A 56,386-nucleotide genomic window follows, 5' to 3' on the forward strand; every position below is an offset into this window, starting at 1 on the left:
ACGCGGCCGGAGACACCCCGCTCAGGAGACGGGGGGTGGGGTGACGAGAAAGATCCGGTGCACGAGGACGAACGTATCAAAGAGGGGCTGAAGGACGCTTTCCCCGCATGCGATGCAGGGAAAGCGTCCTTCGCCTCGTCTTATGCGGGGAAAGTCCCCTTCAGCATCAGTCCAGGGCGGCGAGCATCTCGCGCAGGGTGTCCAAGCCCATCCCGCCGAGCGCCAGGGCACGCGTGTGGAACTGCTTGATGTCGAACGCGTCGCCCTGCCGGGCGCGGGCCTCGTCGCGCGCGGCGAGCCAGAGGCGTTCGCCGAGCTTGTACGACGGCGCCTGGCCGGGCCAGCCCAGGTAGCGGTCGATCTCGTCGTGCACGTGGGCCGGGTCGGTGACGGTCCGGGTGAGCATGAACTCCAGGCCCAGTTCGGGCGTCCACCGCTCGCCCTCGTGGAAGCCGGTGCCCGCCGGGATCTCCAGTTCCAGGTGCATGCCGAGGTCGACGATCACGCGCGCGGCGCGGAACAGCTGCTCGGACAGCATGCCGAAGAGCTCGCCGTCGTCGGAGAGGAAACCCAGGTCCTGCATGAGCCGCTCGGAGTACAGGGCCCAGCCCTCCGCGTGCCCGGACGTGAACGCCAGCAGCCGCTGGTACTTGTTCAGCGAGGCGGACTGGTCGACGGCGGTGGCGATCTGCAGGTGATGGCCGGGCGCGCCCTCGTGGTAGACGGTGCTGACCTCGCGCCAGGTGGTGAACTCGTCCCGGCCCTGCGGCAGCGACCACCACATGCGGCCGGGGCGCGAGAAGTCCTCGCTGGGGCCGGTGTAGTAGGCGCCGACGGTCCCGCCCGGCGGGGCGATCTTGCACTCCAGCCCCATGACCTGGTCGGAGATATCGAAGTGCTTGCCCCGCAACGACTTCAGCGCGTTGTCGGAGAGGTTCTGCATCCAGGCCTGGAATTCCGCCCGGCCGCGCACGACGTACTTGGGGTCGGCGTCGAGCGCGGCGGCCGCCTCGGCGAGGGTGGCACCGGGCTTGATCCGGCCCGCGACCTCGCGCATCTCCGTTTCGATGCGGGTGAACTCGGCCCAGCCCCAGGCGTAGGCCTCGTCCAGGTCGAGGGTGGCGCCGGTGAACGCCCGGGACCACAGCTTGTACACCTCGGCGCCGACGGCGTCCTTGACCGGAGCCAGCGGGGCGAGTTCGGCGCGGAGGAATCCGGCGAACTCCGCGTACGCCTCCTGAGCGGCGTGAGCGGCCTGGCCGAGTTCGGCGCGGAGCTTCTCGTCGATGTCCTTCGCGCCCGAGGCGAGGGTCTCGAAGAAACCGGCGTCGTCCTTCAGCCCTGCCCAGGTTTCGGCCTGTTCGGCGACCTTGCGGACCTGCCGCAACGCCGACACCCGGCCGGCGTCCGCGGCCGCGAGCAGCGCGGTGCGGAGACTGTCGAGCGCCTCGGGCACCTTCGCCATCCGGGCGGCGATCGTCGCCCAGTCCTCCGCGGTCTCGGTGGGCATGAAGTCGAAGACCATGCGCAGTTCCTGCACGGGGCTTTCGATCACGTTCAGCGCCGCGAGGTCGAGACCCGCCTCGTGGATCTCCAGCCGCAACCCGATCCGCTCGACGAAGACCGCTTTGGCCGCGCGTTCGCCGTCGTCACCCGGTTCGGCCGCTTGGATCTCGGCCAGCGCACGCGCGGCGATAGCGGCCCTGGCCGCGTGCCCGGCAGGCGAGTAGTCGGTCAGTTGGTCGTCGTATCCGGAGATGCCGTACGTCGTCGCGGCGACCGGGTCGGCCGCGGCGATCTCGTCGACGTACCGGTCACAGATCTGATGCACACTTCGCGCGGTTGAAGCCATGACCGGCACGCTACCGGGACGGCGGCCGACTTCGGTACGGAGTTACGCCCGTGCCGGGACCAGCCCGAGCCTGTTGACCACCTCACGCGTCGCCTTGGACCGGTTGAACGTGTAGAAGTGCAGGTCGGGGACGCCTTCGGCGATGAGGCGCTCGCACAGTTCGGTGACCGCGTCGATACCGGCCGCGCGGAACGCCTTCGGCTTGTCGGCCAGCGGTTCGAGCCGGTCCAGCAGCCGTCGCGGCGCGGGCGCGCCGGACAGCTTGATCGACGTGTGCAGCGTCCGCGGCGTGGTCAGCGGCATGATGCCGGGGATGACCAGCGCCTCGCAGCCGGTGGCCGCGACCCGGTCCCGCAGGCGGAGGAAGTCTTCCGGCTCGAAGAACAGCTGCGCGATCGCGAAATCCGCGCCCGCGCGCAGCTTGCGCACGAGGTATTCGGTGTCGGCTTCGAGGTTCGCCGACCGCGGGTGCCCGTACGGGAAGGCCGAGACGCCGACGCAGAAGTCTCCGAGGGAGCGCACCAGTTCGACGAGTTCTTCGGCGTAGTTGAGCCCGTCCGGATGCGGGACCCAGTCGCCGTACACGTCGCCAGGCGGGTCTCCCCGCAGCGCGAGGATGTTCCGCACGCCGACGGCGGCGTACCAGCCGATGACGTTGCGCAGTTCCGCGACCGAGTGGTTCACGGCGGTGAGGTGCGCCATCGGCACCAGCGTGGTTTCGGTGGCGACGCGGGCGATGCTGCGGATGGTGCCGTCCCGGCTGGAGCCGCCGGCGCCGTAGGTGATGGACATGTACGCCGGGTCCAGTGGCTCGAGTTCCCGGATCGACTTCCACAGCACGGCCTCGTCGGCCGCGTCCCTTGGCGGGAAGAACTCGATGGAGAACACGGGTCCATCACCCTGCAACCGCTCGACCACCGACGTCATACCGCTCATGTTAAGGGGGAAAGTCCGCTGGCTGGGAGCCCCCTCTCAGGCTATGGGCGTGCGACTTCAGCCACTCGGAAGCCACTCGGAGCGGTTGCCGAACGGCGCCTGCCTGGGGAGACTCGGTGGCGACCACAGGGAGCCGCCATGAGCGCCGAGCACGACACCAGCTGGGACGAAGACGTCCGCGTCGCGGTCTACCGCGCGTTCGCCGAGCACGGGAGGCCGCCGACGGCGCCGGAACTGGCCGACGCCGCCCACGGATCGCTGGCGGTGGCGAAACAGGCGCTGCACCGGCTCGCGGAGCAGCGGCACGTGGTGCTCGACGAATGCGAACACGTCGTGATGGCTCACCCGTTCGCCGCGATCCCGCTGGGGTTCTCCGTGATGGGCGCCGGAACGTTGTGGTGGGGCGGTTGCGCCTGGGACGCGTTCGCGATCCCGCATCTGGTCAAGGCCGAACCCGAGGTGCTGGTGTCCACGCGCTGCCGCGGCTGTGGCGAACCGCAGGCCCTGATGGTGAATGACCAAGTGCCACCGAAGGGTGATCTGGTCGCGCATTTCCTCGTCCCGGCGGCCCGGATGTGGGACGACGTCGTGCACACCTGCGGCAACCAGCGCCTGTTCTGCGATGAGTCCTGTGTGGACGAATGGCTCGCGGAAACGGGGCAGGACAAGGGTTACGTGATGGACCTGCGGACGTTGTGGCGGCTCGCGGCAGGCTGGTACGACGGCAGGCTCGACCACGGCTACACCCGGCGGGACCCGGCCGCCGCGGCCGCGTACTTCGCCCAAGCGGGGCTGAGCGGCCCGTTCTGGTCCTAGATCAGGAACCGCAGGGCCGCCGTGACGACGACACCGCAGACGATCGCGGCGAGCGCCGGTACGCGCAGCACGTAGGTCACCGCGATCGCGGCCAGTCCCGCGCAGAGCGTCCAGTCGACGCCGGACCAGGCCGGGCCGGTCACCTCGGTGAGCACGAGCCCGGCCAGCAGCGCGGGCGCGAGCAGCGCGATCACGCCCGCCAGGCGCGGCGGCATCTCCCGGTCGCCGAGCAGGACCGGGCCCGCCGCCTTGAATCCGATGCTGATCAGCGCGACGAGGACGATCGCGAGCCAGAGCGTCATCGCCGCACCCCCAGGCCCAGCAGCGCGGCGGCCGACGCGCCGATCAGCGCGAGGCCGACGGGCACGAACAGCACCAGGATCCCGGCCAGGCAGGCGGCCAGCGCCGCCGTCCGGACCGCTTCCCGCGAACGGCGCAGCTCGTCGACGAGCAGGACCAGGAAGAAGCCGGGGAAGACGACGTCGAGCCCGAACCGCGCGACGACGTCCGGAGGCGGCGCGGCCAGCACACCGAGCACCGTGCCCAGCACCCACGCGGGCAACTGGACGAGCGTGCAGCCGATGAGCTTTTCACGGTCGAAGCGCCCTTCGCCGAGGTGGGCGGCGACCCACGAACCGTCGACGACGGCCTGGCCCTCCCACGCGCGGCGCAGGCGACCGCCGCGCAGATCCGCGGCGACGGCGGCGCCCATCGGCAGGAAACGGGCGTTGATCAGGGCCGCCGCGCCGACCGCGACGGCGAGGTTGCCGCCGCCCGCGAGCGCGGTCGCCAGCGCGAACTGGGCCGAGCCGGAGAACACGACGATCGACGCGACGATCGGGGCCGCGATCCCCCAGCCCAGGGTTTGGCTGTAGGCGCCGAAGGTGACACCGAGGACGAAGGTGGCGACACCCAGCCCGAGCCCGACGCGGGCGCCGGCCAGATAGTTGTGCCGGAGCGTTGTCATGCCGCCGACTCTAACAAGCTAAACTTCGTTTGACCATTAGGAGGATCTGTGGACGGTCATTGGGACGGGTACGACAGCATCGGCGGGAGCGTGCCGTTGGACCTGGTCAACACCGTTTCCTGGCGCCGCGATCCGGCCAGGCGGGACGATCGGCTTTCGGCTCCGGAACGGCTGTCCGAGTGGGTCGTCCTGGTCGGCGCGGGCACCGAACGGCTGGAGATCTCCGAGTCCGTCCTGGAGACGGTGAAGTCGTTCCGCGAGACGCTCTACGACGTCCTCGTGTCGGACCCACAGGACGTCACACCGCTCCGGAAGCCGCTGCTCGCGGCGTATCGATACGCCGAACTCCCGCCCGCTCTCCCGTTGAAGTGGACGGTGCCGCTGACCGACGGCACCGCGTTGCCGCACTTCCTCGCGCTGGCGGCCGAGGAACTGCTGCGCTCCGGGGAGCTGGACCGGATCCGGGAGTGCGAGGGGCCGGGCTGCGGCTGGATCTTCACCGACCAGACGCGAAACCGGTCGCGGCGCTGGTGCAGTTCGTCGGACTGCGGAAACCGAGCGCGGGCGAAGCGGCACTATGACAAGGGAGCGCGCGACAAGGGCCGTGGCTGACGTCTGATTCGCCACATTCGGAGGCACCCGACTGGGTCACGGCCGCGTCCTTCCCGGAGGATGTGCCCATGGACACGTCCGCCTACGACGCCGATCTGCCCGCCCACGTCGAGCGGGCGCTGGCCGGGTTCCTCGAGCGCGCCGGTGCCGAGATCCGCCGCACCGAACCGACCGTGGGGGCCGGGATCGACGCGCTGGCCGGGTTCGTGCTGGGCGGCGGCAAACGGCTGCGCCCGACGTTCGCCTGGTGGGGCTGGCGCGGCGCGGGCGGCGACCCCAGCGGGCCGGACGTCGAAGGCGTGCTCCAGGCGGTGGCGAGCCTGGAGCTGATCCAGGCGTGCGCGCTGATCCACGACGACCTCATCGACTCCTCCGATTCGCGCCGCGGTTCGCCGACGGTGCACATCGCGGGCGCGAAGCTGCACGCCGACAGCGGCTGGCTGGGTTCGCCGAGCACGTTCGGGCTCGCGACCGCCGTCCTGGTCGGCGACCTCGCGCTGGCCTGGGCCGACGACATGTTCGGCGAGGCCCCGCTCCCGCCCGCGGCCCTCGCGGCGGCGCGGCCCGCGTGGCGCGCGATGCGCACCGAGGTGCTCGCCGGCCAGTACCTCGACGTCCGCACCCAGGCCACCGGCGACGCCTCCCCCGAGGCCGCGCTGCACATCTGCAAGCTCAAGACGGCCGCATACACCGTCATGCGCCCGCTGCACCTCGGTGCCGCGCTCGGCGGCGCCGACGACGCCCTGATCGCGACGCTGCGCGAGTTCGGCGACGAGGTCGGCGTGGCGTTCCAGCTGCGGGACGACCTGCTCGGCGTGTTCGGCGACCCGTCGGTCACCGGCAAGCCCGCGGGCGACGACCTGCGCGAGGGCAAGCGGACGCTGCTGGTCGCGCTGGGTCTCCAGCGCGCGGCCGAACAGGGCAAGGCCGCCGCGTCGAAGGTCATCTCCGACGCCATCGGCGACGCGCACCTGTCCGAAGACGCCGTCGAGACCGTGCGCGAGGCGCTGCAGGACGTCGGCGCCGTCGACGCGGTGGAACGCCGCATCGACGAGCTCACCGAGTCCGCGATGGCGGCGCTGGACCGTGCCCACCTGGCCGAACCCGCTCCCGCCGCGCTGACCGGGCTGGTCGTCAAGGCGACCCAGCGGACGTACTGATGCGCACCGTCACCGGTCCGAGTGACCACGTGGTGGTGATCGGTGGCGGGCTCGCCGGACTGTCGGCGACGCTGCACCTGCTCGGCGCCGGACGCCGCGTGACCCTGCTGGAGCAGGACAAGACGCCCGGAGGCCGGGCCGGGCAGGCGGATTTCGGCGGCAACACCGTCGACACCGGGGCCAGCGTGCTGACCATGCCGGAACTGCTCGACGAAGCGTTCTCCGCGGTCGGCGAATCCTTGGCGGACAACCTGACGCTGACCCGGCTCGACCCGGCGTACCGCGCGAGGTTCGCCGACGGCAGCACGATCGCCGTGCACACCGACGCGACGGCGATGGAGGCCGAGATCCGCGCGGCCGCCGGTCCGGCCGAAGCCGAGGGCTACCGTCGGCTTCGGCGCTGGCTGACCGAGCTGTACGCGGTGCAGAAGGACCACTTCATCGGCGCGAACTTCGACTCCCCGCTCGATCTCGTGCGCCCGGAACTGGCGAAACTGGCCGCACTGGGCGGTTTCGGGCGGCTCGGCCCGAAGATCGACGGGTTCCTGCGCGACGACCGGGTGCGCCGCCTGTTCTCCTTCCAGGCGCTCTACGCCGGACTCGATCCGGCCCGCGCGATCGGCGCTTACGGCGTCATCTCCTACATGGACACCGTCGGCGGGGTCTACTACCCGTCGGGCGGGATGGGCGAGATCGCGCGGGCGATGGCGAACGCGGCCGGGCGGGCGGGCGCGGAAGTGCGATTCGGCACCGAAGCCGCTTGGCTGGAAAGGGTTTCCTCGCGGGTACGCGCGGTGCGGACCCGCTCCGGCGAGCGGATCCCTTGCGACACCGTGGTTCTCGCGACCGAACTCGGCACCGCGTACCGGCTGCTCGGCGCCCGCCCCAGGCGTCCGCTGCCGTTGCGGTACTCGCCGTCGGCCGTGGTGCTGCACGGGCACGCGCCGAAGTCGTGGCCGGATCTGGGCCACCACACCATCTTCTTCGGCCAGGCCTGGGAAAAGACGTTCTCGGAGATCATCCGCGAAGGCAGGCTGATGAGCGATCCGTCGCTGCTGGTGACCCGGCCGACCGCGACTGAACCGGGCTTGGCCCCCGGCGGCGACCAGGTGATCTCGGTGCTGGCCCCGGCGCCGAACCTGCGCCGCGGCAAGATCGACTGGGGCCGGGTCGGGCCGGCCTATCGCACGGAACTCCTGCGCACACTGGAAACCCGCGGCCTCACCGGGTTCGCGGACGACTTCACCGTCGACGAGGCGATCACCCCGGCGGGCTGGGCGGAACGCGGCCTCACCGCGGGCACCCCGTTCTCCCTCGCGCACACCTTCTCCCAGACCGGCCCGTTCCGGCCGGGGAACCTGATGCGGGCTGCGGACAACGTCGTGCTGGCGGGCTGCGGGACGACACCGGGCGTCGGCATCCCGCCGGTGGTGATCTCCGGCAGGCTCGCGGCGGGAAGGGTCACCGGCCGATGAACGAACTCGACGCCGCGGGCATCACCGCACCGGCGTTGCGGGCCGCGTACACCGAATGCCGCCGCATCAACGCGCACCACGGCCGCACGTTCTTCCTCGCGACCCGGCTGCTGCCTGCCAGGACGCGGCCGTTCGCGCACGCGCTGTACGGCTTCGCGCGGATGGCGGACGAAGTGGTCGACAACCCCGCGCCCGGCACCGATCCCGCCGTCGCGCTGGACGACGTCGCCGTCATGGTCGGGCAGGTCTTCGACGGCGGCACGCCCGCCGATCCGGTGCTGACCGCGCTCGCGGACACCGTGCGCCGCCACGACCTGGACCGCGAACTGTTCGACGCGTTCCTGCGGTCCATGACGATGGACCTCAAGGTGACCGAGTACGCGACCTACGCCGACCTCAAGGAGTACATCCACGGTTCGGCCGAGGTGATCGGGCTGCAGATGCTGCCGGTCTTCGGCACCGTCGTCCCGGTCGACGAGGCCGTTCCCGGCGCGGCCGCGCTCGGCGAGGCGTTCCAGCTGACCAACTTCCTGCGCGACGTCGGCGAAGACCTCGACCGGGGACGGCTGTATCTGCCCACCGAAGAGCTGGCCGCGTTCGGCGTCGACCGCGAGTTGCTCGCATGGTCACGTGCCCGCGGCCTGCCGGACCGGCGTGTGCGACGCGCGCTCGCCGTGGCGGTGGCGCGCAACCGGGCGGTGTACCGCCGCGCCGAAGCGGGAATCCCGTTGCTGCGCGAGGAATCCCGGGACTGTGTGCGAACCGCGCTCGTGCTCTACGAAGGCATTCTCGACGAGATCGCGGCCCTCGGTTACGACGTGCTGAACACCCGCGCCGTCGTCCCCCGTCGTCGTCGCGCGGCCGTCGCCCTTCCGAGGCTGTTGGCGAGCACGTGGAGCAACTCCAGGCTTAGGCTGCGATCATGACGTCTGCTGCGAACAGGAAGATCCGGATCGGGGTTCAGCTCCAGCCCCAGCACGCCGAGTACAAGGCGATCCGCCGGGCGGCTTCGGAGGCCGAAGACCTCGGTGTGGACATCGTCTTCAACTGGGACCACTTCTACCCGCTCTACGGCGAGCCCGAGGGACTGCACTACGAGTGCTGGACCATGCTGGGCGCCTGGGCGGAGTCCACGTCGCGGGTCGAGATCGGCGCGCTGGTGACGTGCAACAGCTACCGCAACCCCGAGCTGCTGGCCGACATGGCCCGCACCGTCGACAACATCTCCGACGGGCGGCTCATCCTCGGCATCGGCTCCGGCTGGTTCGAAAAGGACTACGACGAGTACGGCTACGAGTTCGGCACCGCCGGCGGTCGGCTCGACAACCTCGCCGAGGCGCTGCCGCGGATCGAGAGCAGGCTCGGCAAGCTGAACCCGCAGCCGGTCCGCGACATCCCGGTGCTGATCGGTGGCGGCGGCGAGAAGAAGACGCTGCGCCTCGTCGCGAAGCACGCCGACATCTGGCACGGCTTCGGCGACCCGGAGGTCGTGGAGCGCAAGGTCAAGATCCTCGACCAGCACTGCGCCGACGTCGGCCGGGACCCGAAGGAGATCGAGCGTTCGGTCGCCGTCGAAGGCGAGCCGGAGGAGCTGGGGCCGAAGCTGCTGGAGCACGGTGTCTCGCTGTTCACCGTCGCGACCGGCGGACCGGACTACAACCTGGACAAGCTGCGGCCCTGGATCGCGTGGCGCGACAAGCAGGGCTGAGCTTCCGCCTGCGGTACATGAAGGCCCCCTTCTTTGCGTCTGGCGCAAGGAAGGGGGCCTTCATGTACCGCGGCTTCGCTGCGTGTTCGGCGGAGAAAGGCGATCACGCGTGATCAGGCGGCGATCATGCGTGATCAGAGACGAAACTCGCGTGATCGGACGCCGCACACTCGCGATCGCCGCCTGATCCGTGAGTTCCGCCTTCAATCACGCGAGTTTCGACTCTGAGCACGCGAGATCCGTTCCTGATCACGTGAGTTACGCCTCGCCCTCGGTCAAGACCGTTTGCGGTGGGCCGCGACCCGCTCCCGGGTCGCGCATCGCGTCGAGCAGTACCGGCGCGGACTCCCACCACCCAAGTGCGCGAAGGGCTTCCCACAGCCCGAAGCGGCGCATAGCCCACCCGGCGGCGCCTGACGGTCCGCCAGCAGCACCGCCAGCGCCAGCGCGGACGACGTCACCAGCCACGCTCCCCACGGCCCGTCGTCGTCGGCGTCCACGTGCAGATGCCAGCCGAACCCGTCGGCGTGGTCGGTCAGCCGCGGCGGATGCGCGTAGCGAGCCAGCAGCCGGTTCAGCACCCCTGCCGCCTCCGCGGCATCCCGCGCCGCGAAGACCTCACGCAGCTCCGAAGCCGCCTCGCGCAAGGACGTCAGGTCCGAGGGGCCTAACTCGACCGAGGTCTCCCCGTGCGCCTCCAGCACGGAATGGACAGCCGAAACCGAGGGCTCCGGACCGAGCAGGACCTCCAGCAGATCCACCGCCCGCTGTGCCGCCGCCCGTGCCGAACGGCCGGGCAGGAAATCCCGCTGCGCTGAAGTCATACCCCACTGTAACGTCTTTCTCATGAAAGGCCGTTACAGTCTCGCCGTCTACCTCGCCGGCGCGACGGTCGCCAGGACCGGCGACGAGTTGTCCGGACCGGCGTTGCTCCTGCTGGGACTCAGTGTCGACGGCTCGGCCGCCACCGGGTCCGCGCTGCTCGCGGGCCTGACGATCTCGGCGGCGGCGGGCGGGCCGCTGCTCGGCGCGCTGCTCGACCGCAGTCCCCGTCCCGGACGGCTGCTGGCGTGGGCGTTGCTCGCCTACGCGGGCGGGCTCGGCGCGGTGCTCGCGCTCGTCGAACTCCCGGCGGCGATCGCGGTGGCCGTCGCGGCCGGGCTGCTCAACCCGGCCTTGGCGGGTGGCTGGACGGCGCAACTGCCCGACGTCCGGGGCAGGACACCGCTGGCGAGGGCGAGCGCGCTGGACGCGATGACGTTCACCGCCGCGAGCCTCGCCGGACCGGGGCTCGCCGGGCTCGTGGCCGCGTACGCCGGAGCTCCGGCCGCGGTCGCCGTCGCGATCACGCTGGTCGTGGTGGCGTTCCCGGCGGCCTGGTCGCTGCCTGCCGTCGAAGCGAAGCCCGCGAAACCGATCCTCCGCCGGCTCGCCGACGGGTTCGCGGTCCTCTTCCGCAAGCGCGCGTTGCTGAGGGCCACCGCGACGTCCACGGTGTCCTTCGTCGGCATCGGGATCGCCATCGTCTGTTATCCGCTGCTCGGCGCCCAACGGCTGGGGAATCCGGGCTTCGGCGCGCTCCTGCTCACCGTGCTGGCCGCCGCGTCGCTGATCGCGAACGCCGTGCTGGCCCGCAAGCCGCCACCGCCGGATCGCACCGTGCTCGCCACCACCGTCCTGCTGGGCGCGAGCTTCCTGCTCGCGGCGGCGGGGCACGACGTGGTGACCCTCCTGGCCGCCGCCGTACTCGCCGGTTTCGCCGAAGGACCACAACTTTCGGCGCTTTTCGCCATCCGGCACCGCGAGGCGCCCGCGGACGTCCGGGCGCAGGTTTTCACCACGGCGGCGAGCGTGAAGATCACCGGACTCGCGGCGGGAGCGGCGGCCGCGGGGCCACTGAGCGCACTCTCCGTAACCGCCGCGCTGGGCGCCGCGGCGGGCTGTCAGCTGCTCGCGGCTGCGACGTATGTACTGGTCAGAACGTCCGGGCGGACTAGAACGCCATCGCCTGCGCGCGCCGCTTGACCTCGGTGCCGTGGCTCGTGCGGAGCGCGTTGACCGGGGTGGTCCCCGGCAGCGTCTCGTCCTCGGCGAAGAGCCAGCGCAGCATCTCCGTCCGGCTGAAGCCCGAGTCCGCGAGCACGGTGATGGTGCCCGCCAGGCCCTTGACCACGCCGTCCTTCACCAGGAACGCGGCCGGGACGTACAGCTCGCCCTTGCGCCGGACGGCGATCAGGTGGCCGTCGCGCAGCATCTGGCGGACCTTGTTGGCCGAAACGTTCAGCGCGGTCGCGACCTCCGGCAGGGGAAGAACGGCCACATCTGCATCGAGAACGTCGTCGGCGACGGGAATACCACTCACAGGTGACACTGTGCCACATTCCGTCTCCCGCTCCGTTAGTACGCATGGGTGACGACTCGACTGTGACGGAGAGTGCCCGAATGGTCACGTATACCGCCGATTCGACGAAATGCCGCGAATCGTGATCCCCGGGGAGCCAGGTCCCGTACACCAGAACATGGGCACTTCCGTACGATCCATAGCCGTGACACGCACGGACCCCACGCTGGTGGGCACTCTGCTCGAGGGCCGCTACCGGGTGGACAAGCTGCTCGCACGCGGTGGGATGTCGTCGGTGTACCGCGGCGTCGACACCCGCCTGGACCGCCAGGTCGCCATCAAGATCATGGACCCGAGGTTCGCCGACGACAGGTCGTTCGTCGAGCGCTTCGAGCGGGAGGCCCGGTCGGCGGCCCGGCTGCACCACCCGCACGTGGTGGCGGTGCACGACCAGGGCTTCGACACCCCCGGCGGTGAAGAGTCCGGACGCGCGTTCCTGGTCATGGAGCTCGTCGACGGCGGGACCCTGCGCGAACTGCTCGCCGAACGCGGCCCGCTGGACATCGCGCTCGCGCTGAGCATCGCCGAACCGGTGCTTTCCGCGCTGGCCGCGGCGCACGCCGCCGGGCTGGTGCACCGCGACGTCAAACCGGAGAACGTGCTCATCGGCCGCGGCGGCACCCAGCTGTCCGGCGGCGTGGTCAAGGTGGGCGACTTCGGCCTGGTCCGCGCGATCGCGAGCGCGGGCACCACGAGTTCGAGCGTCATCCTCGGCACCGTCGCCTACGTCTCGCCCGAACAGGTCGCCACCGGCGCGACCACGTCGAGCGGCGACGTCTACTCGGCCGGGATCCTGCTGTACGAAATGCTCACCGGCCGCGCGCCGTACACCGGCGACACCGCTCTCTCGGTGGCGTACCGGCACGTCAACGACGACGTCCCGCGCCCGAGCGAGCTGCGCCCGGACATCCCGCCGATGCTGGACGAGCTGATCCTGCGCGCCACCCGGCGCGCCCCCGAGCAGCGCCCGGCCGACGCGACGGCGTTCCTCGCCGAACTGAACCACCTGCGCACCGCCCTCGGCATCCCGGCGGTCCCGGTGCCCGTGCCGCTGCCCGCGGACGCCGACCGGGAGACCGACGCCGAGCGCACCACCCCCGGCATCCCGGCCGTCCCGGCGGGCCCGAGCGCGGCGACGACGGTGCTGACCCCGGTCGCCGAGGCGACCATGCCGGTCACCGGGCCGCGCGGCACGCAGGCGATGCACCGGGAGCCTCAGTTCCCCGCCGCCCAGCCGCCGCGAACGCCTCCCCCGCGGCCCAAGCCGCCCGCGGACGGCGAGAAGCCGGAGTCGCGCAAACGCCTCTACCTGATGATCGCGGCCGCGGTGGTGATCCTCGGCGGCCTGATCGGCGCGTTCGCCTTCATCCTCAACGACACCGGCCCGACGTCGTCGTCGGTGCCGAAGCTGGCCGGGATGAACCAGGCCGCCGCCGGTGACGCGCTCCGCACGGCGAAGCTGACGCCGGCCTACACCGAGGAGTACAGCGACACCGCCGCGCAGCACACGGTGATCCGGTCCGACCCCGCGGCGGGCACGTCGCTCGCGCCGGGCACCACGGTCAACGTCGTGCTGTCGAAGGGCCGCCCGATCGTTCCCGACATCCAGGCGGGCACGAGCCAGCAGGACGCGGAGACGGCGATCAAGGCCGCGCAGCTGACCCCGGCGCAGGGCGAGCAGGAGTACAGCGACGTCGCCAAGGGCAAGGTGATCCGCGTCGACCCGAGCCCCGGTTCGCAGCTGAACATCGGCGGGCAGGTCACGATCGTCCTGTCGAAGGGCCCCGAACCGCTGCCGCCGGTCCCGGACGTCACCGGTCAGAGCAAGGACGCCGCCTTCCAGATCCTGCAGCAGGCCGGCTTCCAGCCGTTCCAGGCGGGCGAGGAGTTCTCGGACCAGTTCGCCGCCGGCCAGGTGATCCGCACCGACCCGAAGGGCGGCGGCAAGGCGAGCAACCGCCGGATCGGGGTGTTCGTTTCGAACGCCGTCGAAGTACCGAACGTGACCTTCAAGCGGATGGAAGAGGCCGTCCAGATCCTGCGGCAGGCGGGTCTGGAGGCCGACCGTGAGGGTCGGGGAAACGGTAACGGCCACGGCGGCGGAAACGGCGGTTTCGACTTCGTCCTGCAACAGGATCCGCAGCCGGGCACGAAGGTGCCGAAGGGCTCGAAAGTCCGGATCAGGGGCTTCGGGTGACGCGAAAGGTGAGGTGAAACCGTTCAGTACCGGCCTGGTCATCGGATACCGTGAACCGCATGGTGGTCGTTGACGGCGTGAGCGGCAGGTCGGACAGGTTCACCTCGCGTTTCGTCGCGCCCGGTCCACGATGAGCTTCTTCACGGACGGTCCGCGCAGCCGTCCGCTCTTCCCGGTGCCGGAACAGGAACTGTTCGGCTACAACGGCCGCCCCTGGGTGGAGGCGCCGCACGAGTACATCGTCCCGGCGATCCTGCCCTGGTCGATGCCGCTGGGCCGCGCCGAACGGACCATCGTGGCGCTGCGCGGCATCGAGGTGTGGCCGGAGTCGGTGTCCTTCCAGCTGTCGGTGTACTCGCGGGATCTCCTGCTGGACGAGCCCGGCGAAGGCCTGATCGACCACCGCCGGGTCCCGGACTACAACGCGCTGCTGGTCGGCGTGCTCTTCCCCGACGGGAGGCGGGCCAGTTCGGAGACCATCTCCGTGCCGTCCGCCGCCAAACCCGACCAGCCGGTGCTGCGCGCGCAGGGACTGGGCGGTTCGGCGTTCCACGTCGACCACGAGATCTTCCTGTGGCCACTGCCGCCCGACGGGCCGCTGGAGTTCATCGTCCAGTGGCTCGATCGCGACATCGAGGAGACGCACACCGCGCTCGACGGCACCGCCATCCGCGACGCCGCCAAGGAGGCGGGCGAGATCTGGCCCGGCCTGCCCGCGCGGAAGTCGCACGGGCTGCCGGTCCGCCGGGTCGGGGCGCAGGCGATGATCACGCCCGCCTGGCCCCGCGAGTCGCAGGCGCCGCCTCCACTGCCGCAGCCGAAGCGAGCGTCACCGCCGCCCGCTCAAGCTCCCGTTCAGGCGACGACGGACCGGCCACGGAAAGGCGCGCCGTTGCCGACGCGCCTTCCCCGCAGAGCACGCTGAGCTCAGCTCACGGCGTCAGGCGCCAGACCACCGGCACACTGCCGTTGCCGTTCGTGTCGTGCGCCGCGAACCCGGCCAGCGAACCGTCGTCGGCCGCGATCGAGGCTTCGAACGTCGAGTAGCCGCTCGGCCCGCGGACCTCTCCCTGGGTCGTGGTACGCCACGCGATCGCGTTGCCGACGATCACCGGCCCCGACGGGTTCGGCACCAGCCCGGTCGTCAGGCCGACCTTGTTGACGCTCAGCGCCCTCGCGCCGCCCGCCAGCCCGACCGGCTCCGCGTCCGGGGAGGCCCAGCGCACCGCCTGTTCGACGCCACCCCAGATCCGCGTCCCGACCACGACCCCGTTGCGGATCGCGTAGCCCCAGCCCTGGCTGGCCGGGCTCGGCGACACGCGCCGGATGCCCCCGTCCTTCCACAACGTCGAGCTGTTGCCCGAGTCGAACAGGAGCGTGCCGTCCTCGTCGAGATCACGCACGTAGGACGTGTCCGGCGCGCTCGGGACGAGCACCGGCGCGCCGCCCTCCGCCCGCCACAGGACCGCGGCGTCGGTCCCGGTGTTCCCGCTGAAATGCATGGCCCGGCCGAGCACGTCGCCACGCGTGTTGATCGCGACGCCGTACACGTAGTCGTAGCCCGCCGGGATCTCCTTGACGTGGAACCCGGTCGCGTCCAGCACGAACGCCCGGCTGACCCTCGTGTCGTAGTCGTGCGTCGTGCCGACCACGACGCCCGCCGGGTTCTCGTCCTCGGCCAGCGCCGCCTCGTAGCCCTCCGGCACCCCCCGCACCACCGGCTGCCCATTGCGCCAGCTGACGACCGATTGCACGCCGTTGACCGTGACCGTGCCCGTGTACTCCCCCTTGCCGTCGGACCCGGTCACGACCCCTTGGTAGCCGCCGGACGGCATCGGCAGGACCGTGGGGCGCCACGCGATGCGGCTCGCCGCCTGCGCGGGCTGCGCCAGCACCGCGACCGAGAGGGCGGCGACGACCGGAGCCGCGAAGCGCACCCAGGACTTGAGTTTCATGCTTTCTCCCTTTCCCCGACCTGCGTGATCATCACGCCGGAGCGGGGCTGCCGGTTGTCCGGCAAAAGGAGCAACTTCAGCGGAAGGCTTCGACGTTCGCCACGGCCCATTCCGCGTAGGAGACCCCGGGCCGTCCGGTGAGTTCCTGGACGACGCCCGTCGGCTTGTCGGGGTTCTCGGTGAAGTACGCGAAGCCGTCGAGCAGCCATTCCGCGATCTCCGCCGGGATCCCGGCGTCGGCCCACTGCTTGTTCGCCTCCTCCCGGGTGAGCTCCTGGAAGGTCACCTCCTCGCCGAGCGCGGCGGAGATGGCGGCGACCTGCTCGCGCTGGCTGATCGCCGTCGGCCCGCTCAGTGTGTGCTTCTCGCCGACGTGCCCCTCGGTCAGGATGACGTGCGCCGCGACGGCGGCGATGTCCGCGAGGTCGATCGGTGTCATCCGGGACTCGGGGTAGGCCTCGCGGACCACCCGCTCGGCCTTGATCGTCTCCGCCCAGCCGAGGGTGTTGTTCATGAACGCGCCCGGCCGCAGGAAGGTCCAGTCGAACTCCGCCTCCCGGATCGCCTTCTCGATGATCGCGTACGCCACGCCACTCGAGTTCTCCACCGGGTCGTCGGCGTTGCTGCCCGACAGCGCCACCACCCGGCGCACCCCGGCCTCCTTCGCCAGCTTCACGAAGTCGTCGACCGTGTCCGCCAGCGGCGCCAGGTACACGGTCTCGATGCCCTTGAGGGCTTCCGGCAAGGTCTCCGGCTTGCCCAGATAGCCCTTGGCGACCTCCACCTGCTCCGGCAGCGCCGCCTTCGCCGGGTTGACGGTCAGCGCCCGCACCGGCGCCCCGGCCTTCACCAGTTCGTCGACCAGCAGCCTGCCGACGCTTCCGGTCGCACCGGTCACCAGGATCGTCACGATTCCACTCCTTTTCGTACGTCCTACGGGAATGGGTTAACCGTACCTGATACGGGAATGTAGAATCCAGTTTCACGGCCGAGTGGAGTGTGGATGGACTTCGAGCGCAGCCTCGAACTGTTGTGGCGTGACCGCGGCGAGGCCCGGCAGCCGACCAGGGGTCGGAAGCCGAAACTGACTCTCGATCAGGTGATCGCCACCGGCGTCGCGCTCGCCGACGGCGCGGGCGAGGCGACCGTGTCGATGAGCCGGATCGCCGAGGAGCTCGGCGTCGGCACGATGACGCTGTACACCTACGTCCCCGGCAAGACCGAACTGCTCGACCTCATGGTGGACTCGGTGCTCGCCGAACGGGACCTCCCCGGTCCCGGCGATCCCCGGCCGGACGGCTGGCGCGAGCAGGTGCGGCTCTACGCCGAACGCACCCTGGCCGTGTTCCGGGCCCATCCGTGGCTGCGCTCGACGTCGATGGTGCGGCCGGTGCTCGGGCCCGGGCTGATGGCGGGCCAGGAGTACCTGATCGCGGCGGTGTCGGACATCGGGCTGGCGCCGCGCAAGGCGGCCGCGGCCGCGAACAGCATCGAGATCTACGTCCAGGCGAACGCGACACTGTTCGCCGAGACGGTGCAGGTCGAGCAGCAGACCGGGCAGTCGACGGACGCCTGGTGGGGGCAGCGGTCGGTGTTCTGGGAGAAGTACTTCGACGTGGACCGGCATCCGGCGATGACCCGGATCTGGGAAAGCGGCGGCTACGACATCGAGACGTGCGAAGCCGCCGACGAGAGCTTCACTTTCGGCCTGGAGCGCTTGCTGGACGGCATCGAAGCCCTGATCCCCTCCTGAGTACTACCGCGTTCAGAGGACGAAACGCGTCAGGAGACGGTGGGCAGATCGGGTGCCGAGACGTCGAAGACCTTGCCCTCGCGGGTGAGCAGCGCGGCCAGGACCTTCGCCTTGCGTTCGGTGTCCGCCGAGGTCCCCCAGCGCACGGTCTTGCCGTCGGCCAGCGCGAACTCGACACTGCCGGGCGTCTTCGCCGTCGCGGTGGTGACCTGCTTGAGCAGCTGCTGCGGGATCACGCCGAGGACGCCGGTCACCGCGCGGGTCACCGGGTCGTCGGCCGACACCGAGGGCAGCTTCAGCTCGGGCAGTCCCGCGGGCCGTTCCTTGACCGTCTTGAACACGACACCCGCGCCGTCGACGAGGTGCACGCCGTCGCCGCCGGGCCCGCTGTCGAAGAAGGCGATCGCGGCGCGTTCGGTCACGGTGATCTCGAGGGTGTGCGGCCACGACCGGGAGACGTCGACGGTGGCGATGCCGGGCATCTGCGCCACCCGGTCCCGGATCTCGTCGGCGTCCAGGCGCAGCATCGGCTTCTGGTCCGGTACCGCCGCCGTGCCGCGGATCTGGTCCGCGGGTACGGAACTCGCCCCGACGACGTCCACCTGCTGCACGCCCAGCATCGAGCTGAACCAGAGCAGGTAGACGAGGGCGGCGACGGTCAGCACCGAGAGCAGCGCGACCCAGCGCCGCCGCATCTCCTTGTTCCTGGTGGGCCGGGCCGGGCGGCGGCGGTCTTGGACGGACCGCCTGCCGCGCCGGTCCTTCGCCCGCCGAGCCCGTTCGGCCCGGGGAATCCGCTTGCTGCGGTCGGGTCGTTCGGAGCGCGGACGCCGACCGGGTTCGGCCGGGCGGCGGCGTTCCCCGGTCTGTGTCATGGCCGGCCGCCGGGCGTTGTCATGGCTAGCCTGCCCGCCGGTCCAGTTCGGCCAGGATCTCCGGGCCGAGCTGCGTGACGTCGCCGGCGCCCATGGTCACCAGCAGGTCGCCGGGTTCGACCAGGTCCGCCGCGAGCTTCGCGGCGACGTCGAACGCGGGCTGGTAGTGCACGGGGACACCGGAGATCTGGTCGGCGATGAGCGCGCCGCTCACCCCGGGTTCCGGTTTCTCGCGGGCCCCGAAGACGTCCAGCACGACGACCTCGTCGGCCAGCGACAGCGCGGCCGCGAACTCCTTCGAGAACGTCTTCGTGCGCGAGTACAGGTGCGGCTGGAAGACCACGACGACCCGGCCCTGACCGGCGGCCGTCCGCACCGCGCGCAGCTGCGCGTCGACCTCGGTCGGGTGGTGCGCGTAGTCGTCGTACACCCGGACGTCGCCCGAGCGGCCCTTGAACTCGAACCGCCGCCGGACCCCGCCGAACGCGGCGAGCCCGTCGGCCAGCCGGTCGACCGGCGCGCCGAGTTCGATCCCGGCCAGCAGGGCGGCGATCGCGTTCAGCGCCATGTGCTCGCCCGGAACCGCGACCCGCAAAGCGATTTCCTCGCCCTGCAAGGAAATCCGGACCACGCCGCCGTCCGGGGTCGGCACGAAGTCCAGGACCTTGGCGTCGTCCGCGCCGGTGACCGAACGCCCGTAGCTGCGGACGCGGATGCCGCGTTCCTCCGCCTGCGCGCCCAGCTTCGCGGCCCCTTCGTCGTCACCGCAGACGACGAGCAGCCCGCCCGGCTCGATCCGGCCGAGGAAGTCGGTGAACACCGAGACGTACGCCTCGGCCGTCCCGTGGTGGTCCAGGTGGTCCGGCTCGACGTTGGTCACCACGGCGACCGACGGCGAGTAGGCCAGGAACGACCCGTCGCTCTCGTCGGCCTCGGCGACGAAGAGCCCGCCCTCGCCGTGGTGCGCGTTCGCGCCCGACTCGTTGAGGTCGCCGCCGATGGCGAACGACGGATCGAGACGGCAGTGCTGCAGCGCGACGGTCAGCATCGACGTCGTCGACGTCTTGCCGTGCGTCCCGGCGATACAGGCGACGCGGTGGCCTTCCATCAGCCCGGCCAGCGCCTGCGCGCGGTGCAGCACGGTGATCCCGCGTTCCCGCGCGGCCACCAGCTCCGGGTTGTCGTCCTTGATGGCGGTCGACACGATCACCGAGGACGGACCCTCGGGGAAGGCGTCGAGGTTCTCCGCGCTCTGGCCGACGGCGATCTCGGCGCCCTGGGCACGCAGCGACAGGAAAGCGCGCGACTCCTTGGCGTCGGATCCGGAGACCTGGGCCCCGCGGGCCAGCAGGATGCGGGCGATACCGCTCATCCCGGCGCCGCCGATCCCGATCAGGTGGGCACGCGTCAGCGTGTCGGGAAGTTGATCAGGCACCTGCGGCCTCCAGCACGATCTTGGCAAGGGTCTCGTCGGCCTCCCGGTGGCCGAGGCCGACCGCGGCCGCGCTCATCTTCGCGATCCGGTCGGCGTCGGACACCAGCGGGATCACCAGTTCCGCGACCTTGGCGGCGGAGAGGTCGGCGTCGGCGACCATCAGCCCGGCACCCGCGTCGACCGCGGGCCGGGCGTTGACCGCCTGTTCGCCGTTGCCGTACGGCAGCGGGACGAACACGGCGGGCAGGCCGACGGCGGACACCTCGGCGACCGTCATCGCGCCGGAACGGCACAGCACCGCGTCGGCGGCGGCGTAGGCCAGGTCCATGCGCTCCAGGTACGGCACCGGGACGTACGGGGGCTTCCCGGGGAACTCCTGGACGACCAGCGTGTTCTTCGGCCCGTGGGCGTGCAGGACACCGACCCCGGCGTCCGCGAACTCCTTGGCCGCGCCGGAGACCGCGTTGTTGATCGACACCGCGCCCTGCGAACCGCCGAAGACCAGCAGCGTCGGGGCGTCGGGGTCGAGACCGAAGTGCTCGCGGGCCTCGGCGCGCAGCGCAGCGCGGTCGAGCGCGGTGATGGAACGGCGCAGCGGGATGCCGACGACCTCGGCCTTCGCCAGCGGCGTCCCCGGGACGGCGACGGCGACGCGGGCGGCGAACCGCGCGCCGACCTTGTTCGCCAGGCCGGGCTTCTCGTTGGCCTCGTGCACCACGATCGGCGTACGCCCGCGCGCGGCGAGGTACGCCGGGAGCGCGACGTAACCGCCGAAGCCGACGACGACGTCCGCGCCGACGCGCTCCAGGATCTCGCGGGTGCGCTTGACCGAGTCGCGGACCTTCAGCGGCATCTTCAGCAGTTCCGGTGTCGGCTTGCGCGGCATCGGCACCGGGGGGATCAGCTCGAGCGGGTAGCCGCGCGCCGGGACGAGCTTGTTCTCCAGCCCGCGCTGGGTCCCGAGCGCGATCACCGTCGCGTCGGGACGCAGGCGCATCACCGCGTCGGCGAGGGCGAGTGCCGGTTCGATGTGCCCTGCGGTACCGCCGCCGGCGACCACGACCACCGGCGCCTTGCCTTCGACTTCGGCTCCGGCGCCACCTCTGACGGGGTTGTTCACCTATGACCTCTCCGGTTTGCGGTACCCCGTTTCGCGGTACCGCGGTTCACCGCGGTTCGCGCGGCCGTCCTTCTGCCGGGCTCCCGTACCGACCGGCGCCGTTCCTGGGCGGGCGAAGGCCTCGCCGTCCTCGGCGCGGGCCTCGCCGCCTTGGTGGCGCCGCCGCGGGCCGCGGTGCCCTTCCGCTTGGCGGGCGGGCGGTACGGCTCGGGCGCGGGAAGCCTCAGCAGGCGTCCGAATTTACCTGGCCCCTGCGAACGCAGTGCGGCCACCGCCTCCGGTTCGTGCCGGGCGGCGTTGGCGAGGATCCCCATGATGAGCATGGTGATCACCAGCGACGTCCCGCCGTAGGAGATCAACGGCAGCGTCACCCCGGTGACCGGCAGCAGGCCGACGACGTAGCCGATGTTGATGCCCGCCTGCGCGACCAGGAACACGGTCAGCGTGCCCGCCACGATGCGGATCCACGGGTCGAGGTTCCGGGTGGCGATCCGCAGGCCCACGACGGCGACCCCGGCGAACAGCCCCAGCACCACGACACAGCCGATGAAGCCGAGTTCCTCGCCGATCAGGGCGAAGATGAAGTCGTTCTGCACGTTGGGCAGGTAGCCCCAGTTGGACTGGCCCTGGCCGAGGCCCTTGCCGAACAGGCCGCCGTCGGCGAGCGCGAGTTTCGCCTGGTTGGCCTGGAAGCCGTCCGCGCTGGTGTCCGGGGAACCGGACACGAACGACAGGACCCGTGCGAGCCGGTACGGCTCGATGATGGCCAGCACCAGAACCCCGACGAGACCACCCGCGAGGATGACGCCGAACAGCCGTTTCGGCGCGCCCGCGAACCACAGCAGGGCCAGCAGCACCACCGCGAGGGTGACCGTGCCGCCGAGGTCGGGCTGCATCATGACCAGCGCGAACATCAGCAGCGCGATCGGCACGACCGGGACGAGCAGATGGCGCCACTGGTTGATGATGTTGTACTTGATCACCAGGATGTGCGCGCCCCAGAAGGCCAGCGCGACCTTGGCCGCCTCGACCGGCTGGAAGGCGAACCCGCCGAGCTTGAACCAGCCCTGCGAGCCGTTGGCCGTGGAGCCGAGCGGGGTCAGCACCAGCACCAGCAGCCCGAGACAGACCACGGTCGCCGTCGCCGACAGCCGCCGGACGCGTTCCAGAGGAACCCGGAGCCCGATCCAGAACACCACCGCGCCGATGGCGACGAACATGATGTGCTTGCTGAACTGGGCGTACACGCCGGTACCGGTCTTGGGGTTGACCGAGGCGACCGACGAGGCCGACAGCACCATCACGATGCCGATCACGGTCAGCACACCGGTGAGCGCCAGTACCAGGTGGAAAGACGCGAGGGGCCGGGAAAGCCACGCCGTCAGCGCGGTACGGAAGGCGACGAACGGGCTTTCCTTGCGCTCACGCCGTTTGCGAGGGGGAGTCTCGCGCCTCTTTTCCTCAACCGCCGTCACTGGTCTCCCCCGCACCGTCGCGCAGGACACGGACCGCACGCGCGAACGCGTCGCCGCGCTCGCCGTAACTGCGGTACATGTCCAACGACGCCGCGGCGGGGGCCAGCAGCACCACATCTCCAGGGCGCGCCAGGGCGCGGGCCGCCTTCACCGCCGCAGTCATGGTGTCATCGTCACCCGAAGGGAGGCTGTTGACCGGGACATCCGGCGCGTGTCGCGCAACAGCGGCGGCGATCACGGGTGAATCCACACCGAAGAGGACGACTCCGCGCAGCCTTCCGGCGATCGAGCCGACGAGCTCGTCCACGGAAGCGCCCTTGAGCTGCCCACCGGCGATCCAGACGACGTTCAGATGAGCGCGCAGCGAACCGCTCGCCGCGTGCGGGTTCGTCGCCTTCGAATCGTTGATGTACCGGACGCCGTCGATCTCGCCGATCTCCTCGGCGCGGTGCGGGGCGGGCCGGTACTCGCGCAGGCCCTTGGCGACGTCCTCGCCCGTGACGCCGTACGCACGCGCCAGCGCGGCCGCGGCGAGCGCGTTGGAGACGTTGTGCGGACCGGCGGGCCGGACGTCGGCCAGCGTGCCGAGTTCCTCGGCGCTGGTCGCCGGGTCGGCGACGAAAGCGCGGTCGACCAGCAGGTCCTCCACGATCCCGAGTTCGCCGGGTCGCGGGGTGTCCATGCCGAAGGCGACGTGGCGGGCACCGTCGGGCGCGTGCTCGTCGGCGAGCCGGATCGACCAGTCCTCGTGGAGGTTGCGGACCACGTTCCGGGAGTGGGTGTGCACCTTCCCCTTCGCGGCCGCGTACTCCTCCATCGAGCCGTGCCAGTCGAGGTGGTCCTCGGCGAGGTTCAGCACCACCGACGCGTGCGGGGCCAGCGTGGACGACCAGTGCAGCTGGAAGCTCGACAGCTCCACGGCGAGCACCTCGTGCCCGGCCCGTACCGCGTCGAGTACCGCGAAACCGACGTTCCCGCAGGCCACGGCGTCGACGCCGGCGGAACGCAGGATCGACTCCAGCATCCTGACCGTGGTGGTCTTGCCGTTGGTGCCGGTGATCGCGAGCCACACCGGCGGCTTGTCGCGCAGCTGCCCGACGCGCCACGCCAGCTCGACGTCGCCGATCACCTCGACACCCGCCTCGGCCGCCGCCACCAGCAGCGGCGACGTCGGCTTCCAGCCGGGACTGGTCACGACCAGCTCGACGCCTTCGGGCGGCTCCGTCAGGCCCGGCACCAGCTCGGCGCCGAGCCCTTCGAGTTCCGCCAGCCGTTCGGCGTTGCCGTCGGTGACGGTGATCCGCGCGCCCAGGTCGGCCAGGACGGGGACGATGGACTTGCCGGTGACCCCGGCTCCGGCGACGAGGACGTGCCGCCCGGCGAGCTCCACTTCCTAACCTCCGAAGCTGAGCTGTTCGCTGTAGAACAGGCCGAGACCGAACATGCAGCAGATGGCCGACAGCAGCCAGAACCGGATGATGACCGTGGTTTCCGCCCAACCCGCGAGCTCGAAGTGGTGATGGAACGGCGCCATCCGGAACAGCCGCCGCCTGGTCGTGCGGAACACGGCGATCTGCGCGACCACCGAGATCATCTCGACCATGAACAGACCGCCGATGACGATGGCGAGCAGTTCGGTGCGGGTGGTCATCGACAGACCGGCGACGAGACCGCCGAGGGCCAGCGAACCGGTGTCGCCCATGAAGATCTTCGCCGGGGCCGCGTTCCACCAGAGGAACCCGACACAGGCGCCGGTCGCCGCCGCGGCCACCACGGCCAGATCCAGCGGGTCACGGACGTCGTAACAGGCGGTCTGCGGGGAGACCGCGCACGAGAGGCGGGTCTGCCAGAAGGCGATGACGACGTAGGTCGCCAGGACCATCGCCGCGGTGCCGCCGGCGAGACCGTCGAGGCCGTCGGTGAAGTTCACCGCGTTCGACCAGCCCGAGATGACGATGTAGCAGAAGATCACGAAGAACACCGACGGGAAGGTGATCAGCGCGAGGTCCCGCACGTAGGACAGGCTCTCCGACGCCGGGGTCAGCCCGCGCCCGTCGGCGAACTGCAGCGCCAGGATCGCGAAGGCGATCGTGACCACCAGCTGGCCGACCAGTTTCGCGGTCTTGTTCAGCCCGAGGTTGCGCTGCTTGCGGATCTTGATGAAGTCGTCGAGGAAACCGACGATCCCGAGGCCGACGGCCAGCGCGAGGACGAGCAGGCCCGAAGCGGACGGGCCGCCGGTGCCGTTGCCGCCGCTGAGCGCGCTGATCAGATGCGCCACGAAATACCCGACGACCATCGCGACGATGATCGCGACACCACCCATCGTCGGGGTACCGCGTTTGGATTTGTGTCCCTGCGGTCCTTCCTCCCGGATCTCCTGGCCGAAGCCCTGCCGGGAGAAGACCCGGATCAGATAGGGAGTGAGGAGGATGGAGACCAGCAGGCCCGCCGCGGCCGCGATCAGGATGCTGATCACGCGTCACCACCGTTCGAGCGTTCTTGAGAGGGGGAAGGGGGTACTACAGGGGATTCAGCGATCGTTCCGGGGGAGGCGAGCACGGCGTCGGCCACTCGCCACAACGCGGCGGCCTTGGACGCCTTCACCAGCACCACGTCTCCCGCGCGGAGCTGATCATGCAGCAGGGCGATGGCGGCGTCGACGTCGGGTACCAGTACCGACTCCTCGCCCCAGGAACCCTCCTGCTGCGCGCCCTGGTGGGTGGCCGCGGCGGCTTCGCCGATGACCACGAGCTTGTCGATGTTGAGCCGGACGACGAGCCTGCCGATGCCGTCGTGCGCCGTGACCGAGTCCTGGCCGAGGTCGCCCATCACGCCGAGCACGGCCCAGGATCGGCGCGTCGTGCTCATCGACGCGAGTGCCTTGAGGGCGGCCCGCATCGACTCGGGGCTGGCGTTGAACGAGTCGTTGAGCACCGTGACGCCGTCGGCGCGGGTGGTGACCTCCATGCGTCGCTCGGAGCGCCGCTCGAGGCTCGACAGGCGGGCCGCGACCTCTTCGACCGTCGAGCCCATCTCCAGCGCGACGGCGGCGGCGCTGAGCGCGTTGCCGACGTGGTGCTCGCCGTAGAGCGGCAGCTTCACCGGTGCTTCGCCGTCCGGGGTGACCAGGCGGAACGACGCGCGCGCTTCGTCGTCGAGAGTGATGTCCACGGCGCGGACCTGCGCGGACGCGCTTTCGCCGACGAACACCACGCGCGCGCTGGTCCGGCTCGCCATCGCCGCGACGTACGGGTCGTCGAGGTTCAGGACCGCGACACCGCCGTCCTCCGCGCTCGGCAGCGCCTCGACCAGCTCGCCCTTGCCCTTGGCGATGCCCTCGCGCGAGCCGAACTCGCCGACGTGCGCGGTGCCGACGTTGAGCACGACCCCGATCCGCGGCGGCGCGATGGCCGCCAGCTCGGCGATGTGGCCGGGCCCGCGGGCGGACAGCTCCAGCACCAGCTGCCGGGTCGAGGAGTCGGCCCGCAGCGCCGTCCAGGGGTGGCCCAGCTCGTTGTTGAACGATCCCGGCGGCGCCACCGTCGGGCCGAGCGGCTCCAGCAGCTGGGCGATGATGTCCTTGGTCGAGGTCTTGCCCGCCGAACCGGTGACGCCGACGACGGTCAGGTGGTCGCCCGCCAGCTTCTGGATCACGTGCCGGGCGAGCTTGGCGAGCGCGGCCAGCACCGCCGCGCCCGCCCCGTCCTTGTCCGAGACCAGCGCGAACGCGCGTTCGTGCCCCTCGCCGGCGTTCAGCGGCGGCACGATCACGGCCGGGGCGTCGACCTCGCGGGCCGCGAGCACCGCGACGGCGCCGGACTCGACCGCCCGCGCGGCGAAGTCGTGGCCGTCGACCTTCGCGCCGGGCAGCGCGATGAACAGGCCGCCAGGGGTGATCTCGCGGGTGTCGAATTCGACGCTCCCGGTGACCTCGGCGGCCCCGTCGGTCCGATGCAGCCGCCCGCCGACGATGGCGGCGATCTCGGCCAGGCTGAGCACGATCACACTGTCTCCAGACGTCTGCGGATGGCGGAGGCCAGCTCTTCCCGGTCGGAGAACGGGTGCACGACACCCTGGATCTCCTGGCCGGTCTCATGGCCCTTGCCCGCGATGAGCACGATGTCGCCGGGCCGGGCGAGCTCGACCGCGTGGACGATGGCGTCCCGGCGGTCGGCGATCTCGAGGATCTCGCCGCCCAGGGCGGGTCCGGCGTTGCGGGCGCCGGCCAGCATGGCCGCCCGGATCGCGGCCGGATCCTCCGACCGCGGGTTGTCGTCGGTCACGATCAGCACCTCGCTGCGCCGGACCGCCGCCTCGCCCATCACCGGGCGTTTGGCGGTGTCGCGGTCCCCGCCGCAGCCGAGGACGGTGATGATCCGGCCCTCGGTGCGGGCGCGCAGCGCGTCGAGCCCCTGCGCGACGGCGGCGGGCTTGTGCGCGTAGTCGACCACCGCGGTGAACGGCTGGCCGAGGTAGACCCGCTCCATCCGGCCCGGCACCTCGACCGAGGCGAGCCCGGCGACGATGGCTTCGAGCGGGACACCGGCGGTGTTGAGGATCGCGGCCGCGAGCACGGCGTTCGCCACGTTGAACTCACCCGGCAGCGGGATCTTCGCCGGCGCCGTGAGGCCGTCGGGGCCGTGGAGGACGAAGGTCTGCTCCCCCGCCGGCGTCGGCGTCAGGTCGGTGGCGCGCCACAGCGCGTCCGTGCCCGGCTCGGTGGAGACGGTCACCGTGTGCGGGGTGAGGAGTGCCTGGCCCCAGGCGCTGTCGACGACGATCACCTCGGCGGTGGACCGGCCGTCGAACAGCAGCGACTTGGCGGCGAAGTACTCCTCCATGTCCTTGTGGAAGTCCAGGTGGTCCTGGGAGAGGTTGGTGAAGGCCCCGACCGCGAACCGCGTGCCGTTGACCCGGCCCAGCGACAGCGCGTGGCTGGAGACCTCCATCGGGACGTGCGTGACGCCGCGTTCCACCATCACCGCCAGGAGTGCCTGGAGATCCGGCGCCTCGGGGGTGGTGAACCCGCTGGCCAGCCGCTCGCCCGCGATCCGGGTCTCGACCGTGCCGATCAGCCCGGTGGTGAGCCCGGCGGCCTTGAGCCCGGCGTCGACCAGGTACGACGTCGTGGTCTTGCCGGACGTCCCGGTGATCCCCAGGACGGACAGCTCCAGCGACGGCTCGCCGTAGATCCAGGCGGCGATCTCGCCGAGGGCGGCACGCGGGTCCTGGTGCACCAGGATCGGCACGCCGGCGTCGCGGAGCACCGGGCGCTCGGCGCCCGCCTCGTCGGTGAGCACGGCGGCCGCCCCGGCCGCGATGGCCTGGTCGCTGAAGTCCGCGCCGTGGGCACGGGCACCGGGAAGCGCGGCGAAGAGGTCGCCGGGGAGGACATGCTGCGCACGCAGCGTGCTGCCCGTGACCGTCAGCTCGGCCGCGGCCGTGTAGTCGTCGTCACCGACCACGAGCCGCGCACCCGCCCTGGCGAGCAGCGTGCCCAGCGGCATCGGCTCGATCCTGGCCGGACGAGGGGGTGCGGCGACGGCCTTGACCGGGCTGTCCGGGACCTGGGCAGCCTTCGCGCCGGTCCCGCTTTCGACGGCGGGACCGCTGCGGGGATCTGAAGTAGGCACCGACACAGCAAAGGAGGTTACCGGCGTGGCATTCGGGTGACTGAAGCGGTGCGGGGTGTGAGCGAGACGATCATGCTCGTGGTAATGGGTTTCGCGAGCTCTCCTTGGCACGCAAGGGCTTCCGACTGTCGCTTGAGGACTGCGGGCTCGATCGCGCCCGATTTTTCGGACGGTGCCCGGCGCGGCGAAGGTGTTCACGCACAGCGACGGCCTCGCCGCTGTGACGCCGTGCCGGTCGTGGATGACGCGAAAGCCACTTTCGCAACGTTGAAGGTTGCGAAAGTGGCTTTCGCAACGCGGGTCGCGAGGTGGTCGGAGGCCGAGTCCGCGGAAATCCGGAAATCAGGAAAGCACTAGGGGTACTTGAGGTGTCGGGCCGTCCGAGAGCGGGATCTGGAACCGCTGCGCCAGGTAGGCGGCCACCGAGTGGAACAGCGGCGCGGACGAGCCGCCGCCCGGCAGCGACGTGTCCGGCGCGTCGAGCCGGATGCCGACCACGAAACGCGGGTGGTCGGCGGGCAGGATCCCGGCGAAGGTGATGTTGTACAGCTGGTTGCTGTACTTCTTCGTCTGCGGGTCGACCTGCTGACCGGTCCCCGTCTTGCCCGAGATCTGATAGCCCTCCAGCGCCGCCTTCGGCCCCGTGCCGCTCTGCTGCCCGCGGCCGCTCTGCGTCACCGCGCGCATCATGTCGCGGACGGTCTTGGCCGCCTGCGGGCTGATGACCTGCACGGTCTTCGGCGCCGGTTCGGGGACGACGGTCCCGTCCGGGTTGACCTTCGCCTTGACCACCCGCGGTTCCACGCGCAGCCCGTCGTTCGCGATGGCCTGGTACATCCCGGCCATCTGCACGACGGTCATCGAGAGCCCCTGCCCGATCGGCAGGTTTCCGAAAGTCGTGGCGTACCACTGGTTCCGCGGCGGAACGACACCCGGGCTCTCACCGGGCAAGCCGAGTCCGGTGCGCTGGCCGAGACCGAACTTCTTGAGCAGGTCCGCGTACTTGTCCTCGCCGAGCTTCTGCGCCAGCAGCAGGGTCCCGACGTTCGACGACTTCGCGAAGATGCCGGTGGTGGTGAACTGCTGCGTGCCGTGGTGCCAGGCGTCCTTGACGATCTTGTCCGCGACCTGGAGCGAACCCGGTACCGCCAGTGACGACTCCGGAGTGGTGATGCCCGCGTCGATCGCGCCCGCGGCGGTGACGATCTTGTTCACCGAACCGGGTTCGAACGGCGTGGTCACCGCGCGGTTGTTGAGGTTCTCCGTCTCACTGCGCGAAGCCGGGTCGTTGAGGTCGACCGTCTTGTCGTTGGCCAGCGCGTAGATCTCGCCGGTCTTCGAGTCCACGATGACCGCTTGGCCGCCCTTGGCCTTCGACTTGACGACGTACTCGCTCAGCTGCCGCTGCAGTTCGTACTGGAGATCGGTGTCGATCGTCAGCTGCAGGTCCGAGCCGGGGACGGCGTTCTGGATGTCCCGTTCGGTACCGGGGATGACGAGGTTGTCGTTGCCGTTCCGGGTGTTGACGATCTTGCGGCCCGGCGTTCCGGCGAGGTCGTTGTCCCGGGAGGCTTCGAGCCCGTAGCCACCGTGCAGGTTGTGCTTGGAGGTGTCCTTGTCGTCGGTGCGCCAGTTCGCGTAGCCGATGATGTTCGCGCCCACCGAGTCGCCGGGGTACTCCCGCTTGGAGCGCTTCTCGACACTGATCCACGGGTACGCCTTGACGATCGTGTCGGCGACCGACGGTTCGACGTCGTGGACCAGGTAGGTGAACCCGTCCGGCTTGTGGAACTTCTCGAGCAGTTCCTGCTCGGTGATCACCCCGGGCAGTTTGGCCGCGATCAGTTTCGCCGCGCCCGCCACCTCGGTCTCGAAGTTCTTGCCCTTGGTCGGGTTCTTGGCGGCGAAGTCGTCCATCGTCTTGTGGAGCCAGTTCAGGCTCACCGAGAGGGTCCGCACCTCGATGCTGAAGGCGATCTTCGTGCCGTTGCGGTCCATGATGGACCCGCGCTGCGCGGGACTTTCGATCACCGACGTCCGCTGCCGTTCCGCGGCCTCGGACAGCGCACCGGCCTCGAACCACTGCACCTGCACCAGTTTGAGGCCGGCGAGCACCATCACGACGATCAGCAGGATCCGGACGCCGGTGAACCGGCTCCGGTTGCCGCCGTTGCCCCGCCGGGCGGTGGCCCGGCGGGTCCCGGCGGCGTAGGTCCGCCGCGCGCTCCCCACCGACCGGGCCCGGGCCTGTGCCGGGCGGCCGGGTGACATCACTGACCTCCCTGCGCCGGGGGCGGGGTGTTCTCCTGCGGGACCGCGGGCTGGTCACCCTCGATCGGCGCGCCCTGCTGTGTGCCTTCGGCGGGCGGCACCGTCGCGGCCTGGGTGGGGGGCGCTTCGCCGGTGGCCTTCTTCGGCTCACCGACCACAGTGGACTGTCCTTCCGGGCCGACCACGATGTGCGCGGGGTCGCCGCCGGGGACCATGCCCAGCTCCCTGGCCTTGGGCGCCAGGGAAGCGGGCGACTCGGCCTTGGCGACCTCGCGCTGCAGCCGTTCCTTCGCCTCGGCGAGCCCGGCGTTGGTCGTGCGGAGCTGTTCGAGCCGGTACGAGTCCGCGATCGCCTGGGTGGTCAGCCACAACGTGCACGCCACGCCGACGGCCAGCATGCCCATCATCATCAGCACGAACGACGCGCGCGAGCGCGGCCAGCGCAGCTTGAGCCTCTTCTTCGGCTCTTCCTTGCCCGTGCCGCCTTCGGCGTCGGGACGGTTGCGCTGCTGCTCCCGCTGGAGCAGGTCGGCGCGCTGGGCACGGCGGGCGTAGGCGCGTTCCGCAGCCGACGTCCGGCCGCGGGAGCCGCGGGTGGACGTCGTGGTCTCGGTGGTGTCCGGCGTTTCCTCGGCCGTGCTTGTCGCGCGGGCACGCCGTCCGGGCGCCGGTGTCCGGCGGCCGCGGGACTTCGCGGGAGCGGTCATCGTGCTCGGTCTCCGATCCGTTCGGCGGCTCGCAGCCGCACGGAGGCGGCCCGTGTGTTCTGTTCGGTCTCCGCCTCGCCGGCCTTCTCGGCCCCTCTGGTGAGCAGTTTCAGTTCCGGGCCGTGACCCGGCAGTTCGACCGGAAGCCCTTCCGGGGTCCGGGATTTCGCCAGTTCCGCGAAGGCCTGCTTGACCAGCCTGTCTTCGAGGGACTGATAGGACTCGACGACGATGCGGCCGCCGACGGCGAGCGAGGACAGCGCCCGCGGCATCGCCCGCCGCAGCACCTCCAGTTCGCCGTTGACCTCGATCCGCAGCGCCTGGAAGGTGCGCTTCGCCGGATGCCCGCCGGTGCGCCTGCTTGCCGCGGGGACCGCGTCGTACAGCAGTTCCACCAGCCGCCCGCTCCGGGCGAAGGGTTCCTTCTCTCGTTCCGCCACAACGGCTTTGACGATCCGCTGGGCGAAGCGTTCCTCGCCGTAGTCACGCAGGATCCGGATCAGCTCGCCCGGCGCGTAGGTGTTGAGCACGTCGGCCGCGGTGATCCCGGTGGTCGGGTCCATCCGCATGTCGAGCGGGGAATCCTTGGAGTAGGCGAAACCGCGCTCGGCGCGGTCCAGCTGCATCGAGGAGACGCCGAGGTCGAACAGGATCCCGTCCACTCTGGACAGTCCGAGGCCCTGGAGCGCGGACGGCATCTCGTCGTAGACGGCGTGCACGAAGTCGACACGATCGCCGTGCGGCGCAAGACGTTTCGCGGAGAGTTCCAGCGCGTTGGGGTCGCGGTCGAGCGCGACCAGGCGCAACGCGGGAAACGCGGTGAGCAGCGCGTCGGAGTGGCCGCCGAGTCCGACGGTCGCGTCGACCAGCACGGCCTCGCGGTCGGAGAAGACCGGCGAGAACAACTCGACGATACGGTCGAGCAGCACCGGAACGTGCTCGTGTTCGTCTGCCATGTCTTCCCCCCTTTCCTGTAGTGCCGGGGAAGATGCCGGATGCCGTCAGGTCCCTGTCCGCCCGCTTACTGACCTGGTACCGGGGAAGGTGTACCAGGGCCACTGAGCGGACAGAGGCCTCACGGCATCCGTGTGGGCGCTTTCCGGCGTGTCCGAAGCATGAACCCGCGCCCCCCGACGGCGTGGGTGCTTCCTCGGCCACGTCTAGAAGACGCCCGGCAGAACTTCCTCTCGAGCCTTCGCGTAGCTGTCCTCGTGTTCGTCCAGGTAGCCCTGCCACGCTTGGGCGTCCCAGATCTCCAGCCTGGTGATCGCCCCGATCACCACGCACTCCTTGTTCAGCCCGGCGTAGCGTCGGAGCTCGGACGCGATCGCGATACGTCCTTGCCCGTCCGGGCGTTGTTCGTCCGTCCCGGCGAAGAGATAACGCTGATAGGCCCGGACCGCCTCGTTCGTGAACGGGGCGTCGGCGACCTTTCTCGCCATCTGCTCGAACTCGGCCCGGGGAAAGACGAAGAGACAGTGATCCTGTCCCTTGGTGACCATCAGCCCACCGGCGAGCGCGTCGCGGAACTTCGCGGGCAGCGTGAGCCGCCCCTTGTCATCCAGTTTCGGGGTGTGGGTGCCGAGGAACATCGGCTCCACCTCCCTACCGATCCCGGATGCGAACAACCGAGCTCGGCCACGGGGCTCCCTTCTGCCCCACTGCGCACCACCGTACCCCACTTTTCACCACAGTCAACGCGGCAAAAGCCGCCACCACTCCGTCGTGTCAGACGTTTCCGCTGGTCAGCCAGGTGGGTCCAGGTGGGGGCGTGGTGGGGGACGGTGGCCAAGATCCCCCTCTGCGGGTATCGAAGCAACCTCACCCATGCCTGATGCGTCCGGATATCGGCAGCCGGAACCCTGCCGTGGGGCGGAGTGGGGGTGAAAGTGGGGAATCCGGTGGGGAGCGGCGGGGGCATTGTGGAGCGTCATACCCGACGGATTCCGTACCTGGTAGGACTTCCCAGCGAGCCTCGTAGGTGGTAATAGAGGTTCCAACCGTCCTTCTCGCTCACGAGCCCCGACGCGGCGACATCGGTTCATCCCAGGAATCCCCGCTGTCCTAATCGGACACTTCAGCGTCTGCGCTTGCGGCGTCCGTTCATCCCGGGCGAGGCGCGACGGCTGACGCCGCGCCAGTCCTTGGGCTTCTCCTTCGGTTCGGGAAGGAGCCTGTCGAGACGGCCACCGATCCAGAACCCGGCGAGCCAACCGGGGATCACGCTCACGAAGACGAGCAGGATCCACCAGCCGTCGGCGACCGGCCACGAGGGCCGGTCGAACGGGACCACGGAAGATCCGCCCCGCGAACTGTTCTTCTTCCGGTACTTGAACTCTTCGACCGCCACGCTGCCGGTCAAGGCGGAGAGCGAGGTGACCGTCGCGGTGGCGACCTGTTCTTCACCAGGAGGAACGCCGTTCCACCGGACCTTCGCCTCGCACGAGTACGTCATCCAGGTGTGGACCGCGTTCCTCTCGCACTGCTCGACCTGAGCGGTACCTGTCCTGGTGAGCGTGCCCCAGGGCTCGAAACCGACCACCCACTGCAAGGAAAACATCAGCCACAGCGTGAGAAGTACGCCGAGTGCGCCCATCACACCCGGAGGCCACCATCGGGTGCGGCGGGCCCTGTCACCTTGTTCGGTCATCAGTCATCGTCGTCGAGCGAGCCGCTGATCCGGCCGGTCTTGGGTGGGACTACCTGGCCACGTTCCGGTGAGCCGCCATCGTATTGGTTGTAGTCCGCGGCGGCCGCTTTTCCCGCTTCCTTGGCGACCTTGAGGCCGGTGTTCTCGGCGATCTTGCCGGCGGTGGTGTTCTCCAACCGGTCTTTCGCGCTACGGAGGTACTTGAGGTTGTCGCCCTTGAGTCCGTCCAGTGTCTTGTCGCTCGCCTTGATCGCTTTGTTCGCCTCGCGTCCCAGCTCGGAAGACTTCCGACCCAGCGCCCGCGTCGCCTCTCGCGCACGCTCGCTCGAACCCTCGAAGCGCTTCACGAACCGTTGGATGGCACCGAGCAGTTTGCCGAGCTTCTTCTGGATCTTCGCCATGACCTTGACCGCGTCGGCGAAGATGCTCGCGGTGAAAGCGGCGACGGAACCACCGAGGGTGAACCACGATGACGCGAGCGCGAGGAGCGCGCGGGTGATCACGTCGCTGATGAAGCCGGCGATGATGTCGAAGATCAGCGCCCGCGCGGTGGCCACCACCATGCCGCCGGTGGTGATCCACTGTGCCGAGTCCTTCGCTTCGGCGGCGACGTCACGCAGAGACTGTGTGTACTGAAGCGCGACACGGCGGTAGGCGATGGCCGCGTCACCGTCCCATCCGGATGTCGTGCTCAGGGATCCTTCGTAGTCGCCTGCCACGGCTTCGAGTTCAGCCGCGATGTTGTTCCAGGTCTGAGCGGCTTGCTGGACCAGCTCCGGATCACCGGTGAGGATCTCCAGTGGTTCGCGGATGAAGTCCAGGTTCTCCATCAGCCAGCCGACGCCGGCCTTCACCAGCTCTCCGAGCGGGTTCAGGACCATGGACAAGACGTCAAGGCCGAACGAGACGCCGTCCATGGCGACCGCGAACGCATCGAGATCTTCGCCCTTCGTCGCCTTGAAGATGTCTCCGACCACACTGGAGCCGCTGTCGAGGATGCCTCCGCCTTTGAACGGCTCGGACTTCTCCTCCTTCTTGGCGATCAGGTCTTCGCTCACAGCTTCTTCCCCAGGTCCCGGCTGAGCTGCGCCGCGTCGTCGTCGATCTTCGTGTAGTCCGTCGCCGCCTTCTTCAGCGCGTCGGACAACGCGTCGCCGAGGTTCGCCGCGCTGGTCATCAGCTCGTCCGCGTCGCCCTGGGCGATCTGCAGGACGCCGCCGACGGGCACCGCGCACAGCAGGCCGTAGCCCGCGAAACCGCCCATGCCGACCTGGTTCGCCGCCGAGGCCGCGCCGCGGATGCGCTCGGCGAGATCGGCGACCTGGTCCGCGTGCGCCTTGAGGCGTTCCGGCGAGACGCCGTATCCCGGCCCGCTCACGAGCGGCCGGTCCAGTCGACGTTCTGGAAGTCCTCGCCGTCGTCCTCATCGGACGCGGGACGGGAAGGCCGTCGCTTCGGCGGTTCGGGTGCCGGTTCCGCCTCGGGGACGACGAAGCGCGCGGAGTCGTCCGGTTCCGGCGCAGCCTGGGATTCCTCCCTGGGCGGCAGCGTGCTCTTGATGAAGTCGACCGCGTCGGAGTCTTCGCCGGTCAGCCCGGCCATGATCTCCAGGGTCCGGTCCGCGGCCCTGGTCGTCGCCTTGCGGTAGGTGTTCATGATCAGCGATGCGAGCTGGGCGGGCGGCCGTTCCTGCGCCTGCGGGGACAGTGCGAGCGACATCAGGCCACCGCCGGGGTTGACCGTCACGGTGACCATCCGGTCCGGGCTGCTCACCGTGACGACGTTGTTCTCCAGCTCGGTCTTCGCCTGCTCGGCCTTGGCGAGCAGCGCGGCACTACGCTGTTCCTGTTCGCGCATCCACTCCTGCGGATCACGCACCTGGCCGCCGAACGGCACCGTCATTCCGGCCCCCTCCTCGCAGACTCGCCTGGGCTCCTGACAACCTAGCGGTCCGGGTCCAGCAGCGAAGCCAGCCGCGCGGCCAGCCGGGGACCGTCCACAGGGGACACGTTCACCCACGCCTGCCCGCCGCGGCCCTCGGTCCGCGCCGCGCAGTACGCGCCGACGTCGGTGTCGAACCAGGTCAGCCCACCCGCCCGGTGCGCCCGGCCGTCACGGTCGCGGGTCCGCACGGTGAACTGGCCCGCGCTGTAGACCGGCCGCGCCTGGATCGCGAGCACCTCGCGCAGCTGACTGTCCGAGGCCGACGACCGTCCGCCGTCGCCGAACACCGGATCCTCCAGGTCACCGCCGAACCGCGCCGCGGGCAGGCTGATCCCGTAGCCGGGTCCGGGCCGCAGCTCCGGCAGGACGTCGACGATCGCGGCGAACACCTCGCCGTCGCCGATCCCGGACAACGCGATGGTCTGCTCGGGCTGGGTCGCCAGCACACCGTGCCGCCCGCGCGCGGCCGCGACCGCGCGGAACGGGGCCTCGGCCGTCATGTCGGCCAGCGCTTCGCACTCGACGTAGACCTCGGCGCGCGCGAGCAGGTCCAGCCGTGCTTCCAGGGCGCCGTCGAGCCGGTCCCCGTCGTAGAGGCCTCGTTCGGCGAGGTTCTCGTAGACGGCGCCGCGGATCTCGGCGCGTTCGGCTTCCGTCGCGCCGACGCTGCGGACGGACAGCGGCCAAGGCGGGGCCGCGTGTCCCAGGTCGGACCAGAGGACGTCGAACGCCGACGCGGAAACGCGGATCAAGACCGCCCCAGCTCGGGCGGCTTCCCGAAGGAGACCTGCGGAGTCAGCGAGTGCAGTGAGGCATCGCGGGTGTTCATCACGTCGACGGCCTTGCGGCGAGCGGCCTCGGCCTCCGCGTGCTTGGCCTCCATCTCGTCGGCGAGCGCGGCGAGGAGCGCGAGGTTCCCGCCGGCGGCGGCGCCGCGGATCATCGAACCGGGGTCGTAGTCCACCGGCGGCGGCATGTCGGCGCGGGCCCGCGCGGCGGCCTCGGCCTGTCCGGAGACCGCCTGCCCGAGCGCGGCCGAGATGTCGGCGGACCAGGTCAGCCAGCCGGACGCGGTGGACAGCACGCCGCGGAGCGCGTCGCCTGCTTCCCCGCGCCAGTTCTCCTCACTGCTGCCGACCAGCCCGGCCAGCTCGGACGTCGCGTCGTGCATGCGCCGCGCGAGCGCGTCCCAGGCGGCCCCGATGCCACCGGCCGCTTCGGGGTCGTTGCCCGCTTCGACCTCGGCGGCCAGCGCCTCGTGGCTGTAGGCCTCGTATCGCGTGGCCGCGACCGGGACCTCACGTCCCGGCGTCTCTCCTTCACGCACGGCAGTTCTCCTAGGGCAGTTTGGGTTCGGCCAGTCCCGCCACCTTCACCGCGCGCTCGCAGGCGAGCGGGGTGTCGGTGAAGTTCGTGTTGCTCACGTCGATCTGGACGCTCGCCTTCTCCCCCATGCCGAGCAGGACCGCACAGGTCCCGTCGGCGGCCTTCTTGTCGGCGACCTTGAGCGCGGGCCGGTCACCGACCTTGGTCTTGGTGGCGGTCTTCCGCGCGACCTCGAGATCCGCCAGCCCGTTCCGCTCGTCCACGGTGATGGTGACGCCGAAGGTCGCGGGCACCGTCCAGTCGCAGGCTCGGGCGCCGTTGATCTCCTTCGGCACACCGAGCACGTTCACCCCGGCCGTCGACCGGTCCTGCGGATCGAGCAGCGTGCACGGGTCCACCCCGGCGTCCGGCGCAGGCGCCGAGGACGAGGGAGGCGGGCCCGCACCGTCGTCGGCGGCCGGAATCCGCGCCTGGCCTGCGGCCCCTTGCCCACAGGCGGACACTGTAAGGACGGCGAGCGCGCCGACGAGGGCGAAGAGAGGGAGGCGTGAGCGCATGGGGTCAGCCGCCGACACAGTCCACGTCCGCCGCCGCTTGTTCATCCTGTCGGGTGTACTTGGCCAGCGCCTTCTCGATCCGGTTCTTGAGCGCCTCGAGTTCCTTGCCGAACGCGGTGAGCGCCTCGACCGCGGAGCCTTCGGCACCGATCCCGTACTGCGCCATGAACTTGCCGACCTCGTCCGCGTATCCCCCGCCGAGGGGAACCGTGCGGCCGAGCACCTTGGCCTCGCGGACCATCTGGCCGACCACGTCTTGCAGGGCGGAGATCTTCACATGGGCATCGGCCGCCAGCTCCGGGGCGACCGCGAAGCCGCTCAGATCGAACCGGGGTTTGGCGGTACTCACCTCGCTCATATGCGATTACGCCTCTCCGTAGTCGGACGACCTCGCAACGGAGCATACGACAAAACCCGGTGTCAGCGGGAGCACCTGAAAACGCGCTCACCTCACCCGTTAGAGGTAAGGTCACCGGTTGCACAGAGTCATGGACTGGGGTTGGCGGGGTTCCCCCCACGAGTTCGCCCGAGTTTGACACACTTCGTGGGAGGCTGACCGCTGCCCGGGGGACCACTCGGGGACTTGGAGCTGGCCCTTCAGCAGACCCAGCGGACACCCAGCCACGCGGCATCAGGAGGTCGAGTGACGTCGAGAATCCAGTCTGCGACGCCCGGCGAACAGCAGGGTGAGCAGGCAACCGGGCAAGCGCCGTATCCCACGGCCGCGGGCTCGGTCAGCGGACTGCAGAACGGCCATGCCGGCCGCGCGTCGCTGGACGAACTGCACGAGACGGCGCGGCGCATCGCCGCCAACGTCGAGCGGGTGCTGGTCGGCAAACCCGACGTCATCCGCATCGCGCTCGTGACCCTCCTCGCCGAAGGCCACCTGCTCGTCGAAGACGTCCCCGGGGTCGGCAAGACCTCGCTGGCCAAGGCGCTGGCCCGGTCGATCGACTGCACCGTCAGCCGGATCCAGTTCACCCCCGACCTGCTGCCCAGCGACGTCACCGGGGTGTCCATCTACAACCGGCAGAGCGGCGAGTTCGAGTTCCGGCCCGGCCCTGTGTTCGCGAACATCGTGGTCGGCGACGAGATCAACCGCGCCTCGCCGAAGACGCAGTCCGCGCTGCTCGAATGCATGGAAGAGCACCAGGTCACCGTCGACACCTCGACGTACCACCTCGAAGAGCCGTTCATGGTGATCGCCACCCAGAACCCGATCGAGATGGAGGGCACCTACGCGCTGCCCGAGGCCCAGCGGGACCGGTTCACCGCGCGGGTGTCCATCGGCTACCCCGACCAGCAGGCCGAACTGGCCATGGTCGACGAGCACGCCGGGCACAACCCGCTGGCCGATCTCGAGCCCGTCTCCGACCGCGAGTCGGTGCAGCGGCTGATCGAGACGGTCCGGTCGGTGCACATGTCGCCGGAGGTCCGCCGGTACGCCGTCGACCTGGTCTCCGCGACCCGGCAGGCGCCGGAGATCCGGCTCGGGGCCTCGCCCCGGGCGACCTTGCAGCTGGTCCGCGCCGCCCGTGCGCAGGCGGCGCTCTCCGGTCGCGAGTTCGTCGTCCCGGACGATCTGCACACGGTCGCGATCCCCGTGCTGGCGCACCGCATGGTGCTCACCACCGAGGCGCACGCCGCCCGCCGTTCGGCCACCGACGTGGTCCGCGCGATCCTGCACCGCGTTCCCGTTCCGCAGGGCTCCTCGGGCACGAACCACCGCTGAGTAAAGGAATACGGGGCCATGCTGCGTGCTCTGTCCGGCCTGACCACACGCGGCCGCTGCCTCCTCGCCGCGGGCGTCGCCGCGGCGGCTTGCTCGTTCGTGCTCAACGAACGGGACCTGCTGCGCGTCGCGGTGTTCGTCGTCGCCCTGCCACTGCTGGTCGCCTACTTCATCTCGGCGACCCGGCTGAAGCTGGGCGCGGCGCGCGCGCTGCGCCCGGACCGGGTCTCGGTCGGTTCGCCCGGCGAGGTCCAGCTGGAACTCTGGCGGAACGGCAGGCTCCCCGCGGGTGAGGTGCTGCTCGAAGACGGCGTGCCCTACGCGCTGGGTTCACGGCCGCGGTTCGTCGTCGAACGGCTGCCGCACGACCGGAGGGTCGCGTTGCGGTACCCGCTGCAACCGGTGCTGCGCGGGATCCAGCAGGTCGGCCCGCTGCGGGCGACGATCACCGACCCGTTCGGGCTGTGCGAGTTCGAACGCGAGCTGATCGGGCACTCCCGGCTGGTCGTGGTGCCGAAGGTGGCGGGCCTGTGGGGGCTGCCCAGCGGTGCCGGGATCGGCGCCGGTGACGACGGGAGCATCCGCCTGCACGCCGGACAGGGCGAGTCGGACGTGATCGTCCGGCAATACCGCCAGGGCGACGACCTGCGGAAGGTCCACTGGCGCTCGACCGCCCGCCGCGACGAGATCATGGTCCGCGTCGAAGAGCGGCCCTGGCGTGGCGGGACCACGGTCCTGCTGGACCACCGCGCGGCCGCGCACCACGGCACCGGCCCCGCAGCGAGTCTCGAATGGGCGGTCTCGTTCGCCGCTTCCGTCTCGCTGCACCTGCGCCGCTCCGGTCACCGCGTCCGGCTGATCACCGAACACGGCCAGACCCTGGCCGACACCCCGGGTGAGGGTGGCGAGCACTACGACAACGTCGTGCTCGACGTCCTCGCCGCGCTCCAGCCCGCACACCAGCGCGACATCACCCTCGGCCACGACCCGGCCGAGGGGCAGGAACTCATCGCGGTGCTCGGCACCGTCAGCAACGAATCCGTGCACGAGCTGTCCCGGTACCGCCCGCGCGGGATCCGGAGTCTCGCCGTGCTGCTCGACACCCCCGGCTGGTCCTCCGGCGTCAACCGGCCCGAAACCCGGGCCGCCGCCACCGAAGAGTCGGTGGCGCTGCTGCGCGCCGCGGGCTGGGGCGTCGTCGTCGCCGGGCCCGGTTCGCCCATGCCGCAGGTCTGGGCCGAGCTCTGCCAGACGGCCACCCGCCGGGGCACGCTGATCGGAGGCGGCCTGTGACCGCGACCGCGCCACCCCGGCCGCACACCCCCACACCGCGTCCCGCGGCGCCGCCGCCGGTCTGGACCAGCAGCGTGCTCGCGCCGGTCGCCGCCGGGCTCGCCACGCTGTTCGCTTCGACGTCGCTCACCGGCGTCGTCTCCGGCTGGGCGTGGTTCGGCTACCTGCTCGTCGCGGTCGTGCTGATCGCCTCCACCGGGCTCGCCCTGCGCTCGCTGCGCGCGCCGACCATCGTCGTCGGCCTTGCGCAGTTGCTGGTGCTGCTGTTCCTGATCACCGGGGCGTTCACCACCAGCGGGATCCTGAAGATCATCCCCGGCCCGGACGCGCTCGACGAACTGCGCGGCGTCCTCGCCGCGGCGGCCGAGCAGATCCGGGTCGGGCTGCCGCCGGTCGAGGGCACACCGCCGATCCTCTGCCTGATCACCATCGCGATCGGCCTGGTCGCGGTGCTGGTCGACACGCTGGCCGTGGCCGCCGCCGCGCCCGCCGCGACCGGCCTGGTGCTGCTGTGCGTCTATGCCGTTCCCGCCGCGCTGGCCGAAGACATGCTGCCGTGGTGGACGTTCCTGCTCGGCGCGGGCGCGTTCGCCGGGCTGCTCGCCGTCGACGGCAATCACCGGCATCGCCGCTGGCGCAACCGGGACGCGCCGGGACTGGGCAATTCGGCGAGCACGCTGTCCGCCCCGGTCGGCGTGGTGGCCGCCGCGATCGCGATGGGACTGGTCATCGGCATGGCCGTCACCGGTGTCGGCACGGTCGGCAGGCTCCCCGGCGCCGACGGATCCGGCCGCGGCGGGGCGGGCGGCTTCGGCGTCGAGCCGTTCACGCAGCTGCGCGGCCTGCTCGACCAGGGCGAGAACGTGGAGCTGTTCAAGGTCTACGGGATGGGCGCGGACAAGCGGCTGCTGCGCGCGTTCACCCTCGACACCTACACGCCGAACAAGGGCTGGGGCCTGGCGCAGAACGGCCGCGCCCAGCAGGGTGTCCAGGCCAATCAGCCGCTCCCGCAGGTCAGGGGCGACGACGGCGTCGGCCCCGGCCGCGAGATCCGGATCGAACCGACGAACTGGGTCGACAACTGGCTGCCGATCTACGGGGTGCCGCGGACGATCACCGGGCTGGCCGACAACTGGCTGTACGACCCCGTCGGCGGTGCCGTGTTCACCACGACCAAGCAGGGCGCGCCCGCCTACACCGAAACAGCCTCGATCAAGGAGCCGTCGAAGGACGAACTCCGCAACGACGACGTCCAGCTGGCCGAGGTGCCGCAGCAGTTCGTCCAGGTCGACCGCGTCGACCCCCGGGTGGCCGCGAAGGCCAAGCAGCTGACGGAGAACGAGTCCAACAACTTCGACAAGGCCCAGGCGATCTGGTCGTTCTTCACCGCGCAGAACGGCTTCGTCTACGACACCAAGACCGCCGACGCCAGGGACTCCGACGCGCTCGCCGACTTCATCCTCAATGGCAAACGCGGGTTCTGCGAGCAGTACGCGTCCGCGATGGCCGTGATGCTGCGGTCGGTCGGCATCCCGTCGCGGGTCGCCATCGGTTTCACCTCGGGGACGCCGAAGGGCGATCACGTCTCGATCACCTCCGAGGACGCGCACGCGTGGGTCGAGGTCTACTTCCAGACGAAGGGCTGGGTCAGCTTCGACCCGACCCCGCTGCTCGACGGCCGCGCGGTCGTCCCGCCGTACCTGCAGACCGCCCCCAGCAGCTCCGCGGCCAACGACACGCAGGAAGTGCCGAGCGCGCCGAAGTCGAGCGTCCCCGCGACCGGCACGCCCCGTGACCCGGGTGCGGACCTCGGCGCGGACGGCAGCGGAGACCAGCAGGACGAAGAACCGCTGTGGCCCGCGATCCTCGCCGGCATCCTCGGCGGGCTGGCGGCCGCGCTCACCGTGACCGTGATCGTGCGGTCGCGGTTGAGATACCGGGCGCTGCTGCGCTCGGCACCCGGGCGCGACCCGGACTCGCTCCGTACGGACGGCGGGTTCCTGGACAACCAGCACGTGACGAACTGGCTGCCGCTGATCGCGATCGGGCTGTGGGTGGCGGCGTTCGCGTTCCTGGCGGCCTGGGTGTCGTGGTGGTTCGCGCTGGTCCTGGTGGTCGTCCTCGGCGTGCTCGGCACACCGACGGCGATCCGGGAGATCAAGCGGCGGCTGCGACTGCAGAAGATCGCGTCCCACTCCCCCGCCGCGGCCGACGCGGCGTGGCGCGAGCTGATGGACGAATGCGCGGACCGCGGCCTGCCGCTCTCCGACCACGACACGGTGCGCGTCGCGGGCCGGAAGGTCGTCGAGAAGCACCGCCTCGACGACGAGGGCCGCTCCGGGCTGCGGACGGTCATCGGTGTCGTGGAGACGTCCTGGTACTCGGACAAGCCGGTGGACGACCAGGCGCTGGGCCAGGCCTTCGACGACGTTCGCAAGAGCCTGAAGCGGAACGCGCCGATGTCGTGGAAGGGCCGCCTGTTCCCGCGCTCGCTGAGGCGCCGGGACAAGTAGCCGACTGCTTGCCTTACCTCAGGGGAGCGTCGTGATGTCCCCAATGCCGCATTGGGGACATCACTTTCCCCAGCACGCACGACAACGCGAATATGCCGACGGGGCAAGGCCCCGTCGGCATATTCGCGTGTGTGAGAGCTATTGCTCCTCGAAGCGCTGGCGGAAGCGCTCTTCCATGCGCTGAGTGAACGAGCTCCGGCGCGGGGACGACTTACCGCCGCCGCCACCTCCGCCGGCTCCCGGGCCACCGCTGTCCTTACCGCCCTCCGATTCGGCTCCGTGCCGAATCGATGTGACGGCCATCATGACTCCGAAGAACATCACGAGGAACCCGAGCACGCTGATCACTGGGATCTCGGCCACCCGGATGTTGACCACCACGCCGAGCACCAGAAGTGCGACGCCCACTACGAACAGGGCGATGCCCTGCAAACGCCGTCGGCGGGCGGGGCGGCGCAACCGGGTGCCTCGCACCGTGGATGCGAACTTGGGGTCCTCGGCATAGAGCTCGCGCTCGATCTGATCGAGCAGCCGCTGCTCATGCTCGGAGAGTGGCATCTTTCCTCCTCCGGCACAGCTGTCGCGGGCGCCGGGCCGCGCAACGTCATGGACCCAACAGACAACCCCAGGCGGGGTGTCTCTGTCCAGGATACGAGCCCCGCGCTCGTCCGACTACCCGATCCCGTATCCGGAAGGGATCGAATTGGCCGAAACCACCCGACTCGGCTCTCTCGAAGACGGCCGACCAGGCGTTGTCACTGGTCACGGGGGGTCAGCAGTGACGCGGGCCGGACCGCGGCGGCACCGAACTTCGTCCTCGCGACGTCGGCCGCCACTTCCGCATCCCGCCAACGGGGTTCTGACGAGTCGAAAAGCAGCTGCTCTCCATCACTCTCCGTGTCCAATCCCTCGACTCTTACGCCGATCAGGCGGACTGCGCCCGTCGGCGCGTGCTCGGCGAGGAGTTCGACGGCGGTGCGGTGGATGTCGCGGGCCACATCCACCCCGACGGCGGTTGTCCTGGCGCGGGTGATGGTCTTGAAATCCGCGAACCGGACCTTGATCGACACCGTCCGCCCGCGCAGCCCCCGGCGGCGCAGGGTCCCGGCGACGCGTTCCGACAGCCGGAGCAGTTCCAGTCCGAGCGCCGAGCGGTCGTGGAGATCGACGTCGAAGGTCACTTCGGCGCCGATCGACTTGTCCGGCGTCTCCGGGACCACCTCACGCTCGTCGTGCCCGTTCGCGAGCGCCCACAGGTGCTCCCCCAGCGCCCGGCCCAGCGAGCGCCGCAGCCGGGCCAGCGGCGCGGTGGCGACGTCGGCGATGGTGTCGAGGCCCTGCTGCCGCAGATGCTCCTCGGTGCGCTTGCCGACGCCCCACAGCGCCGACACCGGCAGCGGGTGCAGGAACGCGAGCGTCTCGGCCGCCGGGACGACGACCATGCCGTCCGGTTTGGCCATCCCGGACGCCAGCTTGGCGACGAACTTGACCTTCGCGACGCCGACCGAGCAGCTGATCCCGAAGTCGGCGGCCACCCGCTCCCGGATCCAGGCGCCGAGCCGAGCGGGCGACGAGTCCAGCCGTTTGAGCGCCCCGCTGACGTCCAGGAAGGCCTCGTCCAGGCTCAGGGGCTCCACCAGAGGCGTCAGCTCGCGGAAGATCCCCATGACGCCCTGGGACACCTCGCCGTAGAGACCGGGTGTCGGGGTGATGCAGATCAGTTGCGGGCAGAGCCGTTTGGCGGTCGAGAACGGCATGGCCGACCGGACACCGAACTCACGCGCCGCGTAGCTCGCCGCCGCGACGACCGACCTCGGACCACCGCCGGAGACGACCACCGGCTTGCCCGCCAGCTCCGGGCGCGTGCGCAGTTCACAGGACACGAAGAACGCGTCCATGTCGACGTGCAGCAGACCGCACCCGGTGTCGTCGGGCCAGGTGGTGGCCCCGGTGGTCACCCGGTAACGGGCCATCCCACCGGGCAGCTCAGCATTTCGTCCCATTTATCTGTCGCGCGCTGCCGGAAACGCCCCGGCAGGGCGCATCTTGTCGATCTCAGCCGCGGTAGCCATGCAAGCGCCCTGCCAAACCGTTTCCGGGGGCCTTCGGCCCAAAAGAGGCGCGCGATGGTGAAGTCACCGTCGGGCGCGGGGCGCCCTCCGGCGACCTTGCGGGCACGTTAGCCGGAGGCACCGACACTTCTGGAACTCCGGGGCAGCCCGGTCGCCGCGAGGTCAGGCCGGGCGGCGGGCCAGCACGTGCAGCCGGCTGGAGATGTCCCGCAGCGGCGACACGGTCGCGGCCGCGAGCTCGAACTCCGCCAGGTCCTCTTCCCGCACTCCACCGGGCACGAAGTCCGCCACGACGCCGTCGCCCTGCAGCGAAGTCACGTCGAGCCCCACGGCGATCAGCTGCGCGCGGAGGGCCTCGGCGTCGAAGCGCCGCAGCACGGTCTCCCGGCCGCCGCCCAGCACGCCGCTCTCGGCCGCGAGCAGTTCCCGCGCCTCGCCGAGCCGTCCGGCCAGCGCGCGCTGCAGGATCGCGGCGTGGCGGTTCGCCACGAGCACGGAGACCGCGCCGCCGGGTTTGACCGCGGCGGCCAGCGCCGCGAGCACCAGCGCCGGGTCGTCGACGACTTCGAGCAGCCCGTGCGCGAGGACGAGGTCGGCCGATCCGGCCGCGACGTGGGCCCCGAGCGCGTCGGAGTCGTCGGCGATCGCCGTGATGCTGCCGGAGACGCCCTCCTCCTCGGCCCGGCGGCGCAGGGTGGCCAGGGCGTTCGGGTTGGGTTCGACCACGGTCACCAGGCAGCCCGCCGACGCCAGCGGCACCGCCCAGCCGCCGCTGCCGCCGCCGACGTCGACGACGTGCGGCTGATGTTCGCCTCGCGCCCGTGCGGCCCGGAGTTCTGCTTCGAGAACCCGGCGAACCGCCCCCGATCCCCGCGTGGCCACGGTGTCCGTCTTCATGAACGCACAGCGTAATGCCCGCCTTCCGGGCGCCGACGGGTGTAGTCCGATGCGGTGTTCGACACCTTGCCAAGGAGCCGCCCCGCCGACTGCCCGTAGGCTGTATCGAGTGCACACGGTCGCTGTTCTCAGCCTGAAGGGTGGCGTCGGTAAAACGACGGTAGCCCTCGGTGTCGCGTCCGCCGCGCTGCGTAGGGGCGCCCGGACTCTCGTGGCCGATCTCGACCCGCAAGGCAACGCCACGACCTCGCTGGACCCGCCCTTCACCGACCGCACGCTGGCCGACGTCCTGGAGACGCCGGTGCGCTCGGTGCTCGAACGCGCGATCGCGCCCAGCGTGTGGAGCGACCAGATCGACGTCCTCGTCGGCGCCGAAGAGCTCGAGATGCTCAACGAGCCCGACGCCGACAGCCGTCGCCTGGAGAACCTCTCCCGCGCGCTCGACGAACTGCACACGAACCCGCTGCGCGAGGAACCGTACGAACTGGTGATCCTCGACTGCCCGCCGTCACTCGGCAGGCTGACCCGCTCGGCGCTGGTGGCCGCGGACAGCGCCCTGATCGTCACCGAGCCGACGATGTACGCCGTCTCGGGCGCCCGCCGCGCGCTCGACGCGATCGAGAAGATCCGCGAGGAGCAGAACCCGGGGCTGCGGCCGATCGGCGTCGTGGTCAACAAGCTCCGCGTGCGCTCCTACGAGCACCAGTTCCGCGTGGCGGAGCTGCGGGAGAACTTCGGCCCGCTGGTGATGCCGACGGCCATCCCGGACAGGCTCGCCGTGCAGCAGGCGCAGGGCGCGTGCAGCCCGATCCACGAGTGGCACTCCCCCGGCGCGCAGGAGATCGCGCTCACCTTCAACATGGTGCTGGCGAAGGTCCTCCGCTCCAGCCGGGCCGGACGGCATCGCGTCCGCGGCGAGGAAGAACCCGAGACCACCGCCGAAGAGACCGCCAAGCTGAGCGACACCGGCACGGGGTAGGCGCCGATGCCCGAAGGCGACACCGTCTTCCTCGCCGGCAAGGTCCTCGACAAGGCACTGGCCGGGAAGACCCTGCTGCGCGGCGAGTTCAGGGTCCCACGGCTGGCCACGACGGATCTCGCCGGGCGTGACGTGCTCGGCGTCGGCACGGTCGGCAAACATCTGCTGACCCGGTTCTCCGGCGACCTCACCCTGCACAGCCACCTGCGCATGGACGGCAAATGGGACGTCTACCGGGCGGGCGCGCGCTGGCGCAGCCCGGCGCATCAGGCGCGGGTCATCCTCGCCACCGAGGAACTCCAGGCGATCGGGTTCCGCGTGCACGACCTCGAACTCGTGCCCACGGACGAAGAAGACCGTCTGGTCGGGCACCTCGGCCCGGACCTGCTCGATCCACAGTGGACGGACGAACTCGCGGAGCGGGCGGCGGCCGCGCTCGCCGCCGATCCGGATCGCGAACTGGGCGACGCCTTGCTGGACCAGCGGATCATGGCGGGCATCGGGAACATGTACAAGGTCGAGATGTGCTTCCTGCTCGGCGTCACGCCGTGGACGCCGGTGTCCGAAGTGGACACCGCCAGAGCCGTCGCGCTCGGCCGCAAGCTGTTGAAGAGCAACGCCTGGCGCACCTCGCAGACCACCACCGGGGATCTGCGCCGCGGTCGTGAACACTGGGTCTACGAGCGGACCAAACAGGGCTGTTTCCGCTGCGGCGGACGGCTCAAGGTCGCGTCCCAGGGACCGGGACACCAGGCTAGGCCGACCTGGTTCTGCCCGAAATGCCAGTCCGGACCCGCTCCCGGCGGCTAAACTGGCCTCGTGACGCTGTTCAAGCTCCCGCTCTACGGGGCCGACACCGAACGCGGCGACCTCGCTCCCTGAGCCGCCCGCTCCCTTCGCACGTCACCGTTCACTTCTTTCCCCAGGGAGCTTTGTCATGCCCGGAATCCTCACGGGCGAGGCGCTGCGCGCGTTCGTGCACGCCCTGCCCAAGGTCGAACTCCACGTCCACCTCGTCGGCTCGGCGAGCCTGCCCACGGTGCTGGAACTGGCCCGCCGCCGCCCGTCCGCCGGAGTGCCGACCGAGCCGGGAGAACTCGCCGAGTTCTTCACCTTCCGCGATTTCCCGCATTTCCTCCGCAACTACCTTGCGGTGACGTCGCTGGTGCGCGACGCCCGCGACATCCACACCCTCGTCACCGGGCTGGCGGCCGATCTGGCCGCGCAGAACGCCCGCTACGCCGAAGTGACCGTGACGCCGTACAACCACGTCCTCGACGGCATGTCGACGGACGATCTCCTCACCGGTCTCGCCACCGGACGGGCGGCGGCGCGGGCGGACCACGGGGTGGAACTGGCCTGGTGCTTCGACATTCCCGGCGAGAAGGGCATTGTCGCCGGACGCGAGACGGTCGTGTTCGCGCTCCGCGAACGCCCGGAAGGGTTGGTGTCCTTCGGTCTCGGCGGCCCCGAGGTCGGGGTGGGCCGCGCGCAGTTCGCCCCGTTCTTCACCACGGCCAGGGAGGCGGGGCTGCACAGCGTCCCGCACGCGGGCGAGACCACCGGACCGGCCACCGTCTGGTCGGCGGTGCACGATCTCGGCGCCGAGCGGATCGGGCACGGTGTCGGCGCGCACACCGATCCGAAGTTGCTGGAATACCTTGCCGCGCAAAGGATCCCGCTGGAGGTCTGCCCGACGTCGAACATCAGGACCGGGCAGTTCGCCTCGATCGGGGCGCATCCCGTGCGGCGCCTGCTCGACCACGGCGTGGTGGTCACGCTCAACACCGACGACCCGCCGATGTTCGGCGCCACCCTCGACGGCGAGTACGTGGCGGTCGCCGAAACCCTGGGCCTGACCGCGGCCGAAATCGCCCGCTTGGCGAAGAACGCCGTGGATGCGTCTTTTCAGCCGTCGGCGGACAAAGCCGTCCTCCTGGCCGAGATCGAGAAAATCTTGTTGCAGGACCTAGAACCCCTCGCATAGCGTGGCGGTACACGAGAGAGGAGGTGGTCCAAAGTTGTATTCCAACAGGACTCGTGAGGTGACTGTCCGCTAGCGGACCGCACGCGTAGGACTTTTGAGCAGCGATACAACGCAAGTTGGAGCCACCTTCGGCTCGTCGTCTCTGCTTCGCGTGGTGCCTGATAGCGAATACCAGGCAGTCACCGGGCCCCCGAGGTTCCCGAGCACCGGTCCGGCTCGGGCCCGGCCGCCGATTCCGGCGTCCGGGAGCCGCCTCGGGGGTACCCTTATTTCCGGGTTATTGCCCCTTTTGCGAGGTCGGCGGGGACCACCCACCGCCCTGGACAACCGTCCGCCGCTGTTCCCGCCCCGGGGACCCTGCCGACTGGATAGCCTGACGCCATGTTGCGGCCCGACTTCCCGATCACCACCCCGCGCCTGACCCTCCGCGCCTTCACGTCGGCGGATCTCGACGAACTGAACTCCTTCCAGTCCCGCGCCGATGTCGCCCGCTACCTCTACTGGGGTCCGCGCAGCCGGGCCGAATCCGCCGCCGCGCTCGCCAAACGGGTGCACAGCAGCAGCCTGTCGAAGGAAGGCCAGCTCCTCGCGGTGGCCGTGGAACTGACCGAGACCGGGCAGCTGATCGGCGACCTGAACCTCGAATACCTCAGCAGCGAGCACCGCCAGGGCGAGATCGGGTTCGTCTTCCATCCCGACCACCACGGCAAGGGGTTCGCCGCGGAGGCCGCCACCGAACTGCTGCGGCTCGGCTTCGAAGAACTGGGCCTGCACCGGATCATCGGCCGCTGTGACGGACGCAACACCGCGTCGGCCACGCTGATGGAGCGCCTGGGCATGCGCAAGGAAGCGCACCTGCGCGAGAACGAGGTCGTCAAGGGCGAGTGGACCGACGAGCTCGTCTTCGCGATGCTCGAAGACGAGTGGAAGGCGAGCCGCTAGAGCTCACCAGGCATGATGGGGCCGTGCTCTTCGACAAGATCGTCCGCCCCGCTCTCTACCGGGTCTCCGGCAGCGACCCCGAAACCGTGCACGAACGCACCATCGGCACGCTCGCCAGGCTGAGCCGGGTCTCCCCCGCGCTCGCCGCGCTCGGCCGCGTCTACCGGACGGACGATCCGGTCACCTTCCTCGGTCTCCGGTTCCCGAACCGGGTCGGCCTCGCCGCCGGGATGGACAAGAACGGCCGCGCGCTGCACGCGTGGCCCGCGCTCGGCTTCGGCTTCGTCGAGGTCGGCACGGTCACCCGGCATCCGCAGCCGGGCAACGACAAGCCGCGGCTGTTCACCCTCGCCGAGACCGACGCGGTGATCAACCGGATGGGCTTCAACAACGAAGGCGCGGAAGCGCTCGCCGCCCGCCTCGCCGCCGGCGGAAAGCCGCCGGTGCCGCTCGGGGTCAGCATCGGCAAGTCCAAGGTGACGCCGCTCGACGAGGCCGTCGAGGACTACCGGTTCTCGCTGCGGGCGCTGTACCCGTACGCCGACTACTTCGCGATCAACGTCAGTTCGCCGAACACGCCGGGACTGCGGGCGTTGCAGGACAAGTCCGCGCTGGCGGAACTGCTCTCGGAACTCCGCAAGACCTCGGCCGAACTCGCGGGCGACGCGAACCCGACGCCGGTGCTGGTGAAGGTCGCCCCCGACCTCACCGACGAAGCGCTCGCGGAACTGCTGGAGGTCTGCCTCGACCACGGTGTCTCCGGGCTGATCGCGACCAACACGACGTTGTCCCGCGAAGGGATCGCGCCGCCCGAGGCCGGTGTCGGCGAGCAGGCGGGCGGGCTTTCCGGCCGCCCGCTCACCGCGCGCTCGGTCGAAGTGGTGCGGTTCGTGCACGACGAGACCGGCGGCAAGCTGCCGATCATCGGCGTCGGCGGGATCTTCGACGCCGGCGCCGCCGCCCGGATGCTCGACGCCGGCGCCGGTCTGGTCCAGCTCTACACCGGTTTCGCCTTGCACGGTCCCGGTCTGGTCAAGCGGGTCGCCCGAGGTCTCGCGGCCCGGCCGTACTGACGAACCGCAGGTAGGCCCGCCAGCATTGGTAGCGCGTCAGCTCCGTCGCGGTCGCCGTGGCCGCCTGGTCACAGAGGACGGCCAGCGGGGTGTCCCCGTTCTCCAGGCGGATCCGGCCCAGCACGAACGGGGTGGGCAGCGTGGCCGCGAAGGCTCCGAGCGCGGCGGGTGAGAGCCGCCAGCGTTCACCCGAAAGCATCGTGTGCTCGCCGGTGGCGCTCACCGGCACCACGCCCGGCTGGGGTGGATCGGTGGGCAGTAACAGCATCCGATAGCCCTCGGCGGTCTGGACCAGCCCGGTGAACCGCGCCCCCGCGGTGACCAGCCGCTCGTTCAACGGCTGCCCGCGCAGATGCGCGCCGAACACGACGAGATCCGCACCCGGTGCGGGGTAAGGGAAATCGGCCTGCTCGTCGGTGAGCACGGCGGCGAGGTCGATGGCGACCTGGTCGTCGAACGGCCGCACCACCACCGACACCCCGTACGGCCCGAGATCCGACGGCGACGACGGCACCGTGACCGCGGCGAGGTCGAGCAGGTTGACGAACGCCGTGAACCGCTCCAGCCGTTTCGCGACACCGTCCGGATCGGACAGCGCCTCGGAGACCTCGGGATGGTCCGCGACGGTGGGGAGGACCAGCGCGTCGTACTCGGACAGCATCCGGAGCGCGAGCATCCCGGCCTCGGCGACGCGCTGCCTGTCGGCGGTGAAGCCGTCGTCGTGGATCAGTTCGCCCACCGACAACAGTGCCGAGACCTCGACCGTCTCGACGAGCGCACCGGACGCCCGCAGCGCGGAAACCGCTCCGAGGAAGGAGGAGCGGGACTGCAAGGACAGTCCGGTGAGCGTTCCGGAGCCCGGGATCGCCACCTTCGGCCGATCCCCCGCCGACAGCCGGACGTCCGGAGGCCAGTCACGCGCGAGCGGGTCGGCCTCGTCGGGACCGGTCATCAACCCGAGCGCCCGCTGGCCGAGCGTGAGACTGCGCGCGAACACGGCGATTCCGCCGCACGGCGCGACACCCGTCTTGGGCACGAGGCCGAGCGTCGGTTTCAACCCGACGATCCCGTTGAGCGACGCGGGAACCCGGCCCGCGCCCGCCGTGTCCGTGCCGACCGCCAGATCGACGAGGCCGAGCGCGACGGCGACGGCCGCGCCGCTGCTCGCGCTCCCGGAGACCCGGGCGGTGTTCAGCGCGGCGCTCACGACGCCGTACGGGCTGCGGGTGTGTTCGAGGTCCGCGCCGAACCGGTCGCAGTTGGTCTTGCCGATCACCACCGCCCCGGCCGCGGTCAGCCGCGACACGGCCGTGGCGCTGACGCAGCCGACCTCGTCGCCCGTCCCGGGGAGACCGGCGACGTCGACGACGTCGGCGACCGCCACCAGGGTTCCGGCGAGCGGCAGGTCCGCGCCCGCGCGAACCCGTTCATCGACCGCCTTCGCCTCCACGAGGGCGTCTTCCACGGGACGGAGGGCGATCCAGACGTCGGGCCGGTCGACCTCGGCGATCCGGTCGTAGGCGGCGATTGCGCGTTGGTAGGCACTGGGAGGCGGTGCGGGGATCGGCTCTGGTTCCGGGGGGAGCGTCGTCACTGGGCGTCCTTTCCTCGGTGGGGACGAGAAAGACCACTGCGCGAGATCCACTGTGTCCGGTCCGCCACCCTGGGACGCCCGCTCACGCGGGCTGGGTTCAGGCCCGAGCTGGGAGAAGCACTGCGTGCATGAGGGAAACGTTAGGCATCGCGAGTTGCCGTAACCAGCGGTTTCGGGTTACGCGAGCGTTTCGGTATCACACAGTGAGCAAGTCGTTACGCAATGGAGTATTAGCGACGACGAATGAGACGATGGTCCAGGAAAGCGCCTGCTCAGGTGGTCGTGAGTGGTAAGTGACGTTAGAACGTCACTTACCACTCACGACCACCCTGGCCCAGTCGCTCCCGGCGCCCTTTTCCATGGCTCAGGAGAGTTCGCGCAGGGCCATCGCGAGGCCGGCGAGCTTGTCGGTCGCGTCGGAGAGCGATTCCTTGGACGACGTCATGCCGTCCGAGCTGGCGGCGACGGTGTGCCCGGCGGCCGCGACGAGACCGCCGTAGCCGTCGAGGCCGTCGTCGAGCTGCTCGCGCAGTTGCTTGATGGCGGCGTCGAGGGCGCCGCGTTCCCGTTCGGGCGCGGCGTCGCGGCCGCGTTCGATGGCCTGGATCCGGCCCGCGAGCCCGCGCAGGGCCTGTGCCGCCTCGGCGGCGGTGGTCCGGGCGTCCGCGACGGCGATCTCCGAGACCGGCATGGTGCCGAGCGACGTCGGCTGCGAAAGCTGGCGAAGCAGCTCCGTCAGCGAAGCCTCGCTCTCGGCGAGGCGCTCCATCGGCTCCCGCGCGACGGATCGCGCCGGGGGAAGCGGCGGCGGGGCGGCGGGCGCGGCAGGCAGCACGGTGCGCTTGAGCGTCCGCAGCCGCAGTCCGGACTTGACCCCGAACGTGCCGAAGATGACGGCGAACGCGCCGCCCGCGATGGCCTGGAGGACTTCGACCTCGCCCGCCTTCAGCAGGCCGGCGCCTGCGACGAACGCGTACAGTCCACAAAGGATAGTGAGGAGGATCCAGAAGGTCAGCGCACGGGAAGTGCGGCGCTTCTGTCTCTCCAATTTGGCCGCGGGCTCGTTCCAGCGGGCCCACTTGGCCTTCGCCTCGGCGACCACCGGGATCTGCCCCGACGCCATCGACGTCAGCTGCTGCGAGATCTTCGGCATGGGCGGCATCTGCGGCATCGGGGGACGCGGCCTCGACGGCTGAGCCGGTCGCGGAGAGGAGCCCTGCTCGGAGGGCGGGATGTAGCGCTGGAGCTTCTCCTGCGCGCGTTGGGCGTAGTCGGGCAGCTTCTCGATGTGCTTCTCAAGCTTGGCGGTGAACTCCCCGAAGTCCTTGCGCCTGCCCTGCCCCATTGCCCTCGCCCCTCTGTTCGGTGAGACCGGTCCCGTACCCGTGAGGGGTACGGGACCGGCTCAAGGTGTGTCAGGCGGGGTTCTTGCCCTGTTCGGCCTGAACCCGTGCCTGGATCTCACGCTGGATGTCCGCGCCGCTCGACGCCTTCGGCGCGGCGGCGGTCTTGCCGTCGGTCACCTGAGCGACGGAGTCACCCTTCATGGACGCGCGGATCTGCTCCAGCCGCGAGTGTCCCGCGAGCTGCGTCGTGGAGGCCTGGACCTCCATCATCCGGCCCTGGACGGAGTTCTGTGCGAGTTCGGCCGAGCCCAGCGCCGTGGTGTAGCGCTTCTCGATCTTGTCGCGAACGTCCTCCAGCGACGGGGTGTTGCCCGGCGCGGCCAGCTGGCTCATCTGGTTCAGCGAAGCGGAGACCTGCTCCTGCATCTTCGCCTGCTCCAGCTGCGAGAGCAGCTTGGTGCGCTCGGCCAGCTTCTGCTGCAGCATGGTCGCGTTGCGCTCGACGGCCTTCTTCGCCTGCTCCGCCGCCTGAAGCGACTGGTCGTGCAGGGTCTTCAAGTCCTCGATGCTCTGCTCGGCGGTGACGAGCTGCGCGGCGAAGCTCTCCGCCGCGTTCTCGAACTCGGTCGCCTTCTGCTCATCGCCCTTGGCACGCGCCTCGTCGGCGAGCACCAGCGCCTGGCGGGTCGAAGCCTGCAGCTTCTCCACGTCACCGAGCTGGCGGTTCAGCTTCATCTCCAGCTGACGCTGGTTACCGATCACCGAGGCGGCCTGCTGGGTCAGCGCCTGGTGGTTGCGCTGCGCCTCCTCGATGGCCTGCTGGATCTGTACCTTCGGGTCGGCGTGCTCGTCGATCTTCGACGAGAACGCCGCCATCATGTACTTCCAGAACTTCACGAACGGGTTGGCCATCTCCTCCGCCTGCCTTCTCGCATCCCACGGGCTGTTACCTCGAGGTGGGGCGTCCCCTCTTTGATGTTGCAACGTCCCGACCCCGGCGTTGAGTTCCATCGTGTCAGGTCGGCGTCCCGCGTTCCAGGCGACCCCGACGGAATTCAGGGATCCCCCTGACTGTGATGTCCGCGACCTTTCGGGTTCACCGGCCGGTGACCCTGGGTGAAAACGGCCGGAGTCAGCGGCGCAGAGCGGTCTCCTCTTCCATGCGTGACAACTTCTCGGGGTTGCGCACGGCGTAGAGCCCGGTGATGAGGCCGTCGTCGACGCGCAGCGCGATGACGGTGTCGACCTCGCCGCCGAGCCGGAGGATCAGCGCGGGGTGGCCGTTGACCTGCACCGTCCGCATCGTCGCGGTGTCGTCGCGGGCCGGGCGGCTCCCGGCGAGCAGCGGCGCGACCAGCGCGGCCCCCACCACGGGTTCCAGCACGGCCTGCACCACTCCCCCGCCGTCGCCGAGGAAGACGACGTCGGGCGCGAGGACGTCGAGCAGTCCCTGCAGGTCCCCCGTCCGGACGGCCCGGTGGAAGGCGTCGAGCACGTCCCGGGTCTCGCCGGGGGACGCGGCGCCCCGCGGCCGGCGGGCGGCGACGTGTGCCCGGGCCCGGTGGGCGATCTGATGGACCGCCGCCGGGGTCTTGCCGACGGCTTCGGCGATCTCGCCGTAGGCCACGTCGAACACCTCGCGCAGCACGAACACCGCGCGTTCGGTCGGGGTGAGGGTCTCCAGCACCAGTAGCATCGCCATCGAGACGCTGTCGGCCAGCTCCACGTCGTCGGCCACGTCGGGGGTGGTGAGCAGCGGTTCCGGCAGCCAGGGGCCGACGTAGGACTCCTTGCGACGGCCGAGCGTGCGCAGCCTGCCGAGCGCCTGCCGGGTCGTGACGCGGACGAGGTACGCCCGCGGGTTTTCCACGATGGCGAGATCGACGCCCGACCAGCGCAGCCAGGTCTCCTGGAGGACGTCCTCCGCGTCGGCGGCCGAGCCGAGCATCTCGTAGGCGACGGTGAAGAGCAGATTGCGATGGTCGAGGAACGCCTCCGTGGCGGGGTCGGGCATGGACGGCTCCTCTTTCCGTGGACGGGTCCCTCACCGGACGCCGGACCGCGCCGGTTTCTGACACTTTCACGACGTGGCGCACGTCACGTCCTCGCGCTGTCAGCGTGCCCCGGTCA

Annotated in this window: 53 protein-coding genes; 18 read left to right on the forward strand and 35 right to left on the reverse strand. The window is 70.5% G+C overall.

The window, feature by feature from the left end:
• Window positions 1-166: 166 nt before the first annotated feature.
• Window positions 167-1,852 (reverse strand): DUF885 domain-containing protein, encoded by a 1,686-nt coding sequence (locus B0293_RS10410; protein WP_039917663.1) that lies wholly within the window; start codon window positions 1,850-1,852, stop codon window positions 167-169.
• Between the two features lie 42 nt (window positions 1,853-1,894).
• The gene (gene metF, locus B0293_RS10415) at window positions 1,895-2,779 is read right to left on the reverse strand and encodes a methylenetetrahydrofolate reductase [NAD(P)H] (protein WP_005156530.1); all 885 of its coding nucleotides are present in this window, start codon (window positions 2,777-2,779) and stop codon (window positions 1,895-1,897) included.
• Window positions 2,780-2,926: 147 nt separating this feature from the next.
• On the opposite strand from metF, the gene merB reads away from it, so the two are divergent.
• Window positions 2,927-3,604 (forward strand): organomercurial lyase, encoded by a 678-nt coding sequence (gene merB / locus B0293_RS10420; RefSeq protein ID WP_005156527.1) that lies wholly within the window; start codon window positions 2,927-2,929, stop codon window positions 3,602-3,604.
• On the opposite strand, the gene B0293_RS10425 is transcribed toward merB, so the two are convergent.
• Both B0293_RS10425 and B0293_RS10430 read right to left on the reverse strand, forming a co-directional pair.
• Entirely contained in the window at window positions 3,601-3,906 is a 306-nt protein-coding gene (locus tag B0293_RS10425) for an AzlD domain-containing protein (protein ID WP_005156524.1), read from the reverse strand. The genes merB and B0293_RS10425 overlap by 4 nt on opposite strands.
• A complete protein-coding gene (locus B0293_RS10430) occupies window positions 3,903-4,571 on the reverse strand; it encodes an AzlC family ABC transporter permease (protein WP_005156519.1) in 669 nt (222 codons plus the stop codon). The genes B0293_RS10425 and B0293_RS10430 overlap by 4 nt, the downstream gene beginning before the upstream one ends.
• A gap of 48 nt (window positions 4,572-4,619) precedes the next feature.
• On the opposite strand from B0293_RS10430, the gene B0293_RS10435 reads away from it, so the two are divergent.
• The 5 genes from B0293_RS10435 to B0293_RS10455 all read left to right on the forward strand — a co-directional run bounded on the left by B0293_RS10435 (window position 4,620) and on the right by B0293_RS10455 (window position 9,526).
• Complete coding sequence (locus B0293_RS10435) at window positions 4,620-5,183, forward strand: CGNR zinc finger domain-containing protein (RefSeq protein WP_005156517.1); 564 nt, start codon at window positions 4,620-4,622, stop codon at window positions 5,181-5,183.
• Between the two features lie 68 nt (window positions 5,184-5,251).
• Complete coding sequence (locus B0293_RS10440) at window positions 5,252-6,343, forward strand: polyprenyl synthetase family protein (RefSeq protein ID WP_005156514.1); 1,092 nt, start codon at window positions 5,252-5,254, stop codon at window positions 6,341-6,343.
• The gene (gene crtI / locus B0293_RS10445) at window positions 6,343-7,818 is read left to right on the forward strand and encodes a phytoene desaturase family protein (protein ID WP_005156500.1); all 1,476 of its coding nucleotides are present in this window, start codon (window positions 6,343-6,345) and stop codon (window positions 7,816-7,818) included. Before B0293_RS10440 ends, crtI begins: the two co-directional genes overlap by 1 nt.
• Complete coding sequence (locus tag B0293_RS10450) at window positions 7,815-8,744, forward strand: phytoene/squalene synthase family protein (RefSeq protein ID WP_005156497.1); 930 nt, start codon at window positions 7,815-7,817, stop codon at window positions 8,742-8,744. The genes crtI and B0293_RS10450 overlap by 4 nt, the downstream gene beginning before the upstream one ends.
• The gene (locus B0293_RS10455; RefSeq protein ID WP_005156494.1) at window positions 8,741-9,526 is read left to right on the forward strand and encodes an LLM class F420-dependent oxidoreductase; all 786 of its coding nucleotides are present in this window, start codon (window positions 8,741-8,743) and stop codon (window positions 9,524-9,526) included. Before B0293_RS10450 ends, B0293_RS10455 begins: the two co-directional genes overlap by 4 nt.
• Before the next feature lie 275 nt (window positions 9,527-9,801).
• Here B0293_RS10455 and B0293_RS10460 read toward each other — a convergent pair whose 3' ends face one another.
• Window positions 9,802-10,350: a CGNR zinc finger domain-containing protein gene (locus B0293_RS10460; RefSeq protein ID WP_005156491.1), complete on the reverse strand. Its 549-nt coding sequence runs from the start codon at window positions 10,348-10,350 to the stop codon at window positions 9,802-9,804.
• Window positions 10,351-10,372: 22 nt separating this feature from the next.
• Between B0293_RS10460 and B0293_RS10465 the strand changes: the two genes are divergently transcribed.
• Window positions 10,373-11,551, forward strand: a complete 1,179-nt coding sequence (locus B0293_RS10465) for an MFS transporter (protein ID WP_005156488.1) — start codon at window positions 10,373-10,375, stop codon at window positions 11,549-11,551.
• On the opposite strand, the gene B0293_RS10470 is transcribed toward B0293_RS10465, so the two are convergent.
• Window positions 11,520-11,888, reverse strand: coding sequence for an Rv2175c family DNA-binding protein (locus B0293_RS10470; protein WP_037343213.1), 369 nt, complete (start codon window positions 11,886-11,888; stop codon window positions 11,520-11,522). The genes B0293_RS10465 and B0293_RS10470 overlap by 32 nt on opposite strands.
• 184 nt (window positions 11,889-12,072) lie before the next feature.
• Between B0293_RS10470 and B0293_RS10475 the strand changes: the two genes are divergently transcribed.
• Together B0293_RS10475 and B0293_RS10480 are read left to right on the forward strand one after the other, a co-directional pair.
• A complete protein-coding gene (locus B0293_RS10475) occupies window positions 12,073-14,124 on the forward strand; it encodes a Stk1 family PASTA domain-containing Ser/Thr kinase (protein WP_039917658.1) in 2,052 nt (683 codons plus the stop codon).
• Window positions 14,125-14,254: 130 nt separating this feature from the next.
• Window positions 14,255-15,049, forward strand: a complete 795-nt coding sequence (locus B0293_RS10480) for a hypothetical protein (RefSeq protein WP_005156474.1) — start codon at window positions 14,255-14,257, stop codon at window positions 15,047-15,049.
• Window positions 15,050-15,056: 7 nt separating this feature from the next.
• Here B0293_RS10480 and B0293_RS10485 read toward each other — a convergent pair whose 3' ends face one another.
• Both B0293_RS10485 and B0293_RS10490 read right to left on the reverse strand, forming a co-directional pair.
• The gene (locus tag B0293_RS10485; protein ID WP_005156472.1) at window positions 15,057-16,079 is read right to left on the reverse strand and encodes a hypothetical protein; all 1,023 of its coding nucleotides are present in this window, start codon (window positions 16,077-16,079) and stop codon (window positions 15,057-15,059) included.
• A gap of 76 nt (window positions 16,080-16,155) precedes the next feature.
• On the reverse strand, window positions 16,156-16,989 hold the full coding sequence (locus tag B0293_RS10490) for an NAD(P)H-binding protein (protein WP_005156470.1): 834 nt from the start codon (window positions 16,987-16,989) through the stop codon (window positions 16,156-16,158).
• 93 nt (window positions 16,990-17,082) lie between these two features.
• Between B0293_RS10490 and B0293_RS10495 the strand changes: the two genes are divergently transcribed.
• On the forward strand, window positions 17,083-17,832 hold the full coding sequence (locus tag B0293_RS10495; RefSeq protein WP_005156468.1) for a TetR/AcrR family transcriptional regulator: 750 nt from the start codon (window positions 17,083-17,085) through the stop codon (window positions 17,830-17,832).
• Between the two features lie 29 nt (window positions 17,833-17,861).
• On the opposite strand, the gene B0293_RS10500 is transcribed toward B0293_RS10495, so the two are convergent.
• The 20 genes from B0293_RS10500 to B0293_RS10595 form a co-directional block, all read right to left on the reverse strand.
• Complete coding sequence (locus B0293_RS10500; RefSeq protein WP_005156466.1) at window positions 17,862-18,707, reverse strand: cell division protein FtsQ/DivIB; 846 nt, start codon at window positions 18,705-18,707, stop codon at window positions 17,862-17,864.
• A 25-nt stretch (window positions 18,708-18,732) separates the two neighbouring features.
• Window positions 18,733-20,142, reverse strand: coding sequence for a UDP-N-acetylmuramate--L-alanine ligase (gene murC, locus B0293_RS10505; protein ID WP_005156464.1), 1,410 nt, complete (start codon window positions 20,140-20,142; stop codon window positions 18,733-18,735).
• On the reverse strand, window positions 20,135-21,262 hold the full coding sequence (murG, locus tag B0293_RS10510; RefSeq protein WP_005156461.1) for an undecaprenyldiphospho-muramoylpentapeptide beta-N-acetylglucosaminyltransferase: 1,128 nt from the start codon (window positions 21,260-21,262) through the stop codon (window positions 20,135-20,137). The genes murC and murG overlap by 8 nt, the downstream gene beginning before the upstream one ends.
• Window positions 21,259-22,737 (reverse strand): putative lipid II flippase FtsW, encoded by a 1,479-nt coding sequence (ftsW, locus tag B0293_RS10515; RefSeq protein WP_005156459.1) that lies wholly within the window; start codon window positions 22,735-22,737, stop codon window positions 21,259-21,261. Before ftsW ends, murG begins: the two co-directional genes overlap by 4 nt.
• Window positions 22,724-24,127: a UDP-N-acetylmuramoyl-L-alanine--D-glutamate ligase gene (gene murD, locus B0293_RS10520; protein ID WP_005156457.1), complete on the reverse strand. Its 1,404-nt coding sequence runs from the start codon at window positions 24,125-24,127 to the stop codon at window positions 22,724-22,726. The genes ftsW and murD overlap by 14 nt, the downstream gene beginning before the upstream one ends.
• 3 nt (window positions 24,128-24,130) lie before the next feature.
• Entirely contained in the window at window positions 24,131-25,216 is a 1,086-nt protein-coding gene (gene mraY / locus B0293_RS10525) for a phospho-N-acetylmuramoyl-pentapeptide-transferase (RefSeq protein WP_005156455.1), read from the reverse strand.
• Entirely contained in the window at window positions 25,213-26,745 is a 1,533-nt protein-coding gene (locus B0293_RS10530; RefSeq protein ID WP_005156453.1) for a UDP-N-acetylmuramoyl-tripeptide--D-alanyl-D-alanine ligase, read from the reverse strand. Before B0293_RS10530 ends, mraY begins: the two co-directional genes overlap by 4 nt.
• Window positions 26,742-28,247 carry a UDP-N-acetylmuramoyl-L-alanyl-D-glutamate--2,6-diaminopimelate ligase gene (locus B0293_RS10535; RefSeq protein ID WP_039917654.1) on the reverse strand — a complete coding sequence of 502 codons (1,506 nt, stop codon included), beginning with the start codon at window positions 28,245-28,247 and terminating at the stop codon, window positions 26,742-26,744. Before B0293_RS10535 ends, B0293_RS10530 begins: the two co-directional genes overlap by 4 nt.
• A 468-nt stretch (window positions 28,248-28,715) precedes the next feature.
• Window positions 28,716-30,644, reverse strand: coding sequence for a peptidoglycan D,D-transpeptidase FtsI family protein (locus tag B0293_RS10540; RefSeq protein WP_005156449.1), 1,929 nt, complete (start codon window positions 30,642-30,644; stop codon window positions 28,716-28,718).
• Window positions 30,644-31,351 (reverse strand): hypothetical protein, encoded by a 708-nt coding sequence (locus B0293_RS10545; protein WP_005156447.1) that lies wholly within the window; start codon window positions 31,349-31,351, stop codon window positions 30,644-30,646. Before B0293_RS10545 ends, B0293_RS10540 begins: the two co-directional genes overlap by 1 nt.
• Window positions 31,348-32,307, reverse strand: coding sequence for a 16S rRNA (cytosine(1402)-N(4))-methyltransferase RsmH (gene rsmH / locus B0293_RS10550; protein ID WP_005156437.1), 960 nt, complete (start codon window positions 32,305-32,307; stop codon window positions 31,348-31,350). Before rsmH ends, B0293_RS10545 begins: the two co-directional genes overlap by 4 nt.
• A gap of 204 nt (window positions 32,308-32,511) precedes the next feature.
• Window positions 32,512-32,943: a division/cell wall cluster transcriptional repressor MraZ gene (mraZ, locus tag B0293_RS10555; RefSeq protein WP_005156436.1), complete on the reverse strand. Its 432-nt coding sequence runs from the start codon at window positions 32,941-32,943 to the stop codon at window positions 32,512-32,514.
• A gap of 485 nt (window positions 32,944-33,428) precedes the next feature.
• Window positions 33,429-34,001 (reverse strand): hypothetical protein, encoded by a 573-nt coding sequence (locus tag B0293_RS10560; RefSeq protein ID WP_245191935.1) that lies wholly within the window; start codon window positions 33,999-34,001, stop codon window positions 33,429-33,431.
• Window positions 34,001-35,059, reverse strand: a complete 1,059-nt coding sequence (locus B0293_RS10565) for a WXG100 family type VII secretion target (RefSeq protein WP_005156433.1) — start codon at window positions 35,057-35,059, stop codon at window positions 34,001-34,003. The genes B0293_RS10560 and B0293_RS10565 overlap by 1 nt, the downstream gene beginning before the upstream one ends.
• Complete coding sequence (locus B0293_RS10570) at window positions 35,056-35,379, reverse strand: type VII secretion target (RefSeq protein ID WP_005156432.1); 324 nt, start codon at window positions 35,377-35,379, stop codon at window positions 35,056-35,058. The genes B0293_RS10565 and B0293_RS10570 overlap by 4 nt, the downstream gene beginning before the upstream one ends.
• A complete protein-coding gene (locus tag B0293_RS10575; protein ID WP_005156430.1) occupies window positions 35,376-35,903 on the reverse strand; it encodes a YbaB/EbfC family nucleoid-associated protein in 528 nt (175 codons plus the stop codon). Before B0293_RS10575 ends, B0293_RS10570 begins: the two co-directional genes overlap by 4 nt.
• 41 nt (window positions 35,904-35,944) lie before the next feature.
• Entirely contained in the window at window positions 35,945-36,697 is a 753-nt protein-coding gene (locus tag B0293_RS10580; protein WP_005156428.1) for an ESX secretion-associated protein EspG, read from the reverse strand.
• Entirely contained in the window at window positions 36,694-37,272 is a 579-nt protein-coding gene (locus tag B0293_RS10585) for a hypothetical protein (protein WP_005156426.1), read from the reverse strand. The genes B0293_RS10580 and B0293_RS10585 overlap by 4 nt, the downstream gene beginning before the upstream one ends.
• Before the next feature lie 10 nt (window positions 37,273-37,282).
• Window positions 37,283-37,828: a DUF3558 domain-containing protein gene (locus tag B0293_RS10590; RefSeq protein ID WP_077241289.1), complete on the reverse strand. Its 546-nt coding sequence runs from the start codon at window positions 37,826-37,828 to the stop codon at window positions 37,283-37,285.
• Window positions 37,829-37,832: 4 nt separating this feature from the next.
• The gene (locus tag B0293_RS10595) at window positions 37,833-38,186 is read right to left on the reverse strand and encodes a hypothetical protein (protein WP_037343168.1); all 354 of its coding nucleotides are present in this window, start codon (window positions 38,184-38,186) and stop codon (window positions 37,833-37,835) included.
• A gap of 285 nt (window positions 38,187-38,471) precedes the next feature.
• On the opposite strand from B0293_RS10595, the gene B0293_RS10600 reads away from it, so the two are divergent.
• From B0293_RS10600 to B0293_RS10610, 3 genes are read left to right on the forward strand one after another with little or no spacing between them, the layout of a single operon-like run.
• Window positions 38,472-39,560 carry an AAA family ATPase gene (locus B0293_RS10600; RefSeq protein ID WP_005156421.1) on the forward strand — a complete coding sequence of 363 codons (1,089 nt, stop codon included), beginning with the start codon at window positions 38,472-38,474 and terminating at the stop codon, window positions 39,558-39,560.
• Window positions 39,561-39,578: 18 nt separating this feature from the next.
• Window positions 39,579-40,853, forward strand: a complete 1,275-nt coding sequence (locus tag B0293_RS10605) for a DUF58 domain-containing protein (protein ID WP_005156419.1) — start codon at window positions 39,579-39,581, stop codon at window positions 40,851-40,853.
• Window positions 40,850-43,366 (forward strand): transglutaminase family protein, encoded by a 2,517-nt coding sequence (locus B0293_RS10610; RefSeq protein WP_005156417.1) that lies wholly within the window; start codon window positions 40,850-40,852, stop codon window positions 43,364-43,366. The genes B0293_RS10605 and B0293_RS10610 overlap by 4 nt, the downstream gene beginning before the upstream one ends.
• Window positions 43,367-43,504: 138 nt before the next feature.
• On the opposite strand, the gene B0293_RS10615 is transcribed toward B0293_RS10610, so the two are convergent.
• From B0293_RS10615 to B0293_RS10625, 3 genes are all read right to left on the reverse strand, one after another.
• Window positions 43,505-43,924, reverse strand: a complete 420-nt coding sequence (locus B0293_RS10615) for a DUF3040 domain-containing protein (RefSeq protein ID WP_005156414.1) — start codon at window positions 43,922-43,924, stop codon at window positions 43,505-43,507.
• Between the two features lie 197 nt (window positions 43,925-44,121).
• The gene (gene dinB / locus B0293_RS10620) at window positions 44,122-45,339 is read right to left on the reverse strand and encodes a DNA polymerase IV (protein WP_005156412.1); all 1,218 of its coding nucleotides are present in this window, start codon (window positions 45,337-45,339) and stop codon (window positions 44,122-44,124) included.
• A gap of 261 nt (window positions 45,340-45,600) precedes the next feature.
• A complete protein-coding gene (locus B0293_RS10625; protein ID WP_005156410.1) occupies window positions 45,601-46,335 on the reverse strand; it encodes a methyltransferase domain-containing protein in 735 nt (244 codons plus the stop codon).
• A gap of 109 nt (window positions 46,336-46,444) precedes the next feature.
• Here B0293_RS10625 and B0293_RS10630 point away from each other — a divergent pair, with 109 nt between their 5' ends.
• The 5 genes from B0293_RS10630 (at window position 46,445) to B0293_RS10650 (ending at window position 51,316) form a co-directional block, all read left to right on the forward strand.
• On the forward strand, window positions 46,445-47,314 hold the full coding sequence (locus B0293_RS10630) for a ParA family protein (RefSeq protein ID WP_039917642.1): 870 nt from the start codon (window positions 46,445-46,447) through the stop codon (window positions 47,312-47,314).
• A gap of 6 nt (window positions 47,315-47,320) precedes the next feature.
• Window positions 47,321-48,124 (forward strand): DNA-formamidopyrimidine glycosylase family protein, encoded by an 804-nt coding sequence (locus B0293_RS10635; RefSeq protein WP_005156404.1) that lies wholly within the window; start codon window positions 47,321-47,323, stop codon window positions 48,122-48,124.
• Between the two features lie 127 nt (window positions 48,125-48,251).
• Window positions 48,252-49,301 carry an adenosine deaminase gene (gene add / locus B0293_RS10640; RefSeq protein ID WP_005156401.1) on the forward strand — a complete coding sequence of 350 codons (1,050 nt, stop codon included), beginning with the start codon at window positions 48,252-48,254 and terminating at the stop codon, window positions 49,299-49,301.
• A 381-nt stretch (window positions 49,302-49,682) separates the two neighbouring features.
• Entirely contained in the window at window positions 49,683-50,243 is a 561-nt protein-coding gene (locus B0293_RS10645) for a GNAT family N-acetyltransferase (RefSeq protein ID WP_005156398.1), read from the forward strand.
• A gap of 23 nt (window positions 50,244-50,266) precedes the next feature.
• A complete protein-coding gene (locus tag B0293_RS10650; RefSeq protein WP_005156395.1) occupies window positions 50,267-51,316 on the forward strand; it encodes a quinone-dependent dihydroorotate dehydrogenase in 1,050 nt (349 codons plus the stop codon).
• Here the strand turns inward: B0293_RS10650 and B0293_RS10655 are convergent.
• From B0293_RS10655 to B0293_RS10670, 4 genes are all read right to left on the reverse strand, one after another.
• Entirely contained in the window at window positions 51,276-52,910 is a 1,635-nt protein-coding gene (locus B0293_RS10655; RefSeq protein ID WP_005156393.1) for an amidase family protein, read from the reverse strand. The two genes, B0293_RS10650 and B0293_RS10655, sit on opposite strands and share 41 nt — an antisense overlap.
• Window positions 52,911-53,274: 364 nt before the next feature.
• Complete coding sequence (gene pspM / locus B0293_RS10660; protein WP_005156390.1) at window positions 53,275-54,255, reverse strand: phage shock envelope stress response protein PspM; 981 nt, start codon at window positions 54,253-54,255, stop codon at window positions 53,275-53,277.
• Between the two features lie 70 nt (window positions 54,256-54,325).
• Window positions 54,326-55,168: a PspA/IM30 family protein gene (locus B0293_RS10665; RefSeq protein ID WP_020637705.1), complete on the reverse strand. Its 843-nt coding sequence runs from the start codon at window positions 55,166-55,168 to the stop codon at window positions 54,326-54,328.
• Window positions 55,169-55,388: 220 nt separating this feature from the next.
• A complete protein-coding gene (locus B0293_RS10670) occupies window positions 55,389-56,270 on the reverse strand; it encodes an RNA polymerase sigma-70 factor (protein WP_005156383.1) in 882 nt (293 codons plus the stop codon).
• Window positions 56,271-56,386 lie beyond the last annotated feature (116 nt).

The organism is Amycolatopsis azurea DSM 43854, from assembly GCF_001995215.1.
Classification (GTDB): Bacteria; Actinomycetota; Actinomycetes; order Mycobacteriales; family Pseudonocardiaceae; genus Amycolatopsis; species Amycolatopsis azurea.

Excerpts from the sequence above, each read along its gene's own strand:
- B0293_RS10410 (WP_039917663.1), bottom strand. The coding sequence starts at position 1,852 with ATGGCTTCAACCGCGCGAAGTGTGCATCAGATCTGTGACCGGTACGTC.
- metF (WP_005156530.1), bottom strand. The coding sequence starts at position 2,779 with ATGACGTCGGTGGTCGAGCGGTTGCAGGGTGATGGACCCGTGTTCTCC.
- merB (WP_005156527.1), top strand. The coding sequence starts at position 2,927 with ATGAGCGCCGAGCACGACACCAGCTGGGACGAAGACGTCCGCGTCGCG.
- B0293_RS10425 (WP_005156524.1), bottom strand. The coding sequence starts at position 3,906 with ATGACGCTCTGGCTCGCGATCGTCCTCGTCGCGCTGATCAGCATCGGA.
- B0293_RS10430 (WP_005156519.1), bottom strand. The coding sequence starts at position 4,571 with ATGACAACGCTCCGGCACAACTATCTGGCCGGCGCCCGCGTCGGGCTC.
- B0293_RS10440 (WP_005156514.1), top strand. The coding sequence starts at position 5,252 with ATGGACACGTCCGCCTACGACGCCGATCTGCCCGCCCACGTCGAGCGG.
- crtI (WP_005156500.1), top strand. The coding sequence starts at position 6,343 with ATGCGCACCGTCACCGGTCCGAGTGACCACGTGGTGGTGATCGGTGGC.
- B0293_RS10450 (WP_005156497.1), top strand. The coding sequence starts at position 7,815 with ATGAACGAACTCGACGCCGCGGGCATCACCGCACCGGCGTTGCGGGCC.
- B0293_RS10455 (WP_005156494.1), top strand. The coding sequence starts at position 8,741 with ATGACGTCTGCTGCGAACAGGAAGATCCGGATCGGGGTTCAGCTCCAG.
- B0293_RS10460 (WP_005156491.1), bottom strand. The coding sequence starts at position 10,350 with ATGACTTCAGCGCAGCGGGATTTCCTGCCCGGCCGTTCGGCACGGGCG.
- B0293_RS10465 (WP_005156488.1), top strand. The coding sequence starts at position 10,373 with ATGAAAGGCCGTTACAGTCTCGCCGTCTACCTCGCCGGCGCGACGGTC.
- B0293_RS10480 (WP_005156474.1), top strand. The coding sequence starts at position 14,255 with ATGAGCTTCTTCACGGACGGTCCGCGCAGCCGTCCGCTCTTCCCGGTG.
- B0293_RS10485 (WP_005156472.1), bottom strand. The coding sequence starts at position 16,079 with ATGAAACTCAAGTCCTGGGTGCGCTTCGCGGCTCCGGTCGTCGCCGCC.
- B0293_RS10495 (WP_005156468.1), top strand. The coding sequence starts at position 17,083 with ATGGACTTCGAGCGCAGCCTCGAACTGTTGTGGCGTGACCGCGGCGAG.
- B0293_RS10500 (WP_005156466.1), bottom strand. The coding sequence starts at position 18,707 with ATGACACAGACCGGGGAACGCCGCCGCCCGGCCGAACCCGGTCGGCGT.
- B0293_RS10535 (WP_039917654.1), bottom strand. The coding sequence starts at position 28,247 with ATGCCGCTGGGCACGCTGCTCGCCAGGGCGGGTGCGCGGCTCGTGGTC.
- B0293_RS10540 (WP_005156449.1), bottom strand. The coding sequence starts at position 30,644 with ATGTCACCCGGCCGCCCGGCACAGGCCCGGGCCCGGTCGGTGGGGAGC.
- B0293_RS10545 (WP_005156447.1), bottom strand. The coding sequence starts at position 31,351 with ATGACCGCTCCCGCGAAGTCCCGCGGCCGCCGGACACCGGCGCCCGGA.
- rsmH (WP_005156437.1), bottom strand. The coding sequence starts at position 32,307 with ATGGCAGACGAACACGAGCACGTTCCGGTGCTGCTCGACCGTATCGTC.
- mraZ (WP_005156436.1), bottom strand. The coding sequence starts at position 32,943 with ATGTTCCTCGGCACCCACACCCCGAAACTGGATGACAAGGGGCGGCTC.
- B0293_RS10560 (WP_245191935.1), bottom strand. The coding sequence starts at position 34,001 with ATGACCGAACAAGGTGACAGGGCCCGCCGCACCCGATGGTGGCCTCCG.
- B0293_RS10575 (WP_005156430.1), bottom strand. The coding sequence starts at position 35,903 with ATGACGGTGCCGTTCGGCGGCCAGGTGCGTGATCCGCAGGAGTGGATG.
- B0293_RS10590 (WP_077241289.1), bottom strand. The coding sequence starts at position 37,828 with ATGCGCTCACGCCTCCCTCTCTTCGCCCTCGTCGGCGCGCTCGCCGTC.
- B0293_RS10595 (WP_037343168.1), bottom strand. The coding sequence starts at position 38,186 with ATGAGCGAGGTGAGTACCGCCAAACCCCGGTTCGATCTGAGCGGCTTC.
- B0293_RS10605 (WP_005156419.1), top strand. The coding sequence starts at position 39,579 with ATGCTGCGTGCTCTGTCCGGCCTGACCACACGCGGCCGCTGCCTCCTC.
- B0293_RS10615 (WP_005156414.1), bottom strand. The coding sequence starts at position 43,924 with ATGCCACTCTCCGAGCATGAGCAGCGGCTGCTCGATCAGATCGAGCGC.
- dinB (WP_005156412.1), bottom strand. The coding sequence starts at position 45,339 with ATGGCCCGTTACCGGGTGACCACCGGGGCCACCACCTGGCCCGACGAC.
- B0293_RS10625 (WP_005156410.1), bottom strand. The coding sequence starts at position 46,335 with ATGAAGACGGACACCGTGGCCACGCGGGGATCGGGGGCGGTTCGCCGG.
- B0293_RS10635 (WP_005156404.1), top strand. The coding sequence starts at position 47,321 with ATGCCCGAAGGCGACACCGTCTTCCTCGCCGGCAAGGTCCTCGACAAG.
- add (WP_005156401.1), top strand. The coding sequence starts at position 48,252 with ATGCCCGGAATCCTCACGGGCGAGGCGCTGCGCGCGTTCGTGCACGCC.
- B0293_RS10645 (WP_005156398.1), top strand. The coding sequence starts at position 49,683 with ATGTTGCGGCCCGACTTCCCGATCACCACCCCGCGCCTGACCCTCCGC.
- pspM (WP_005156390.1), bottom strand. The coding sequence starts at position 54,255 with ATGGGGCAGGGCAGGCGCAAGGACTTCGGGGAGTTCACCGCCAAGCTT.
- B0293_RS10665 (WP_020637705.1), bottom strand. The coding sequence starts at position 55,168 with ATGGCCAACCCGTTCGTGAAGTTCTGGAAGTACATGATGGCGGCGTTC.
- B0293_RS10670 (WP_005156383.1), bottom strand. The coding sequence starts at position 56,270 with ATGCCCGACCCCGCCACGGAGGCGTTCCTCGACCATCGCAATCTGCTC.